Here is a 57,671-nt window from a genome sequence, read left to right on the forward strand (position 1 = left end):
TCATGCTGGAAGAGTTCAGAAAAATTAATCCGAAGATTGATTTTAAATTCATCGATCCGATCAAAACAAAAATGTCCCAGGATACCCTGATGGCTATGGGAATGCAGCCGTCTATCCTTCCCGATGTAAAGGATGGAAAGATCTCGCAGATCACGCTTTTCCCTTATGCTGTGATCAAATATGGGAATGATGGAGTTTCTATACCGTTGGTAGTACAGCAGGCAGGAATTGATGCTGATCAGCAGCTGACAAAATCTATTGAAGGATTGGAATATAATCTTGTGTCCAATATCAAAAATATCGCGGCCACGAAGAAAAAGAAAATCGGAATTTTGGTAAACCATGATGAATTGGATGCTGATGAATTTCAGGGGTTTGTACAGCTGGCAATGGAAAATTATGATGTAGGACCAATTATTCCTGAAAACCAGACTGAGCTTTCACTGGCAGATGTTCCGTTACTGAAGCAGATGAGTGCCCTGGTGATCGCAAAACCCAGAAAAGCTTTTACAGATAATGAAAAAGTAATTCTTGACCAGTACATTATGAACGGTGGAAAGACACTTTGGATGATTGATGCAGTAAATGCTGAAATGGATACCTTAACGAGATCCAAAAAAGTAATGCCTTTCCCGGTTGATATCAATATGACCGACTTTTTTTTTAACTACGGCGTAAGGATTAATCCTGCTTTGGTAAAGGATGTTAAAAAGTTTGCATTATTAAGACTGGTGACAGGGGAAGTGGGTGGAAATCCTCAGTACACAAGCTTACCATGGCCTTATTATCCACTTGGAATTGCGGAAAATAGTAATCCCATCACCAAAAATATCAACCCTGTGAAATTTGAATTTCCGACCTCCATCGATACATTGGGAGGAAGAAAGAATATCAAAACAAAAGTTCTTTTCGAATCCAGTGAAAGAACTCTGCTGAAGCAGGTCCCAAATTATGTGGATCTGAAAGAAATCGCCAGTGTAGACAGTCTTGGCCAAATGGAAAAGCCAAGTACTCCGAAGATCTTTGCCGTAGCTTTGGAAGGAAAATTCAATTCTGCGTATGCATCGAGAATTGAAAGAAAAGCTTATCCCGGATTTAAAACCACAAGTCCTGAAAATAAAATGATCGTTATTGCTGACGGAGATGTAGGAAGAAATAAAGTAATTAAAGGAAAACCGCTTCCATTAGGAGTAGATCTTTTGACGAATGAACAGTTTGGAAACGAACAGTTCCTCAGAAATGCTTTGGATTATCTATTGGATGACAGCAATCTGATGGAGCTTAGAAACAGGAATATTGAAGAAAGACTTCTTGACAGGCAAAGAATTACTGAAGAAAAATCCACCTGGCAGTGGCTGAATTTACTGCTTCCACTGGTGATTATCGGGCTTATCGGAGGATTGTTCTTCTGGTTAAGGAAAAAGAAATTTGGATAAAAAAAATAAAACTGCCGGAAAAATCTTCCGGCAGTTTTTTGTTAATATTAAACCTTTTCTTATCGGAATTAATTCAGCTTAATGCTCCTGATGAATAGCTTAATCACCAGAAGGAGGAAGTGGGTCGGCAGAAATTTTTTGTAATCACCTTCCTCTGATCTTACCTTATTTCCTTTATACGTAGTTTTTCCTATAAGTATTTCTTTTTGATCAGGCTGTACAAAATATGGGAAAACAGAATATGGCGTCCAATTACTTTTGCCTGATCAAAAAGTTGAGTTTACTTCGAGTAATAATTTTTTAAGGTAAGTATTTATAAAAGTAGAGGTTATTTCTGATAAGCTTGTTTTGGAAGTAATGTGGCGGTTTTATAATAGCTGATATCAGTGGATATACGTTCCTGAAGGTCCTGGAAAGTGTCATAGTCATATTGGGTCCAGTTTTCTTCATTTTCAGGATCAGAGGTTTTGTCTATAGCCAGTTCCAGTTTTCCGTCTTCCTGATAGCTGCATTCTATTGCTGCATATTTTTCACCATTTTCATCATGGGTATACCAGCATTTTATTGTTCTTTCAAGTTGGGGTTTGTGGGTTTCATTATCAATGACCTGGGAGCAAATGAAGTTTTCAGGGTCGTCCGTATGGAAAACGGTTTTGGAAATTAAGGGAAGGTCATCTACGGATAAGGAATACAGTTTATTGGTAGAAATAATAAAGCTGTCAGTGGTTTCTTTTTTTTCGATATCAAAAAAATCTGATTTTTCTTTAAGATAATCGACTACTTGTGTTTCGTCTTCATCTTCACTTAAAAAATAATTGATGTTGTAAACACTGTCTTCATTGATAAATTCAATTTCCTTTAAAAAATCAGAATCTTCCTCATAATAATACAGATGATATTCGTTCAGCTTCGCAGCATTACTTTTGGAAATGATCTCTCCAAAAATGTTTTTGTACACTTTTCTCATTTTTAATCATGTTAGTTTAGTTTCATCTATTAGTTAAGTGGTATTGCAAAGATAAGTTTTCTTTTTATCTTAATCCGAAACAAAAAGTAGTATTTATTTCGTAAGTATTTTATATATCCTTTATAAAATCCTCATATTCATAGTAAAACCTTTCAAAACCGTCCATTTTGTCCACAAAGAATTCAAAAATTTCCTGCCATGTATTTTTGTTAAAAATGGAAACTTGATGTTTTTCTACCCATATTCTGCTGATAATCTTGCCATTCTCAAGAGTGAAATATTCTTCTTTCTGAAAATCTCCAACGAAATCCCTTAAAATATCCTCCAGAGACCAGATCTTTTCATAGTACGCATTTCTGAAGATTTCATCTTTCATTTCGATATCCAGAGAAACTTCTGCCTTCTTATTATCGGCAGAGAATTTAAATGCCATATCTTTAATCTTAGTGTCATAAAGAATCCATTTTCTGGGAAATGATTTTCCGAAAGCTGTCCAAAATTCTTTTTTTAGTTGTTGTGCCTCTTGTTTACTGAACATATGGCAAACATAATGATTTAATGGGAGAAAGGCAAAAATGTGGTATTGAAAACCGTAAAATTACGGATATACAGAACAACCAAAATCGTATGAAAAAATCATGAAACCACAGTCTGTCTTTTCAGTGGCCTGTCTTTCTCCTTATTTACGATTTCTATTTTCTGTCTTTTTTCAAATGTTAAACAATTTTCTTATTTTTGCTGTAATGCTTTCAAAAAAATCTCAATATGCGTTTAAGGCGCTTTCATATCTTGTAGAAAAAAGAAATGAAGGCCCGATTCTTATTTCTGAAATAGCGGAACATAAAAAGATTCCTTTAAAGTTTTTGGAAAATATCCTTCTTGAGCTGAAAAAAGCGGAGATCCTTGACAGTAAAAAAGGAAAGGGTGGAGGATACTTTTTTAAAGAAAATCCTGAAAATGTGAAACTGGCAAAAATTATTCGTCTGGTAAACGGACCTATTGCCATGCTTCCCTGTGTAAGTCTGAATTTCTATGAAAAATGTGAAGACTGTAATGAAGATCACTGCGGACTTCATGATGTGCTGATAGAGGTTCGGGATGCTTCACTGAATATTCTGGAAAGTAAAACTTTAATGGATCTGGTCGACTGATCGGGTCCTTTTTTTTGAATTAATAGTCTACTTATTTTGTAGAATAAATATTTTTATCAGATATTTGCACTACTTCAAATGAATAAATTATGATTTCAAAAGAAGAGAAAGACCAGTCACAAAATCTTAACTCACCTCTTGCAACAGTACAACCTGTATATATACACGGGAAAAAAATTATGCATCTAAGGACAGAAAGCAGGCAATGGCTAAATGTTCTTTTTGTCACTCATACTGATAGTGAAAGACTATGGACTAAAACTGTTTTGTGATATGGTGATTTCAAGAAAAATTCAGGTAAGACTTAATGTCCTTGTTGTAACGGCTGCAATTATATCCGTTGCTGTTTTTTCAATGTATGAACTGGGGTATCTGGAAGAGCTGCAGAACATTCTGGCAAAAGACAATTATATTTTTTACTGGATGCTTCTGGTAGGAGTTTTTGCTGAAATTGTTGCCGGATCTATGGGAATGGGTTATGGGGTGATCTGTACTACGACATTGATGTTACTGAATATTCCGCCGCATATTGTCAGTGCAAGTATTCACTCAGCAGAAAGTTTTACCACAGCAGCAGGAAGCCTCAGTCATATTAAACTGAAAAATGTAAGTAAAAGTCTGGTCAAAAAACTGGCAATTCCAGCTGTTATCGGAGCTATCATCGGAGCAGTATGCCTCACTTATCTTGGTGAATACTATGCGAAGATTACCAAAACATTGATTGCTTTTTATACATTATATCTCGGATACCAGATTCTTTCTAATGCATTTAAAGAAAAACAGAGTAAAGCTTTAAAAAGAAAAACCAATCTGATCAGACTGGGGGTGATTGGTGGCTTTATAGATTCTTTTGCAGGAGGAGGCTGGGGACCTTTGGTGACCGGAACACTGATTAAAAATGCATTTACTCCAAGATTTGCGGTAGGCAGCTCTACCGTAGCCAAATTTATCCTTACCATTACTGCTGCCGTTACTTTCTTTTTTACTCTGGGAATTCAGCACTGGAATATTATTCTCGGGCTTTTGATCGGGGGGATTGTTACCGCTCCTTTCTCTGCAATGCTTACCGCTAAGCTTCCCGTGAAGAAAATGTTTGTGATTATCGGGACTTTGGTGATTGTAATGAGTTCTATAACTATTTATAAATCAGTTTTTAATTAAAAATTATGTTTGGTGTGGAAAAATAAAGGGTTTAAAAAGATATTTGATTTTGAAAATATTTTACTTTTACATCACTAAATATTAGAACATGAATTTACATATCATCGCACTTTTTAAGTTTAATGAAAATTATCTGATGGATGCTGTAGAGCTTTTTCAGAAGCTTGTGAAAGAAACAAGAAAAGAAGAAGGCTGCCTGCAGTATGATCTTATTGAAGATAAAGATAATAAAGGAACTTTTTTCCTGATCGAGCTTTGGGAAAGCGTTGATCACCACAACAGGCATAACGGCCAGGATCACCTGTTAGATTTCCGTCAAGATGCTTCCAAAATCATGGAAAGCTCAGCACAGGTTTATAAAGGATTTAAAATATATTAATACTGAAGATTTAGAGATTTAAGAATCTAAAAATTTAAAGATTTTCTCAATTTCAATAAAAAGTAAAAGGCGGTTTCAACAATCTGAAACCGCCTTTTTATTAGAAAAAATAGAAAGTATTAAAATAAATATTTATTGTATGATAAGCTTTTTCGTCTCCGAATAGCCACTATAAGTAATTTTGACAAGATAATTTCCTGAAGGAAGTGTTGAAAGGTTCAGTTCCTGCTTATAGAATCCTGCCTGATTGGTAAGTTCTGCAGAATATACTTTTTTTCCGGTAAGATCATAAACTTCTGCATTTCCTTTGTTACCTGTCTTTTCTTTAACATCAAAAAGAACCGTCACTTTTTTATCGGCTGCTGCCGGATTAGGATATATACCGAAAGAAGCCTTTTTTCCGATTTCAGTAATGCCCAATGTCTCAGTAATCTTTTTGTATTTGAAATACATATTTCCCGTTGTAGCCCCACCGTTTGCAGTGAAGTACATTCTGTAGTAGTCGTTTCCTTTTTTGACATAGTACACCACATCATTTTTTACGGTTCCGATCCCTTTCCATGAATGTCCCACAGTCGTAATCGCTGATGAGAAACTTGCATTGGCGGGAACTGTATAAGCCACTGTTTCCTGTGTTTCAGGCTGTACCATTGCTACTTTAACGTTCGGATTCTGAATGGCACCGGAAAGTGGATACATCTGTACCCCCATATAGAAGGTATAATATTTGGTAAATACGAAGTCCCAGGCAGATCTGGAAGGTTCCATATCAGGAACTTTAGCCCCGGTATCAAAAGAAAAATAATTGAAATAAGTATCATCTGTTCCGTTGGCGATGGTTCTTGTTTCTGTAGGTCCCCATGATGTGCCGTTCCATTTTGAATATCTGAAAGTATATCCTGCAAATGCATCTTCAATAGCAAATTTAACATAGGCTCCGGAAGCATACTTTAAAACAAAAATAGCTTTGCCCTGAATGTGATGGTTCACGGGGTTGTAAACTCCCCATCCAGTCGAAGGAATATTAGGGTTGGAGGATATCACAGGACCCTGTTCGAAGGCACCCTGGCTCCAGTCAGTCGTCTGATCAGGATTGTAAAGTGGAGCTCCCCATGAAGATTCGTTGCTGATGCTGATATTATCCCAATCTGCTAAATTGGTTGAAGCTGCGAATACTTCAATATCTTTTGCATCATTGATCCTGGATCCGAATGCATAGTTTGAATTTCTATAAAAAGCAATATCCCACGTATTGGCTGGCTGAGAAACCATATTACCATCTGCAAGGTTCACAAATACGCGGTTCTGATACCCACTTCCCATTGTCATATTTACCTGCGTGTATCCCAATGCATCAGTCTGTGCCAAAACAGTCTGCTGAACAGACATTGCCAGTACTGAAGCCAATAATAGTTTTGTTTTCATAATTTATTTTTTAAATTCCTTATTTAGAATGATTCCACAAAAATATATATTTATTTTTAATAAGTCTAAATAAAAACATGATTTTTGTCGTGTTTCAATATTTGTTATGATGATGAACAGGAAAAACCGCTATAAAAAAGCCGGCAGGAATAACCCTGCCGGCTTTAAAAAGATAGAATAGTCTGATTAACCTTATCTCTTGATGAATTTTGTCTGAATTGTTTTTCCCTCAGAGGTTTCAATGTTCATATAATATACTCCGGTTTTAAGAGTGCTGATCCCAAATCGGTGTCCGTCTGGTCTTCCTTCTGCAATTTTTTGGCCTGAAGAAGAATAAATACGGATATTTTTAAGATCTTTTTTTGAAATGAATTCCAATGTGGTCTGATCAGAGTTTAATGCAAATCTTAAGTTTTCTGTCGCTTTATTGTTGTCATGTACTCCTAAAGAAGCGGTGGTGTTATATACGACGTTGTCAATTTGTAAAGCAGTGTGAGCTATTGTCGGAGTGAATTTGAAAACAATGTAAGTGGCAGCAGATGCCGGCACAGGAATGGAATAAGTTTGTACCGTTTCACTGGTCAGAGAAATAGGATTGCTTATAGATACGAAAGTCGTCATATCTGCAGGGTTTGATGCAAGCCCCACTTCCAGGGTTCCGTTACCGTTGGTCCCTGTGCTTTTTGCAGCGGTAAAAGATAAGGTCTTGTTACCTGTAGGGGCCACAATTTGTGGAGTGATAAGATACGATGGAGCAGTTGAATTATTTCCGGAATAGGCCTGTACCACTTTATTCGCTGTACTGGTGACGATCATCAATGGAGCAGGTGGAAAAGGCATTGGATTGGGAGCTAAGACTGCTGACCATCCGCTTTGGGGAAAGGTGTTATTTCCTGCGGTAAAGTTGTCAAAGTTTTCATCAATAGTATTCAGCTGTGCATTCATACCGATTGCTGTGAACATTAAACCTCCAATAAGTAATCTTAATTTCATAATTTTTATTTTTATTTAGAATTATTCCACAAAAATATATATTTATTTTTAATGAGTCTAAATAAAGCTTTATATTTGCTGAAAATTTTTCTTAATAGTTATGAAGAAGAAAGTGATTACCGTTTTGTCACTGTCCATTACTTTTTGGATGAATGCACAACAAAAAGATTCTTTGAATAAAAATAATATTGACGAAGTTGTCATAACAGGTCAGTATATGCAGCAGTCTATCAATAAATCAATATACAAAGTAGAAGTAATTGATGCGCAGCAAATCAAAAATATGGCGGTAACCAATGTTGCTGAGGTTTTAAATCAAAATCTGAATATTTTAATAGAGCCCAATAGAGGTTCCGGGAATTCCAATGCCAATATTATGGGATTGAGCGGAGCTTATACTAAAATTCTGATTGATAATATTCCTGTTGTAAGTGATGAAGGGATGGGTAATCTGGTGGATCTTACTAAGATTAACGTTAATAATATTGAACGTATTGAAGTGGTAAAAGGATCCATGGGAGTTGAATATGGTAATAATGCTGTAGCAGGTGTCATTAATATCATCACAAAGAAAAGCTATGGTAAAAAAGTTTCGATTCTGGCTTCTTTACAGGAAGAAACTGTGAATAAAGATTATGACTGGTTTAAAAAAGGAAACGGCCGTCATATACAGTCATTGAATATAGGATATAAAATCAATGATAAATGGTCTGTCTCTGCAGATATTAACCATAATGATTTTCAGGGATATAAAGGAGATCTTCAGGGGTATAAATACTTTAATGAAAGCAATGACGGTTTACGCGGGTATGACTGGCAACCCAAAGATCAGATTACAACCAACGGAGTAATACGCTACAATAAAAACAATACAAGTTTTTACTATAAAATGAATTTTCTGTCTGAGAAAATCAATTACTACAATCCATTGGTAAATGAACTTTATCTGGGAGGAGGCAACAGAACTTATACGGTACAAGATATCGACTATAATACAAAAAGATGGATTCATCAATTCAATATCCAGACTAAAATAGGAAGAATCAATTATAATGGGGATTTCTCTTATCAGACTCAGGAAAGGAAGTCACAACATTATATGTACGATGTACCGGGCAGGAAGGAATTGTCAAGAGATGAAAACCTGACTTTCTATCAATCAGATGTACTTTATTCCAGAGGAATGTTCAGTAATTTTTTGAACAGTGAAAAAATCAATTTTCAGTTAGGATATGAGTTGGACAGGACAAAAGGTTTTGCCAGTGCCAGTACATTTGAGAGTAATAATAACGGAAAGGATATCGAACGCACAATATTCAATTATGCCAATTTCTTATCTGCCGAATGGAATATTAACAATTGGTTTTCCCTGCGTCCGGGTATAAGACTGGCTTTAAGTGATAAATTTGACTCTCAGTATAATTATTCAACGACTTTGAGGTTTAAAACTACCGAAAAATCTGATATCCGTTTGGTATTTGGTTCTGCAAACAGATTCCCTACTTATGATGAATTATACACCTTTGTGGTAGATAATAACCACGATATCAGAGGAAATGAAAACCTGAAGCCTGAGACAGGATATTCCGCCTCTTTATTCTGGGATTATGCCATGACCAATTCAAATGACTGGAAGTTTAATTTCAGTGCTTCCGGGATGTTTTTAGATGTAAAAAACAGAATTGAAAGTGTCATTGTCAATAACAGTCCTTTACAAATCACGTATTTAAATGTTGATAATTATAAATCTGTATTGTTTGGAGGGGGAATCAATGTAAGAAAAGGTGATCTTTCTTTAAATGCAGGCGTTTCAGTGTTAGGTATTTCTCAGGTTCTTAATACCGGAAATATTGTTTCTCCGGATGATTATAATTTTTATGCTGAAGCTAATCTGGCAGCTAATTATACGCTGCCTTATACGAAAACGTTATTTGCTCTTTATTACAAATATACAGGGTCACAGAAACGCTATACACATCAGACAAACCTGCAGGACCCGAAAGATCCGGGACAATATGTGCTTGGAGAAATTGGGGATTATCATATGATGAACTTCACCGTAAGCCAGCCTTTCTTTAAAAATCATTTTGAAATCAGCGCAGGGATAAAAAATATTTTTGACGTAACCTCAGTCAGAAATACAATACAGGCGGGCAACAGCCATAATGCTGCTGCGAACCAACAGAATCTGTTCTATGGCAGAAGCTATTTTGCCAGATTAAATTATAATTTTTAAAGGATTAGAAATGAAAAAAATAGTATTCATTCTTTTAATAGGAAGCTCTTTTATATCTCAGTCATGCATTAATGATAATGATGATGCCATTATGGTAGCCCCGTCTGATGGAGCTGTTGTTAATCCAAATGTGGGAGGTGCAACTCAGCCCAATCAGGTTTGGATCGATTTAGGGACCAATACGGAAGCCGTCACTACAAGAACAGATTGGGATTTTGCATTTTATACAGGAAATTCTTTTAAAGTAGTTTTGAATTCTTCTATTATGATGGCTGCAGGCAAAATACCTAATGCAACCCATATAGACCTGGTAACAGATGCAAGCGTTGCAGCATTGAAAGATGAAATTCAGGTTGCAAACTTCAATCCTGCCAACGAGACTTATATCGATGATGTAAAAGGTAACTTTCCTTCAGGGTATACAGCTATCGACGAAATTAAGGCTAATGATTCCGAAAATGCAGTTTACCTGGTGAATATGGGAAAAAAGATCTTTACAGGGAACGTTCCTTCAGGATCTGTTACTACAGGAGGGGACAGCAGAGGATGGATGAAAGTACAGGTGGTGAGAGCCGGAGCCAGCTATAAAATAAAATATGCTGAGCTTAATGCAACAGACCATAAAGAATTAATCATAACCAAAAACACTTCCTATAACTATAATTTTGTCAGTCTGGGCAAAAATAGTGAAGTAACGATACAGCCGGAAAAGAAGAAATGGGACCTGTGTTTCACTGTATTTACCAATTTGATTACAGGTGCTGGAAGTTATATCTATGCTGATTTCGTTCTTACGAATAACGTCGGCGGAGTAGGCGCTTATGAAGTGAAAGTAACTTCAGGATCAGGTGTGGAAGCTTATAATAACTTTAAAGCTTCAGATGTCGATCCTTCAAAGTTTGTCTATAATGATCAGAGAGCAATTGGAGGAAACTGGAGAAATCCGGTGGGTACCAATGGGCTTGAAGTATATGGCGACCGATTCTATATTATCAAAGATGCTGAAGGATATTACTTTAAATTGAGATTTACAAGATTAACCAGCACATCAGGAGAGCGCGGAAGACCTCAATTTGAATACAAACCTCTATAAATAAAATAATCAAATAATAGTATATCATGAAAAAATTCATTCTTGCAGCTTCTGTTCTTGTCGCAGTGTATTCTTGCAAAAAAACAGAAGGAGCCACAAAAGAAAATACAACAGAAGTTGCCTCTGAAACACCAAAAACAAACAATAAAATAGTAACATTAAGCGGAGGAATCACAGAAATCGTATCTGCTTTAGGCCATGAAAAAGAAATCGTAGGAACGGATGTTACCAGTACATATCCGGCAAGCTTGAAAGCAACGGCCAAAGATCTTGGACATGTAAGATCAATGACCATTGAGCCGATCATGGCTGTCAATCCTACTTTGATTCTTGCATCTGATAAAGATATCAATCCTGAATTATTAGGGAAAATCAAATCTTCAGGAATTAAAACTGAAATTTTCAAGCAGGAGTACACCGTTGAAGGAACTAAAAAACTGATTGAGGCCGTAGCAAAAGCTGTCGGGAATACAGATTACCAGAAATTAACCGATAAGATTGATACGGATTTGAAACAGGTGCAGCCTATTGCTAAAAAGCCAAAAGTATTGTTCATCTATGCCAGAGGAAATATACTGATGGTTAGCGGTAAAAATACGCCAATGGCCTCATTGATCACCCTTGCAGGCGGAGAAAATGCCGTAACCGATTTTGAAGATTTTAAACCATTGACGCCGGAAGCCGTTGTAAAAGCTAATCCTGATGTATTGTTCTTCTTTGAAACTGGCCTTCAGGGAGCAGGAGGAAATGAAGGTGCCCTTAAAATGCCGGGAGTATCACAAACCAATGCCGGTAAAAATAAGAAGATCATCGCAATGGACGGAGGTTTAGTATCAGGTTTCGGACCGAGACTGGGAGAAGCAGCAGTAGCATTAAACAAACTTTTAATTGAAAACACAAAGTAAACTATACTTTTATCTTATTATAAGTGCAGTACTGCTTGCCATTATAGCAGTGCTGTCACTTAACACCGGAGTATATGATTTCGGAGGGAGTTCTGCGTTCACAATACTGTGGAAATATATAAAAGGAGACCCGGGCCTGTCTTTAAGTGATCAATATGTGATCTGGGATGTAAGGGCTGCCAGGATCGTTATGGCCATTTTAATAGGAGGTATGCTTTCTGTTTCGGGAACCAGCCTTCAGGGACTTTTTAAGAATCCGCTGGCGACAGGGGATTTAATAGGACTTACATCAGGAGCGACTCTGCTGGCGGCCATTGCAATTGTTTTGGGAGGACATTTTAAAGAATATCTCCCTGAAGCCGTACAGTTCTCGCTGGTAGGAATCTCGGCGTTTGTAGGATCTTTTTTATCCATGATGCTGGTCTATAAAATTTCGACAAGCGGAGGAAAGACCAATGTAGTCATGATGCTGCTTACCGGGGTGGCAATAACAGCAATCGGTTTCTCTATTACAGGATTTCTGATTTATATCTCAAAAGATGAGCAGCTTAGAGATTTAACCTTTTGGAATCTGGGAAGCCTGGCTGCCGCCACATGGACGAAGAATATTATCCTGGCCGTTGTAATGACCGTAGCTTACATCATTTTATTACCCAAAGGAAAGGCTCTGAATGCTATGATGCTGGGTGAAAAAGATGCACAGCATCTGGGAATCAATGTGGAAAAACTGAAAAAGCAGATCATTATTACCGTTGCTTTAATGGTGGGAACCTGTGTCGCATTCTCAGGAACAATTGGTTTTGTGGGGCTTATTGTACCTTATATTTTAAGACTTTTATTCAAATCCAATAATACTTTTATCCTGCCTTTATCAGCAATGTGTGGAAGTATTCTGCTGCTTACAGCAGACACTTTCAGCAGAAGTATTGTAGCTCCGTCTGAACTTCCGATCGGGATTCTGACAGCGCTGATGGGAGGTCCTATTTTTATTGCTATTTTGGTTAAATTTAAAAAATCACTGTAATGATCAAGGCACACCAGATTAATTATAAACATAAAGAATTCCGTATTCTGGATGGGATAGATGTCTCCCTGGAATATGGCGAATTTTTAGCCATTGTAGGTCCTAACGGAGCAGGAAAGTCAAGTCTTTTGAGTGTTTTGGCAGATGAAGTGAAATCCGGGAAGCAGAAAGTATTATTTAAGAATAAACCTATTCAGGAATGGAAGGTGAAAGAGCTTTCAAAACATAAAGCAAAATTTTCACAACATAACAGCAATGATATTCCGCTTGAAGTAAAGGATGTGGTGGTGATGGGAAGGTATCCTTATTTTGATGCCCAGCCCGGAAGAGAAGACCTTGAAGCTATGAACAGTATGCTTTATGAAACCGATATTTTTCATCTGAAAGACAGGGATTATAATTCTTTATCCGGAGGAGAGAAACAACGGGTACACCTGTCAAGAGTAATGGCCCAGTTACAGAATGAAATTGCCCATAAACTGATTTTTCTGGATGAACCGCTGAATAATTTAGACATCAGACATCAGTATAAAGCATTGGAAATCATTAAAAATTTTACAAAAAAAGCCAACAGTGCCATTGTTGTTTTGCATGATCTGAATCTCGCGGCCCAGTTTGCAGATAAGATTTTATTGATGAAATCAGGAAGAGTTTCCGCATATGGAACCCCACGGGAAGTTTTTACAGCTGAAAATATCAGTAAAGCCTACAACTTTCCGTGTACCATCTGCGGACACCCTATTACCAATAACCCAATGATCATTTTTGGATAACCATGGAAAAAGAAGAACTCAAAATCCTGGCGCAGAATCTTGCCAATCCGCAGGGAGAAAAAGGAATCGAGATTGGCGAAATGATGAATGCCACTAACATCAGCATGACGTTAGAAAGTATTAAAAAACTAGTGATAGAAGATGACCAGCATATCCTTGAAATAGGACACGGAAATGCCGGACATCTGAAAAGCATAATGAATCTTGCCCAAAACCTCAGGTATACAGGGATTGATATTTCTGAGACCATGCATCATGAAGCCCAAAAACTCAATAAAGAATTTGAAAGTCAGGCAGATTTTGTATGGTATGAAGGAAAAAAACTTCCTTTTCAGGACAGAACTTTCGATAAAATATTTACAGTCAATACCGTGTATTTCTGGGAAAATCCGGAAGCATTTTTAAATGAGATTTACAGGGTTTTAAAAGATGAAGGAACGTTTGTTCTTACGTTCGGACAAAGAGAGTTCATGGAAAAACTGCCATTCACAGAATACGATTTCACTCTGTACAGCAACGGTGAAATGGAAGAACTGATCTCTAAAAGCCATTTTAAAAGAATGAAAATTTCTGAAAAAGAAGAAGAAATAAAAAGTAAAACAGGAAACGAAACCATACGAAGAATGTATACAATTTTAACCATAAAAAAATAAAATAATGAGCACATTAGTTAATGATTTAAAGGAAAAATGGGAAGCTCTGAAGGTGGAAAATCCACATATCAGAATAAGAAATGCAGCTGCACAGTTAGACGTAAGTGAAGCGGAATTATTAGTGACCGGCATAGGTGAAGGTGTAACAGTGCTGAACCCTGATTTCCAGGGAATCCTTACGGAAGCCGGGCAGCTTGGAAAAGTCATGGCGCTTACCCGTAACGATGAGTGTGTTCATGAAAGAAAAGGAACCTATCTGAATGGTGATTTCAGCAGCCCGCATGCACAGCTTTTTGTGGGGGAAGATATCGATCTAAGAATCTTCCTTAACCATTGGAAATTTGCTTTTGCAGTAGTGGAAGGAGATAAGAAAAGCCTTCAGTTTTTCGGAAAAGATGGATTAGCACTTCATAAGATTTATCTGACTAAAGACAGTAATGAAAATGCTTTTGATGCTATCGTTGAAAAATACAAGTCAGAAGATCAGAACCAGCCATTCGTTTTTGAAGCAGTAGCGCCTAAGCAGGCAGAAAAAGCAGATTCAGAAATTGATGTGGAAGGTTTCAAAAAGGCATGGACAGAACTGAAAGATACCCATGATTTCTTCATGATGACCAGAAAATATGGAGTAAGCAGAACTCAGGCATTAAGATTGGCTCCGGAAGGATTTGCCAGAAAAATTGATAATGCTAAAGTGGTCAACGTCCTTGAAGACGCTTCCGAAACCAACACTCCAATCATGATTTTTGTTGGAAACAGAGGAATTATTCAGATCCACACAGGAAATGTAAAGAAAACACTTTGGCATCAGCAATGGTTCAATGTAATGGATCCTGATTTTAACCTGCACCTTGATGTAACGAAGATCGCAGAAGCCTGGATTGTTAAAAAACCAACTGAAGATGGGGAAGTGACGGCTATTGAGGTATTCAACAGTGAAGGAGACTTTATCGTTCAGTTCTTTGGAAAAAGAAAACCGGGAATCCCAGAGCTGCAGGAATGGAAAGACCTTGTAGCAGCATTAGAGAAATAATAATTAGATGATTTGAATGAGACCGTTTTGTTTGTAAGATTCAAAGCGGTCTTTTTTATGGCAAATGATCTGCAAGTGCCGGAATATTTGTGTAATTTGTGATTAAAATATTAAAAAATAAAATGAAAAATATTTTCATAGCAATATTGATGGCCGGTTTCTGTTCATTGAAGGCACAGGACTTTAAGGCATATCAGTTTTATGATAAAAAAGGGAAGGAGATCAAGACAGATAAACTGGTGAGAGAACTGGCAGGCTATGACATCGTCTTTTTTGGTGAAAATCATAACAGCTCCATCAACCACTGGCTTCAGCTTAAAATTACAGAAGCTCTGTTTGCAAAAAAGAACGGTCAGCTTATATTAGGGGCTGAGATGTTTGAAAGAGACAATCAGTCTCAGCTGGATCAGTATCTAAGTGGAAAATTTGATGCCAGAACATTTAAAGATTCTGCCCGTTTATGGAATAACTATGCGACAGATTACAAACCTTTGGTGGATTTTGCAAAAAATAAAAAGCTGAAGTTTATCGCAACGAATATTCCAAGAAGATATGCTTCCCAGACTGCCAAAGAAGGGCTTGAATCCCTTAATAAATTAAGCGAAAAAGAGAAAACCTATATTGCGCAGCTGCCCATCAATGTTACATTGGATACTCCTGGATATCCTGAAATGAAAAAAATGATGGGTGATCATGCGGAAGGTACAAAAGTGATGAATTTTATCTCAGCTCAGGCTACAAAAGACGCCACAATGGCGGAATCTATCCTGAAGAATTTTCATTCAGGAAAAACATTTATCCATTATAACGGAAACTATCACAGCAAAGAATTCGGAGGAATCTATTGGTATATCAAACAGAAAAACCCTGATCTGAAAATGGCGGTCATCTCTGTTTTTGAATCTGATGATCCGGAACTGAAAGTGCCTTCCAAAGAGTATATCCCGACAGACTTCAATCTGATAATCCCGGGAGATATGACAAAGACTTTTTAAACTTTCAACAGTTAGACTGAAAAATATTCAATAGGAACGGGCTTTAGCCCGTTTATTTTTTACACCAGATTCCATTGGCTTTAGCCTAAATCATAATTATTGAATACTGTTTCATCATTTTTATTCTACAATTTTTACCTTTGTTATACATTTAAAAAAACATGAAGAAACTTTCCGTACTGCTGATCTTTTTTATTGGATTTTTCAACGCCCAGAAACTTACTTCCCATGAGCTTTCTATCATTAATCAGGGAGATGTGAATGCCGCTTTACCAATCTATCAGACTACTGATTCCAATCAGCATAAAACATTGCTGAGCATTTCTTCAGAAGCAGATCCTCTTGATCCGAATACGGCTGTTCTGGTAAAAAGAATGAAAGAATCTCTGCTGTCCACAGATGGCGGAGTAGGAATTGCTGCTCCTCAGGTGGGAATCAACAGAAAGATTATTTGGGTACAGCGTTTTGATAAAGAAGGAACCCCGTTGGAATACTTTATCAACCCGGTGATTGTTTGGCGTTCCGATCTGCAGAATCTTGGCCCTGAAGGTGATCTTTCCATTCCTGATTTCAGAGATCAGTTCTACAGAAGCAAAGTCATCCAACTGGAATATGTGGATCTGAAAGGACAGAAATATTCGGAAATTGTAGAGGGTTTCACTGCAGTTATTTTTCAGCATGAAATTGACCACCTTTTCGGAATTCTGATCTCTGACAAAAAAGAAAAAGAGAAAAATGATTCTTATAAAAAGGTAGATGCCTATCAGAAAAGTGACGTAAATAAAGACAGGAGGTAATGATGAATGATGAATTATAAGTGATGAGTTATGAATGCTGAATGATGAGAAAATTGTTGTAAGGTTAAGTATATTTCTGTTTTCTATCCATATTTTATAATAAAATCTTCTCCATCTTCATAACCTGCGGGATACACATAGGTAATTACCCCGATATCTGATTGTAAAACTTCTTTTAGCTTATTGAAGTACATATCTCTTTTCTCTTCCGTAGTGTCCATTGTTAGGCTCATAATAAGCCTGTCATCATCTGTAATATTGGCGCCCACCATTATTTTGTCTGGATTATCATGGTATTTATTCCAGTAAAAAGTTTGGTCAATGGCCGGGTTTTCGATGAAATAACCAATCATTTCGTCCTCTGTTTTAAAAATATAATCTTTGTCGTGCCTTGGGAAAGTATAATTGAGATTTAATTTTTCATATCCGGGAAGGAATGTATTCAATACCAAATCGATAGTCTTTCTTGATTTTCGCCCTGCATACACCTGGCAAACAATATCTATAATGATTTCCATTACGTAAAAATATTCAATAATGATGAATTATAAATGATATTCTTAAGCATTATATAGTATACATAAAATTATCCTCAATCATCTGCGTCATCAGCGTACTCTGTGGGAAAATATAAAAATAAAAAGGAGCTGTTTCCATGGAAACAGCTCCTTTCGTTATAACTATGCTTAAAAAAATTGGGTCAATTGTTGTTGGTCACAGAAAGCTTCACTTCCATATTGTTTCTTGTCGCATTGGAATATGGACAGATCTGGTGTGCTTTTTCTGTCAGAGCCTGTGCTTCTTCAATAGAAACACCAGGAATATTGACATTCAGTTCTGCTGCCAGTCCGAAACCGCCATTCTCAAGCTGTCCTATGCTTACCTGAGCTGTTACTGTTGTTTCTCCTGTTTTCACTTTAGAAAGACTGATCACTCTGTTCAGAGCACTGTCGAAACATGCAGAATATCCGGCTGCAAAAAGCATTTCAGGATTGGCAAAATCATCATTGGCACCTCCTAAAGCTTTCGGCATTCTTACATCAAGATCCAATACTCCGTTTTCACTCTTTACATGTCCGTTTCTTCCTCCTTTGGCAGTTACCTGGGTTGTATATAACGTTTTCATTTATTTTTCTATTTTGTTTAATATTTTAAGTACCACATCTTTAAGATGCAGCAGCTCTTCCGGCTGTATTCCCAGTTTTTTCTGAATTTTTCCCGGAATTTCACAAGCCTTCTGCTGAAGCTGTTTCCCGGCTTCGTCTAAAAATACTTCGACCACTCTTTCGTCCTCTTTTTTTCTTTTTCGGATAATAAACCCTTTAGACTCCAGTCTTTTAAGGAGGGGGGTTAAAGTACCGCTGTCCAGAAAAAGCTTTTCACCGATATGGCTTACGGTAAGCCCGTCTCCATCCCATAAGATCATCATCACAAGATACTGTGGGTAGGTAATGTCCAATTCATCAAGAAAAGGACGATAAAGCCCGGTAATCTCTTTGGCAATGACATACAGCGGAAAGCAGATCTGGTTTTCTAATTTGGGTGTTTTTGGATTTTCCATAATTTTGAGTACGAAAGATTTGATGAACTATTATTTTTTTATGATAAATTCATCCATTGGAATTCTGACTTTTTTCATGGTAGAAAGCCAGTCATTAGCTTCATCACGGTATCCGAGATATAAAAGACTTACGCTTTTTAATCCCAGTTCTCTCAATCCCAGTACTTCATCTACAATCTCATTGCTGAAGCCTTCTGCCGGTGTACTGTCGATTTTAAGTTCTGCAGCCTGGGCAAGAGCAATTCCTAATGCAATATAAGTCTGGCGTGCAGTGTGTGCAAAGTGCTCTTCGGGAGTCTGTGCACCGTATATTTCTTTGATTTTATCAGTATAGCTTCCGAAACGTCCTCTTGGAAGATCTCTTACGTCAGTATGATAATCGTAAACTTTGTCAATTTTTTCATTAGAATAACTGTCCCATGCAGCAAAAACCAAAACGTGAGAAGAATCTCTCATCACTTCAGGGTTTAAAGCTCCGGCTACCATTTTTTCTTTGAGCTCCTGGCTTTCCACTACAATAACCCGGAAAGGTTGTAATCCTGATGAAGTAGGAGCCAGTCTTGCTGCTTCTAAAATAGTGTTAAGGTCTTCCTGTGAAACTTTTTTGGTTGGATCGTAAGCTTTTACAGCATGTCTCCAGTTTAGATTTTCTATTAATGACATTTTTCTTTTTGTTTTTAAATTAAACTGCTTTTTATTTATCAGTTCAGCTTTTACATTGAACTCAATTGACTGTACAAATATAAGGACAATTAAATTGTGCGCAATTTAATTTTGAAAGATTTTATTGATGGTAATTATTGATAAACTTTAAAATGGTAAAAGAGCGAAACGGTAAATTGCATTATTCACTTTCCAATCAATTCCACACGATTCGGATTTTATGAAACAATCACTATTCCAATCTTTGCCATAGAATTTTAAACTAAAAACAATGCAGAGATTTAAAAACAAAACTGCCTTAATTACAGGTGGAACGAATGGAATGGGGTTGGCTACAGCTCAGAAATTCACTGAGGAAGGAGGAACGGTTATTATTACAGGAAGGAGTGAAGAAACTGTCAATATTGCTTTGGAAAGCCTTGGAAAAAATGCTTCCGGAATCGTTTCCAATGCTGGAAATGTAAAAGATCTGATGGGCCTTCAGCAGGAAGTCAGAAAATATACAGAACATATTGATCTGGTTTTTGCCAATGCAGGCTACGGAAAGTTTGCTCCTGTAGACTATGTGGATGAAAATCAGTTTGATGAACTCTTCAATGTGCTGGTAAAAGGTCCGTTTTTTACAGTACAGCAAATGTTGCCATTAATGAAAAATGGAAGTTCCGTTATTTTCAATACTTCAGTAGCCACCGATATTGCTATGCCTAATTTTTCGGTGTATTCTGCTGCCAAGTCTGCAGTACAGTCATTCATCAAAACTTTTGCAGTAGAGCTTACAGAGCGCGGCATCCGTGTCAATGGAGTAAGTCCCGGACATATTAAAACCAATATTTTTAATAATACAGGTCTGAGTGGAGAACAGATTGAGAATGCAATCGATGATATTATTCCTACCATCCCGTTTAAAAGGCAGGGGGAACCCTCAGAAATAGCCAATGTAGTGCTGTTTCTGGCTTCGGAGGAAGCTTCATACATTCACGGTGCTGAAATAAAAGTAGATGCCGGTATTTCCGTAATCAGATGATCCTGGTTATTTGATCTCATTAATTTCTTTGATGATATTGGTTTTATTTTCAATACCTATATCATAAGCCTTACTTTTTTTCAAGCTTTGGGTTGCCTTTTCCATAAGAGTTTTATAATCCGGTGATTTTTTTGAAAGATAAAATACCTGAGCACTGATTCCGATGGCAACGCGTACGACTTCATTAGGTTTGTCCGGATCTTCGGTGATATCTGAAATAGTGGCATTATGATACCATGTTAAGTTTTGCGAACCGGAATTACCCGAACAGGATATAATCATAATAAAAAGTAATAATAGTTGTGACCAGGCTTTCATAATGAAAAGTATTAAGTAAAAATGCTCCTGCAATGTACCAAAATAATTGCAGGAGCTTTATATAAGTCAGTTAAAATCCACAGCTTGCTACACTAGGTGCAGGGGAAGGGGAACACCCTGAAAGGGATGAGAATATATTCAATACACAATTGGTATTGACATAGTTGTTATCATACAGTAATGAACCTGACGGGCTTCTGTAGTAGACATTTCCTGCTGTATTGGCATAAGAAGATACAGACGCAGATCCACAGCTGGTGTTGGTACATGCAGCTCTCCATGCAGAATCAGTTACAGGACCGCTGGAGAATAATGATGGATCTATAATTCTCTTTTCAACGACTCCTGAAGCATTTTTGAAACTTACCAGAATCGCTACATGGTATACCCATGATACGCAGCATGTTCCAGTAGATGCCCTCAGATTACCATACACGAACTGCTTTTCACAGTCGTAGCCCGCATTCAACAGTATCTGTCTCATTTTATGAGCTCTTGCATAGCATCCGTCAACAGGATATCTGAACGTGATGCATGGAGAAGATGCCGTAGAAGTCCCGCAAGCCTGATTCTTAATCTGGGCAAACAGACTGTTCAGTGTCGCCAGATTAGGAATAACACTGACTGCTTTGTTGCTTTCGCCCCTTTCTTCTTTGTTGAATACAGATTTGAAATATCGGATATCTTCATCAGTCGCTCTGTCCACCTTTGCAATTTCATTGGTGTTGGCTTTCAGGAAAATATGAACAGGAGTTTCGCTCTCAACCGCCTGTCTGATCATTGAAATATAGGCTGCATTTTCTTTACTGTCTTTGATTTGGTATGGCTGGGCAGTAACCATAAAAGAGATTTTAAATTTTCCATCTTCTTTTTCAATCCCTACCGGGACAGTTTTGCCGAAATCTTTCATAGCGATCTCATTAGATTCCTTGGCGACAAGATTCGGATCCTGGTTGGCATTTGAATCCGAACAGGCATTGAATGACAGGATAGTCACGAATGCCATCATGGATAACAGAAATTTTTTCATAGTTTTTATATTTTGGTGTTTAGTTTTAGCGAACTTTCAAATTAAAATAGTTCACTTATTTGTGATATTAAAATTAATAAAATTTAAAACATATGCAAGATTTTTTTCAAAAAATATTATTCTGCTGTATTTTGATTGTATAATATTGAAAACAATTAAAAAACTAATGATTTTGATAGGAGATTCAGAGAAAGTAAGAATTTTTAAATTGTGAAATTTGTTATTTAACGGTCCGGATTTCTAGGGAACGGACAAAGCGAGTAAAGATATATACTAAAAACACCCTTATTTTAGGGATCAATTATCCATTCATTTTGTCCATTCCGCAGGAATCTAAGCTATGTAATATGGATTAAACTAGAAAACCAGTTTCAATTATTGAAACTGGTCTTCTTATATCTTAATAAAATGTTCTGATTATTTATAAATCAATTCTGCCTGGAAAACATCTGCGAAATGTTTCCTGATCTTTGCTTTCAGTTCTTCCATTTCTTCGGGTGTGAGTTCTCTTTCAAGCTCTCTTTTTAAGGAAGTAACCTGTTTATCTTTGATTCCGCATGGAATAATATATTCAAAATAACGCATGTCCGTATTCACATTCAATGCAAAACCGTGAAGGGTTACCCATCGGGATGCTTTCACTCCCATCGCACACATTTTTCTCGCATAAGGTTTTCCCACATCCAGCCAGACACCCGTTTCTCCCGGCGAGCGTTCACCTTTAATACCATATTCGGCAATGGTTCTGATGATCACTTCTTCCAGATTCCTCATATATAAATGAATATCTGTGAAAAAGTTTTCCAGATCAAGAATAGGGTAGCCCACAACCTGTCCGTAGCCGTGATACGTAATATCTCCACCACGGTTTACCTTTACAAAAGTGGCATCTATTTCTTTCAGTTTGTCAATGCCGGCAAGCATATTTTCTTCGTGCCCGCTCTTTCCCAACGTATAAACGTGTGGATGCTCTACAAAAAGAAGGTGGTTGGGAGTAATACTATGCTTTTCTGCAGGAAGATCCCTGTTTTTGATTTTGGTATCAATGATGTTTTTCATCAGTTGCTCCTGGTAATCCCAGGCCGGCTGATATTCTCTGATGCCTAAATCTTCAAATTCTACTGCTTTATTCTGATTTGTATTCATTTCAATTTTTGATATACAAATTTAGTGAATTTTACCCTTTTATGGAATGGATAAAATCTATGGCACTCTTCTTCCAGTCTTTATTCTGAAGCAGGATATTGACAAAGGCTGTCCCGATAATCCCGCCATCTGCTTTTTCTGTTACATTTTCAAAATCTTTTTTTGACTTAATCCCAAATCCGATCATTACAGGGTTTTTAAGCGGAAGAGATGCTATTCTGGAAAGGTAAGATTCATTTTTTACAACGGCATTCTCTTTTCCGGTGGTAGAAGAAGAGCTTACTGCATAAAGGAAACCTGAACTTAAAGAATCCAGATAGATCATCCTTTCATCAGAAGTCTCCGGAGTTACCAGAAAGGTGAAATTAAGATGATACTGTTTTAAAATATGCTGGTAATTTTTCTCAAACTCAATAGGAGGAAGATCCGGAAGAATCAACCCTGAAACACCGCTTTCTGCACATGCAGCACAGAACTTTTCAAATCCGAAACTCAATACCGGATTAATGTAGCCCATCAGGATAACCGGAATTCTGATTTCATTTTTGATGGCTTTCAATTGTGACAATAGTTTTTCAATGGTCATTCCGTTTTGTAAAGCCAGTTCGTGGGCTTTCTGAATCACAGGTCCGTCAGCTACAGGATCAGAATAAGGCATTCCGATCTCGATCATATCTGCTCCGGAATCCTGAATCAGTTTTATGATATCAGCGGTATCTTCCAGTTGTGGAATTCCTGCTGTGAAGTATATATTTAGTTTTTTCATTTTTTATTGTATTAAAGTATAATGTACAAAGTATAATGTACAAAGTATAATGTATAATGTATAATGTATAATGTATAATGTATAATGTATAATGTACAAAGTATAAAGTACAATGTATAAAGTATAGTGTACCAGATACAATGTATAAAGTAGGCATTAAAGTCAGCGGAGAAAATACATTGTACATTTTACATCCGACATTTTACAGATTCTTAAGATACGTCTCCATATCCTTATCTCCACGGCCGCTCAGACAAATAACAACAATATCATTTTCATTAAATTTCTTCTTGTCTAAAACTGCCAAAGCGTGAGAACTTTCCAGTGCCGGAATAATTCCTTCCAGCCTGGTCAGTTCAAAAGCACATTTTAAGGCTTCGTTATCATTAATGCTAAAGAATTCAGCTCTTTTTTCTTTGAATAAATGCGCATGGAAAGGTCCTATTCCAGGATAATCCAGTCCTGCGGAAATTGAATGCGGTTCAATAACCTGTCCGTCTTCCGTCTGCATCACAAGGCTTTTGCTTCCGTGAAGCACACCAAGCGTTCCTAAAAAAGTAGTGGCAGCAGATTTTCCGGAATCTACTCCCAGTCCTCCTGCTTCCGCAGCAATAATTTTTACTTCCTTTTCTTCTACAAAATGATAGAAAGTCCCGGCAGCATTACTCCCTCCACCTACACAGGCAATCACATAATCAGGATTTTCTCTTCCGATCTTTTCCTTAAGCTGTTCTCTGATTTCTTTTGAAATGATACTCTGGAATCGTGCCACAAGATCCGGGAACGGGTGGGGGCCAACCACACTTCCAATCACATAATGAGTGGTTACAGGATTGTTGATCCAGTCTCTCAGGGCTTCGTTCACTGCATCTTTCAGGGTTTTTGAACCTGAAGTGACAGCGACAACTTCGGCTCCCAGCATTTTCATTCTTGCGACATTCGGGGCCTGTCTCTGGATGTCAATTTCTCCCATATAAACGATGCATTCCAAACCTAATAAAGCACATGCGGTAGCAGTGGCAACACCATGCTGTCCGGCTCCGGTTTCAGCAATAATTCTTGTTTTTCCGAGACGTTTTGCCAGAAGTACCTGTCCCAGAGCGTTATTGATTTTATGAGCTCCGGTATGGTTGAGGTCTTCACGCTTCAGATAGATCTGAGTATTGTATTTTTGGCTCAGGTTTTTAGCAAAATATAGTGGTGTAGCGCGGCCTACATAATTTGTAAGCAAATCCTGATATTCGGCCTGAAAATCTTCGGATTCTATAATCTGAAGGTAATTCTTTTGTAATTCTTCTATATTCGGATAGAGCATTTCGGGGATAAAAGCTCCTCCAAATTCTCCATAATATCCGTGCTCATCGGGGTTTTTATAATTCATTTTTTATTCTTTAGTTATTAAGTAAGCATTGTTTTGAGAACTAAGCTGGTTGAGCAGTTCTTTTCTTTCCTGTGTTGTATGAAAAATCAGGATATCATCATCTTCAGAATTCACCCATTCCGAGCCGATACTTTCTTTGATCATCTTGGCTTTGTCATGGAGAATTTCTATATCACATTTTTCATAAAAAGGACGCAGATCTGAATGACAGAAACCTATTGCCTCCAGATTTCTTTGTACAGCATTTTCTTTGAAATGACGAACCAACGCTGCTCCATATCCTTTCTTTTTATGAGCGGAAACAAGTCCTACTACCTCCGCAAAGGAATATTCATTATCTGCTATTTTTAAGGTAAAATCAAAATTCACCCGCATAACCGCCAGTACATTTTCATCCGCATCCAGCAGGAAATGAAATTCCGAATCTTTGAAAAAAGTAATAAAATAGGCAGATTTCATGGCGTTCCATGCAGAAATATCCCATAGCTGCAAAATATGTTCTATTTCTTTTTCCTTTAAATCTCTGGTTTCTTTGATCTGATATTTCATGGATTTAAACTATTAATAAATGTAAGATGGTAATCATATTGTTGTTTGGTGATCAGTTTTTTATAATATAACAACTCAATTTTGTGCAGTAAATCTATTAAGGTTGCTTTATCTATTTTTGACTGATACATTGTGATGGCAATTTCGAGATTATCAATCAGATAGTAAGAATCAGAATCGTCGTAAAGTAAAAATATTTTAGCATAAATTAATCCTAAATCATACTTTATCACTGATCTGACATGGTTTTCTAAAAACTTATCCGAAATAATAACCAGATAATAGCTGTTCCACAGGCTGATTCTTTCAAAAAAATACTGGATATCATTTTCTTCAAAATCTTTAATAATACTTATAAATTCGGACAATAATCCACCAACTTCCCAGTGTTCGATATTGCTGTCGTTCTCCGCAACAAAATGGTACAGGGTCTGAATTTTTTCATTTCCGAATTTAGGCGGAAACAGTGTTTTGTAAAATGTCTTTTTTAGCAAATGTATATTCATCATTGTGTGTTTTTAAGTTATTTATTGTGTTGACAGAGGCTTTTAAATTCTCTTATCCTGTCAATGTTTTTATGGCCGGGCTCTGTTTCAAATTTTGAATTGATATCCAATGCAAAAGGCTGTTGCTTCAGCATTTCAATATTTTCAATGTTGTCTTCTGAAATGCCACCGCTTAAAAAGTAGGGCAGGGGAATCTCAAGTTCATTCAGGATATTCCAGTCAAATTGTTTTCCTGTTCCACCAAAGGCTTTGCTGTCAGTATCAAAAAGAAAATAGGTGATAGATTGCAGGTTACGGATTGTCCGTTGCAAGTTAAAAATCTGCGTTATATTCATCTTATTTTCATCTGCATTGTTTCCTATTCTGATGACTTTAATAATACCTACTTCTGGGTTCAGCTTTTGTCTTAGTTTAACAATGAAATCATCACTTTCATAGCCATGAAGCTGAACAAAATTTAATCCGGCTTTTTGCACCATCTGTAGAATGATATCCAATTCTTCATTAACGAAAACACCTGTTTTTCCATGATGATCAATAGCTGAGATCTCTTCCGCACTCAAATGATTCAAAACATATCTGGGTGATTTTTCATAGAAGATAAAACCGAGGAAATCTACATTCATAGAAATCAATTCCTGAATCTGGTCCGGTTTTGTGAGTCCACAGACTTTGAGCAAAGGTTGCAGGTTTAAGGTCGGAGTTGGCAGGTTCATTATTAATCTATTTTAAATTTGAGAAGCAAATTCTTCAAACGCTTTGGCCGGATTTGTATTTTTCATAAAATATTCACCCATCAGGAAGCTGTCAAATCCTTTTTCTTTTAAAAATTGAAAATCTTCCAGACTGTAAATGCCGCTTTCTGCAACCGACAAAACGCCTTTTGGAAGCTGGTTTTTCAGCTGAACAGAATGCTGCAGATCTACTTTAAAATCTTTAAGATTCCTGTTATTGATCCCAACTAAGTCGATTTTTGAATTGAAGTGTTTCAGTTCATCGTCGGTATGAATTTCCAGCAAAACCTCCATTTTCAGTTCGTGGGCTAAGTCTGTAAATTCCTGAATCTGAGCTGGTGAAAGGCAAGATGCGATCAGTAGTACAACATCAGCACCAATACTTTTAGCTTCATAAAACTGGTACTCATCAATCATGAAATCTTTACGCAGAATCGGTATGTTGATGTCATTTCTTACACTGAGAACATCATTTAAATTTCCTCCGAAAAAATCATGATCAGTGAGGATAGAAATTCCACTGGCTCCAAATTTTTCATAAGCAGAAACAACTTCTAAAGGCTCAACATTATTGTTGATAATTCCTTTTGATGGCGACTGTCTCTTAAACTCAGCGATAATTCCACTTTTATTTTTGATGGATTCTTTCAGTGAATATGTTGGCCTTCCAAAAAAAGCTGCGTCTTTTAATCGGTCAAGGGAAATGCGTAATTTTGCTGCAGCAACTTCCTCTTTTTTTCGTTCAATAATTTTATCCAGTATAGTCATTTTGTGTGTCTGTAATGTGGTCAATAGTGAATTTTGCTTTGCAAGTGAATGGTGAATCTTAATGGATCAGAAGATTAAAACTATTCAATGCTTTTCCGCTCAGCAGGCTTTCCTGGGCTAACAGCAGGCAGTCATCATACGTCCCGAATTTGTCGGTATGGTAAAGTGCAACTGAGGCATTGGCAAGGATCACAGAGTTCTGTTGTTCTGTTCCTTTTCCTTCCAGGATATTCATGAATATTTTTGCTGTTTCCTGAATAGTGCTTCCGGCTTTAATATCTTCCAGTGTTACCGGATTGAAGCCTAAGTCTTCTGCAGAATAGATTTCCTCACCGTTTTTGGTAATGATCTTGCTGTCGCCGGTAAGGCTTATCTCATCATACCCATCCAGTCCATGCACCAGAACAAAGTCACGTTCCTCTTTTTGCAGAAGATACTGGTAAATTCTGGCAATTTCAAGATTATATACTCCGATCATTGAATATTTAGGTTTTGCAGGATTCACTAACGGACCCAGCAGATTAAAAAATGTTCTTAATCCCAGAGATTTTCTCAACAACCCCACGGACTGCAGCGCAGGATGGAAGTATGGAGCATGCAAAAAGCAGATGTTGGCTCTTTCAAGATCCTCATTCAATTGTTCCGAGCTGTTTTTAAACTGATATCCCAGTTCCTCCAGAACATTAGATGAACCTGTAGTGGTGGACGCACCGTAGTTCCCGTGTTTCGTTACCTTTTGCCCGGTTCCGGCCACCACAAAGCTGGCCAGTGTGGAGATATTAATAGTGTCTTTTCCATCACCCCCGGTTCCTACAATATCAATGGCGTCATCAGCATTGATATGTACAGGCACAGCCATTTGTAATAGAGCTTCTCTGAAACCTTCCAGTTCTTTCAGGGTAATATTTCTCATCAGGAAAACACTGATGAATGCTGTTACCTCTGCGGCATTGAATTTATTCTGTGCAATCTCGATCATGGTAGCTTTAGCTTCTGATTTTGACAGCGTATTATGGTTAAACAGGTATTGCAGGATTTCTTTCATTTGAGGGGTTTTTATTGTTGTTGAGGGAATTTCCAAGGTTTTCATGACAGCAGGAAGTTTTTAATAATGACTTCTCCTTCCGGCGTTAAAATACTTTCAGGGTGAAACTGTACTCCATGTACATCATAGGTTTTGTGCTGCAAAGCCATGATCATTCCGTCCTTATCTACAGCTGTTATTTCCAGTTCTTCCGGGAAACCTTCCGGATTGACTGCCCAGCTGTGATATCTTCCTACTTCCAGCCCTGACTGCAAATCTTTGAAAAGTTTGGTATCTTCTTTTACCAGTTCAGTGGTTGTAGCCACTCCATGAAAGATTTCAGACAGGTTGATCAGGCTTCCTCCGAATGCTTCAGCGATGGCCTGCTGCCCGAGGCATACCCCAAAGATGCTTTTTGTAGGTGCATATTCTTTAATAAGGTCTAACAAAATACCTGCTTCTTCAGGAATTCCGGGGCCGGGAGAAAGAATGATTTTGTCATATTTTCCAATCTCTTCCAGAGTAATTTCATCATTTCTTACCACGTCCACTCTCTGATCCAGAATTCTTTCAATAATCTGGACAAGGTTATAGGTAAAACTGTCATAGTTATCGAAAACGAGAACTTTAAACGGTGGCTGTTGGGTGTTGATATTGTTGTTCATTGCTTTTTTCTTGTTGGTTTGTTGTGGGTTGCTGGGATTGGAACTTACTTTTCAACTATTTTTTCTGCTTTTTCTACTGCTTTTTTGAGTGCATTCAGTTTGTTGTTAACCTCCTGCAGTTCATTTTCCGGGACCGACTTTGCCACAAGCCCGGCACCAGCCTGATAAAAAAGTGTATTGTTTTTGCTTAAGAAAGTTCTGATCATGATAGCCTGGTTGCAGGTTCCGTTCAATCCTATAATTCCGATGCAGCCACCGTAATACCCACGGGAATCTTTCTCATATTGGTTGATCAGCTGAAGCGCTTTATGCTTCGGTGCGCCACTTAACGTTCCCTGAGGGAAGGTGGCAGATACCATTTCAAGAGGATTAATGTCTTCAGACACATCTGCAGTCACTTCACTCACCATGTGAATTACATGAGAGAACAGCTGGATTTCTTTAAGTTTGGTCACCGTTACATTTTTCCCAAGCTTTCCAAGATCATTTCTTGCAAGATCTACCAGCATGGTATGTTCTGCATTTTCTTTGGGATCTGCCTTTAAAACTTCAATCGCTTGAAGGTCAGCTTCAAAATTCCCTGTTCTTTTTGATGTTCCGGCAATCGGATGGATGATGGCTTTATTGTTTTTAATGATTAACTGACTTTCAGGGCTGGAACCGAATAATTTATAATTTCCGTAATCAAAATAGAAGAGGTAAGGGGAAGGGTTAATATTTCTCAAAGCACGGTAAACATTGAATTCATCTCCTTTGAATTTCTGTTCAAATCGTCTGCTTAGAACCAATTGAAAAACATCTCCGCGCATACAATGTTTCTGGGCTGTTTTTACCAGTTCAATATATTCTTCATCTGTAATATTGGAGGTTTCCTCACTTGTTTTCTCGAAAGGATAAACAGGAGTATTCTGATTTTTAATAAGGTTTTCCAAAAGGTGAAGCTCAGATTTTACACCATCAATAAAATTCTCGATAAGATACATCTCATCATTGAAATGATTGATAGCAATCACATATTGGTATAATCTGTATCTCAGAACAGGAATTTCAACTTCTTTGCTTTGTGCTTTAAGGCTTATGTTTTCAAAAAACTGTACGGCTTCAAAGCTTGTATACCCAAAAAGGCTCTGAGCGGTCTGCTCTATTGTGTCATGGGTAGGTTCACATTTGAAAATATTGCGGAAATCTTCAAAAATATCTGTGATATTTCGTTCCATAATAAACTGCTTTACAGGAGCAGATGCAGGAAGTTTAATTTCGTATTCGCTGAGGTTTTTTACTTCAATTCCGGCAATAGCATTCACTGCAATAAAGGAAAAGTTATTATCAATACTTTTTGAATCTGAACTTTCCAGAAGAATCGTATCACGGAATTTATCCCTGATCTTGAGGTAAATATTCATGGGAGTATGAAGGTCTCCCAGTGTTTTTTTCGAAACAGTTTTTATTGTAATTGTGTCTGTAAACATCTTTTTGTTTTTATTGGTAAGATTTATGAATAAAAAAAGGCTTCAACGGTATCCGTCAAAGCCTATATATTGTTTTTTGATTATTTCTGCTGTAATTAACAACATGACAATACCTTCAGACCCGACGAAGAGTTTGAAAGCCACCACCAATTATTGTTGTTCATATTTAACATGGGACAAATGTAGAAATTTTTTTGATACCAAGACGAAAAAAAGTCAGAAAATAAATAAACTTAATATAGAAATCCTTTATTTAAGCTGCTTGAGCTCTTGTTTCAATTCCTTTATTTTTTCTTTGTAAGTTTCGTTATCATCATATTCTACATAACTTTCCAGGGCAGAAATATATTCTTCAATGAAATCCTTATTTGTTTTATCTGCTTCATATTTGATTCTGGCGGAGTTGACAGGAGCCATTTTTGAATACTTAAGTTGGGCTTGTCCCTCATCAGACTGATAATAAAGGATGACCATATTTTTTTCATATCCCGGAATATATTTTACAGGAAATGAAACTTCTTTTTGCGGAATGCGGATTGCATTTTCAATCGGATAGATGGCTGCAGAAGTAGTGGAGAAAAACGTTGAAACATATTTTCCGTCCTGTTTCTTCACAATGGCTTCGTAATCATGAATGTACATGTCATTCAGAGTAGAATTTGTTTCTACATCAGAAGTGATAATAGCTGTGCTTTCAACACCATATTTGTTTAAAAACCATGCATTCAGGAATTGTCCTCCGAATCCGTTCAATATTGCCAGAGGAATGATAGGAATTAAAAGCCAGGCTTTTTTGGTCAGGTATGAAAGCCCTCCAAAGAATACCAGCAGCAGGATCACAGTATAAAAACCATGATGACTGATGAAAAACAGAATTTTTGAAATTAAAACCATGGATTAAAGATAACTATAATAATCTTTTATTTAAACGCTGAGATCACAAAGATGTTATTAAATAACTGTTAAAACGATTGCAAGGGCGTTTCACTCAGCAAAAGACGTTGTCATTAGCTAAACGAAGTGCCCTTGCGAACCAAAAATAGAGTTTTATGATAATTACTTTGTGAACATAGCGTTTGAACTATTTATTGTACCGGTTCGGACAAAGGAATGTCAGGCGTTCCACTGTAGAAAACAATCAGGGTTGCTCCCTGGTCGCCGGTTTTGCCTCTGTGGCCGGTATTGACCATTTCAGGAAGTACCTGGCCTTTTCTTACCCATTGTGTTTTACCGTCTTCTTTTCTCTCAATCTGGATTTCGCCTTTTTCCACATATGCTGCATTAATGACCGGATGTTTATGCCAGTTCAGAGCAGAATTGGGAGGTACGGCAATTTTAAGAACCGAGATTTCCGGCTGTGACGATGGATAGGCAGGATACGTCGTTCCGTCCCAGGATTTTGTTGTTTTTAAAAGTGTTACCGATTCAATTTTATCGGAATACTCTGATTGCGGTTCATTTGAAGAGTTATCACATGAAATGAAGAGGGAAGAAAGTACAGTAAAGAAAACTGTACCCAATACATTTTTTTTAATCATACTTTTTAAATTAATAGATTGGTGTTTGGTTCGGATGATCCGATATACAAAATTAAGAACCCTGTTTAAATATCTCTTATGTTTGAATTATTTTTTTCACTCTGATCTTAAAAAATATTCCTTAAAGAAAACATTTGTCATAAGTTTAAAAGTTTATTTTTTATATTTTTGCTTCCAAATTAGAAAAAAATGAAAAAAGTATTAGCAATCGCATTTATCGGAGGTTTATTATTAGCAAGCTGCTCAAAAAAGGTAGATCACTCTTTACAGGATAGCAACACAATGCTTGAAGAGCCGGAAGCAACTACTGTTGTTGATTCAACTGCTAAAACTGCTGCTCCAGCTGCTGCAACTCCGGCTGCACCTGCACCTGAAGCTGCTAAAACAGATTCTACAGCGAAGAAATAATGAAAAAAATACTTTTGGCAGGAATGTTAGGTCTAATGATCGTTTCCTGTTCTAAAAAAGAAAATACAGCAGAAGTGGCAGCTTCTTCTGAAACGTCTACTGTTTCAGAACCGGCAAAATCTAATCTTTCCGGTGATCAGATCATCGAAACATTGGACTGCTCAGGATGCCACTCTGTTCATGAGAGAATGATAGGACCTTCTTATCAGGAAATTGCAGGTAAATACTCAGAAAAGGATACTGAACTGCTTGCTTCCAAAATTATAGAAGGCGGAAGTGGAGTATGGGGAAGCGTGCCTATGGCTGCCCATCCACAGGTATCTAAAGAAGATGCAAAAAAAATGGTGGAATATATTTTGAGTCAGAAGAAATAAAATATGTCCGCTGAAAAATCCAGTCTGCACACAAGAAACCTGCATCGTAATCCCTATGATTTTGATCAGCTTATTTCTTGTGTGCCGGAACTGAAACACTATGTTTTCGTTAATGTTTATCAGACGGTAACCATTAATTTCAGCATTCCAAAAGCAGTCAAACTGCTCAATAAAGCTTTACTCTTACATTTTTATCATATTAAAGGCTGGGATATTCCAGACACCAATCTTTGTCCACCCATTCCGGGAAGGGCAGATTATATACATTATATTGCTGATCTTTTAGCTGAACAGCATAATAGAATTCCCACAGGCAATTCTGTAAAAGGATTAGACATAGGAACGGGCGCAAATCTCGTGTATCCTTTAATCAGCCACAGATCTTATGGATGGACGATGTTGGGATCAGATATCAATCAGGATTCTTTAAAAAATGCTCAGCATATCTTAGATCAGAACTCCGATCTGGCTTCCGTTATTCAATTGAAAAGTCAGCCTGATGCAGACCATATCTTTGTCAATATTATAAAGTCTGAGGACAGATTAACTTTTACCATGTGCAATCCTCCTTTTCATGATTCTGAGGAGTCTGCCATGAAAGGAAATATCAGAAAAACGAAAAATCTTCATCAATCAAAGAAAGTCAAACCCCTTCTTAACTTTAGCGGTCAGCAGTCTGAACTGTGGTGTGAAGGTGGTGAATTGGCATTTATTAAAAAAATGATTCACGAAAGTGCATTATTTTCAACACAGGTGCTTTGGTTTACATGCCTGGTTTCTAAAAAAGACAATCTCAATAAACTGACTGGCTTATTAAAGAAGGTAAAAGCTGTAGAAGTGAAAACTATTGATATGGCCCAGGGACAAAAGATAAGCAGAATACTTGCCTGGACATTTATTCCTCAAAAAGACAGAAAAAGCTGGTTTATTTAAAATTCAAGGTTCAAAGTTCAAGGTTTAAGGTGATAGCACAATCATTCAAATCTTGAATCTCTAAACACGTATCCCAAACCCCAATACCCCGCATCTTTACCACTTTTTAAAATTTCTTAAAAAAGCCATTGACGGTCAGGTCAAAAATGCCTAAATTTGTACGCTTTTAGAAAAATAAGAAATGCAATTATCAGAACAAGAAATCATTAGAAGAGAAAAGCTGAATAAGCTTACTGAAATGGGGATTAATGCGTTCCCTGCGGATGAGTATACAATTACAGATACTACAGAATCTATAAAACAGGACTTTTCTGAAAGTAAACAGGTAAAGATCGCTGGTAGATTGATGTCCCGCAGAATTCAAGGAAAAGCTTCTTTTGCAGAATTGCAGGATTCTAAAGGAAAAATCCAGGTTTATTTCAACAGAGATGAGATCTGTCCGGGTGAAGATAAAGAACTATATAACGAAGTATACAAACACCTTTTAGATATCGGTGATATTATCGGTATCGAAGGAGAATTGTTTACAACCCAGGTAGGGGAGAAGACGGTTTTAGTGAAAAATTTTACCCTTCTTACCAAAGCTTTACGTCCGCTTCCTCAGGCAAAAACAGATGAAAACGGGGTTGTACACGATGGCTTTACAGATCCTGAATTAAGATACAGACAGCGTTACGTAGATTTAACGGTAAATCCACAGGTGAAAGAAATTTTCGTGAAGAGAACCAAACTTTTCAACGCGATGAGAACATTCTTCAACGATGCGGGTTATTTTGAAGTGGAAACTCCAATCTTACAGTCTATCCCTGGTGGTGCAGCAGCAAAACCCTTTATCACGCATCACAATGCATTGGATATTCCATTATATTTAAGAATTGCCAACGAATTATATCTGAAAAGACTGATCGTAGGTGGTTTTGACGGGGTATATGAGTTCTCTAAAAACTTCAGAAACGAAGGAATGGACAGAACCCACAACCCGGAATTTACCGCTATGGAAATCTATGTGGCTTACAAAGATTACAACTGGATGATGGATTTCACTGAGAAATTATTGGAATTCTGCGCAATCCAGGTAAATGGTACTACAAAAGCTACCTTTGGGGAACATGAAGTTGATTTCAAAGCGCCTTACCCAAGAGTTTCCATGACAGAAGCGATCCTGAAATTTACAGGTTTTGATATCACAGGAAAAACTGAGCAGGAATTGTATGATTTTGCAAAGTCTATCGGTATTGAAGTGAATGAGACGATGGGTAAAGGAAAACTGATTGATGAGATCTTCGGTGAAAAATGTGAAGGAAACTTCATTCAGCCGACTTTCATTACAGATTATCCGATCGAAATGTCTCCACTGACAAAAAAGCACAGAAGCAAAGAAGGCTTAACAGAACGTTTTGAATTGATGGTGTGCGGTAAAGAAATTGCAAATGCATATTCCGAACTTAACGATCCTATCGATCAGAGAGAGCGTTTTGAAGCACAGATGGCTTTATCTGAAAGAGGAGATGATGAAGCAATGTTCATTGATCAGGACTTCCTGAGAGCATTGGAATATGGTATGCCACCAACTTCTGGATTAGGAATCGGAATGGACAGATTAATCATGTTCTTAACGAATAATGCCTCTATCCAGGAAGTATTATTCTTCCCTCAGATGAGACCGGAAAAAGCTGCTCCGCAGATTGAATTGGGAGAAGATGAAAAAGTAATTCTGGAAATCCTTAATTCTCAGGAAGAGCCTATGGCTTTGGCGCAAGTAAAAGAAAGAAGCCAGTTATCCGGTAAAAAATGGGACAAAGCTTCCAAAACTCTGACGAAGAACAATATTGTGAAAGTAGAGAAGATTGACGAAAATCTTTTGATGAAACTGGCTTAAGATTTCGCGGAAAATATAAAAAGAAAAGGTACAGCACTATGCTGTACCTTTTTCTTTTTTCCAGCGGTAATCCCTGAAAGTAATCCAATAATTGTCCAGTGTTAGACTTAATAAAAAAAATACTTTATTTTATTATTTAATATTTATGTTTTTGTTTAATTCTTAATATTATGTTTATTTATTTTTTTATTTTTTTAAAACAAAACTGCTCTTTTAGTGCTTTTTGATAAAATAAATGCAATTTAAATTCTTTAAGATTGTTCTTTTTATTACATTTGATATGAAAATGAACATGTAGATGAATACACATAAAAAAAATCCAGATAATTTTGCAAAACATCAGGGTCTTTATGAGCCTGAATTTGAATTTGATTCCTGCGGAGTTGGTTTTGTAGCGAATATTAAAGGAGTAAAAAGTTATAAGATTGTAAGTGATGCTATTACCATGCTGGAGAACATGGAGCATCGTGGTGCTACCGGATATGAAAGTAATACCGGGGATGGTGCAGGGATACAAATCCAGATCCCCCATGAGCTTTTATATGATGAGGCATTAAACGTCGGAATAGATTTACCGGAATCTGGATATTACGGTGTTGGAATGTTATTTTTTTCTCAGAATAATTTTATTCGGGAAGAATGTAAAGAGGTCATTGCACAGTCTGCAGAAAAGTTACATCTTAAAATATTAGGATATCGGCCTGTTCCGGTGAGTAATATTGATCTTGGAGATTTGGCAAAGAGTGTAGAACCAGTGATGGAGATGCTTTTTATTGAGCGTCCTTTTGATGTGGATACAGAAAAAGATTTTGAGAGAAAGCTGTTTATTTTTAAGAATTATATTTCTCATCAGATGACCAGTATTACAAATAATGATCCTATTGGGTTTTATGTAGCTTCTTTCTCCTGTAAAAAGCTTATTTATAAAGGTCAATTGAGAAGTATTCAGGTTCGGAATTATTTTAAAGACCTTACCAATCCTAAAATTCGTTCTGCATTTGGAATGGTACACTCCCGTTTTGCCACCAATACTTCACCTACATGGAGTCTGGCACAGCCATTCAGGTTTTTAGCGCATAATGGTGAAATCAATACTTTAGGGGGAAATCTTAATTGGTTGAGATCTTCTGAAAAAATGTTCCAAAGTCCATTTTTTACCCCTCATGAAATGGATATGCTTCTCCCTTTAACAAAACCTGGGCAATCAGATTCTTCATATCTCGATAATATGGTAGAGCTGCTGTACCATTCGGGACGGTCGCTTCCTCATACAATGATGATGCTGATACCTGAAGCATGGGATGGACATGAGCAGATGGAGCATTACAAAAAAGATTTCTATGAGTTTCATGCTTGCTTGATGGAGCCCTGGGACGGGCCAGCTTCCATTTCCTTTACAGATGGCGATATGATAGGAGCTACTCTGGATAGAAACGGGCTTCGTCCCTCACGATATTGTATTACATCGGATGATTTGGTCATTATGGCATCCGAATCAGGAGCATTATCTGTAGATCCCCAAAAAATAATTAGAAGGGGGCATCTTCAGCCGGGTAAAATGTTTCTTGTAGACATGAAAAAAGGAGCAATCATCAGTGACGATGAATTAAAAAAAGAAATATGTACCTCAAAACCCTACCGTGAATGGTTGGACAGTATGAGGATTAATATCACCGAATTACCCAACCCTAAAATCCGGTTCAATAAACTTCAGACAGAAGATATTTTTAAGTATCAGAAGGCATTCGGATATTCCAGAGAAGATCTGGATGGAGTGATTAAAGAAATGGCGTCTCATGGTAAAGAACCAATTGGGTCAATGGGGTTTGATGCTCCTTTAGCTGTATTGAGTGAGAAGCCACAGCACTTGAGCTCATATTTCAAACAGTTATTTGCCCAGGTAACCAATCCACCGATAGATCCTATAAGGGAAAAACTGGTCATGTCTTTGACTACGATTATAGGAGGAAATGGTAATCTTTTAGAAGAGGATAAAAACTTTGCACATTCTATCAAACTGGACAACCCTATTATTAATAATAATCAGCTTGAAAAATTAAGAAGTGTTGATACAGGTAGATTTCAAGCCAAAACGATTTATACTTATTTTAATGCAAGAGGAAAAGAAGGTGAACTAAAAAAAGCGATCGACAGGATTTGCAGGTATGCGGTAGATGCAGTAGATGATGGATTTGAAGTAATTATACTTTCGGATCGGTCACTGGATTCTCAGCATGCATCTATTCCTTCATTACTGGCATGTTCGGCAGTACACCATCATTTGATCAGGAAAGGTATCCGTAGAAAGATCGGTTTGGTAATGGAGGTTGGAGATGTTTGGGAGGTTCATCATTTTGCAACGTTGTTAGGATTTGGAGCAACGGCAATTAATCCTTATCTGGCATTGGCAAGTATCAGACAAATGTTTGATGATGGGGAATTTGAAGAAGAAGATTTACTAAGGCTAAAAGATAATTATAAAAAAGCAGTAGGAGATGGGCTTTTAAAGATATTTTCTAAAATGGGAGTTTCCACTTTGCAATCTTATCATGGAGCACAAATTTTTGAAATTATAGGGTTGAATAAACTTGTGGTCAATACATGCTTTACAGGAGCTGTTTCCAGAATTGAAGGTATTGGATTTGATGAAATTGCGAAGGAAGCTTTGATAAAACATCAGGATGCATTCAGGGAAGATATGGAAAACTCATTACTGGATACAGGAGGTATTTACCGGTGGAGAAGTAATAATGAATATCATCAGTTTAATCCACAGTCCATTCACTTACTTCAGCAGTCTGCCTGGAACAATGACTATGGCATTTTTAAAAAATATTCAAGACTTGTCAATCAGCAAATGGGTAAAGCCTCTCTATTGAGAGGATTACTGGAATTCAAAAATGACAGAGAGCCCATTTCATTTGAAGAAGTTGAGCCTATAGAAAACATAATGAAACGTTTCGCAACAGGAGCAATGTCTTTTGGGTCTATTTCGTGGGAGGCACATACCACATTGGCAATTGCAATGAATAGGATAGGGGCAAAAAGTAATACAGGAGAAGGAGGAGAGGATGAGGCCAGGTATATACCTGACAAGAATGGAGATAACCTGCGTTCTTCCATTAAACAGGTTGCTTCCGGAAGATTTGGGGTTACTGCCAGATACCTTGCAGAAGCAGATGAAATCCAAATAAAGATGGCTCAGGGTGCTAAGCCAGGAGAAGGGGGGCAATTATCGGGGGATAAGGTGGATTCGTGGATTGGTAAAACGAGACACTCGACACCTGGTGTTGGACTGATTTCTCCACCGCCACATCATGATATTTATTCTATTGAAGATTTAGCTCAGCTTATCTTTGATTTAAAAAATGCTAATCGCCATGCCCGGTTATCGGTGAAGTTAGTTTCAAAAGCAGGAGTAGGAACTATAGCTTCTGGGGTTGCAAAGGCAAAAGCAGATCATATTCTGATTTCGGGATATGATGGAGGTACGGGCGCATCACCTTTAGGCTCAATCCGTCATACCGGATTGCCTTGGGAGCTTGGATTGGCTGAAACTCATCAGACTCTGATTAAAAATAAACTGAGACAAAGAGTTACTCTGCAGGTTGATGGGCAGATGAAAACAGGACGCGATTTGGCTATAGCTACTTTGTTAGGGGCAGAAGAGTGGGGAATTGCTACTTCTGCGCTCATTGTTGAAGGCTGTATACTGATGAGGAAATGTCATTTGAATACTTGTCCTGTAGGAATTGCCACTCAAAAGGAAGAATTAAGAAAAAAATTCAAGGGAAAAGCTGAGTACCTGGTGAATTATTTTAAATTTCTTGCGATGGAAGTTCGTGAGATTATGGCTAATTTAGGTTTCAGAACCATTGATGAAATGGTAGGGCAGTCTCAATGTCTTGAAAGAAAAACAAATATTACCTTCTGGAAACATCAAAGGATAGACCTAAGCAGGATCCTTTATAAAATAGAAACTGATTTGCCGGTAATTAAATCTGAGGAACAGGATGCTGGGCTGGATCATTCTATTTCCTGGAAAATGGTTGAAGCGGCTCAATACGCCCTTCAAAATAATACATCCATGGAAGCAGAATTTGATATAAAAAATACGGATCGTACGGTTGGTACTATTCTTTCCCATGAATTAACCAAAATTTATAAGTCTGAGGGAATGAATGAACATTCATTACTGTTTAATTTTAAAGGAACCGCAGGGCAAAGCTTTGGAGCATTTTGTAATAAAGGGATGACTATGCGTCTGGAAGGAGATGCTAATGACTATTTAGGGAAAGGGCTTTCAGGTGCTCAGTTGATTATTTTTCCGCATAAAGAGGCTATTATCCGTGCCAGTGAAAATAGTATTGTTGGAAATGTTGCTTTATATGGAGCCACTTCTGGAAAGGTATTTATCAGTGGTATAGCAGGAGAGCGTTTTGCCGTTCGGAATTCCGGAGCTACTGCAGTTGTGGAAGGAATTGGTGATCATGGATGTGAATATATGACTGGAGGGAAAGTTATTGTCCTGGGAGGAGTCGGAAGAAATTTTGGCGCAGGAATGAGCGGAGGTATTGCTTATGTATGGGATGTAAATAAAACCTTAGAATATCATTTTAATCCTGATATGGCGGATCTGGAATCTATTACAGAGGATGATAAAGAATCGATCTTTAATCTGATCAGGGAACATTTTGAAAATACAGGAAGCACATTGGCAGAATATATAATAAGTGATTGGGATAACAGCTGTAAGCATTTTACGAAAGTGTATCCGAGAGAATATAAGAAAGTGATTGAAAACCAGATAAATGATATTACGTAATGGGGAAGATAGATGGATTTTTATTATATGAGAGGGAACTTCCTTCTAAACTGGATGTTGAAAAGAGACTTAAGGATTATAAAGAATTTATTCAGAAGCCTTCTGATCAGCAGTTGAATTGTCAATCGGCAAGATGTATGGACTGCGGAGTTCCTTTTTGCCAGAGTGGTTGCCCTTTGGGAAATCTCATTCCTGAGTTTAATGAAGCCGTATATAAAAAACAATGGCAAAAAGCCTATCAGATTTTAATATCTACCAATAATTTTCCTGAGTTTACCGGAAGAATTTGTCCTGCTCCCTGCGAAAGTGCATGTGTGTTGGGAATTAACGATAAGGCCGTTACCATTGAGGAAATAGAAAAGAATATTATAGAAATAGCTTTCGAGAAAGGCTTTGCCAAGCCAAGAATTCCCAAGCTGAAAACAGATAAAAAGGTTGCGGTAGTAGGTTCCGGACCTGCCGGATTGGCGGCAGCATATCAATTGAACCAGATGGGGTATAGTACTACAGTTTTTGAAAGAGATCCTGAAATAGGAGGATTATTAAGGTTTGGAATACCGGATTTTAAACTGGACAAAAATATTGTAGAACGCAGAGTTCAATGGATGAAAGAAGAAGGGGTTGAATTTTGTACTGGAATTAACGTTGGTGTCAATTATGCTGTAGAAGAATTGAACCGTAATTTTGATGCAATTGTATTGGCAACAGGAAGTACTGTTCCCAAAGATCTGATCATTCCCAACCGGGATGCAAAAGGTATTTATTTCGCTATGGATTTTCTTAAACAAAGTAATAAAAAAGTAAGTGGGATTTCTTTTGAAGAAGAAGAAATTAATACGAAAGGAAAAAAAGTAGTGGTCATAGGAGGTGGAGATACGGGGTCCGATTGTATAGGAACTTCTAACCGTCAGGGAGCAGAAGTTGTATATCAGATTTATTATAAACCTATGCAGCCAACAGAACGGGATGAAACGATGCCATGGCCCAGTTATCCTGCTCTACTGCAGATTACTTCCTCCCATGAGGAGGGGTGTGATCGTATGTGGTCTGTGAATTCAAAAGAATTTGTGAAAGATGAACATGGAAACCTAAAAGGAATTCGCCTGGTGGAAGCAGAATGGACTAAAGATTCTGATGAAGGAAAATGGAACTTATATACTGAAAAACCAGCATCTGAATTTGTACTCGAATGCGATATTATTTTTATTGCCTTAGGATATACGCATGTTGAGCATAAAGGGCTGGTGGAAGCATTAGATATTCACCTGGATCCAAAAGGGAACTTAATCGGAAATAATAAAGAATATAAAACCAATCAGGATAAAATTTTCACCTGTGGTGATGCCCGGAAAGGACAAAGTCTTGTAGTATGGGCTATTGCGGAAGGCAGACAATGCGCAGAGAAAATTGATGAGTTTTTTAAAAATAAATCATGAAATAATCTGAATCCTGATTAGGTTATTTAAGAAAATTAGATGGGCAGCTGAAAGTAGGAAGTAGATAATTTTATATAGCTTCGAGCCTTTGATCCCGAATTTATTTTCTGTAATGGCCAAATGAGGCATCAGACAAAATTGATAAAGAATTAAAAATAGAAGGTACAGAGTTATTCTGTACCTTTTTCTTTTTTCGATTTCCGGAGCTGTATTCTAAAATTTTTAAAAGGAGCAACTGTGTTGATATGTATCCATTTCCATACAGGCCATTTAGCGGGCGTTGTTGCCCATTTCCTTTGCTCAGGTTCAAACAGGATTTTATCATCAAGGTCTTCAATCCATTTTATAATTTCATCGACTTGCTTTTGTAAGAGATCTCTTTGTTCTGCCAGACTATAGGAGCTATATTGCTCATAGAAAGACTGATATAATCCTTTTAAATTATTCCATTTATATTCAGGGGTAGGTGTTTTCACTTCCTTTCCTTTCTTTTCATCAGCTTCCCACTGTAGGAGCAGTTGGGTCCAGCCAATCTGATAGGCTATATTCTGGGCTGGTGTTTTATCAACCCCTACTTTTAGCCAATCTTTTTCCTTTTCTTTAATATCATCGAATTCCTTGTTGTAGAGAAGGAACCTTTTTTTTATTTCTTCAATAAGTTCAGTTTTGTCTTTATAACCTTTCATAGTATTATTTTCTAAGCTTACTGAAAGAAGCCATCAAATAAAATAAAAACGGCAGAATAAATAATGATCCCAGCATCAATGCCCAGCCTAATGCAGCAATAGTTTTAGGCGGTGCCATATGCTGTAACAATGAAAGATGCTGTCCGTTACCTAACAGTATAATATCCGGATTATGCTGATAGGTAGCGGCCACAAGAATCATCACCATCTGAAAGCCTGCAAGAGCTCTTACCGGAAGTAATTTTTGGGTATTCAGTGCTCTTAAAATAAGCAGTAAAGCAACAGTAGCAAAAGCAATAGCCATAATTCCCAAAGGCTTTGAAAATATCCACATCAAAAGAGGAATATCTGAAAGGTAAGCAGTAGCAAATACCAGAATTCCTGTAATCACAACAAATATCATCGTCTGTTTTGATTTTCTTATCATTAATAGCAATTCTTCTTTCCCACGGGTTTCTCTTAATGAAAAAATAGATGCAAGATAAGCACACAACGCTACAGTAAAAAGTCCTACAGACACTCCAAACCAGTTAAGCCAGCTGTAAACATACAAATCAAGAAAACCTGTCGCATCAGGATTAATAGAGTGGGAAACTGTTGCAGCTGCAATTAACCCCAAAAAGAAGGGAGTTAAAAGGCTCGCATAATAAAATATCTGCGTATATAAAACCTGCCAGTTGTCCTTTACTGCGTCATAATGCCTGAACGTAAAAGCTGTTCCTCTTGCAATAATTCCTAAAAGCATTAAGACTAAAGGAATGTGAAGATAAGTAGACATAGTGGTATAAATCTCCGGAAAGCCAACAAAAAGGATAACGATGGCAATAATCAGCCACATGTGATTGGCTTCCCAAACAGGAGCAATAGATTCATACATAATCTCATGGGTTTTATGGCGGGCTTTTTTATTGGTGAACATTTCTACAATACCTGCTCCAAAGTCAGCTCCTCCCAGAATAATATAAAGACAGATGGATAGCCAGAGAAAGCCTATTACAATGTAAATCATGATTTTTTGTTTTTATCGTTAAACTGAGAATCGGTAGGGTCATAAAGTTTTGGTACCATCTGAATCTGCCTTTTTAAAAGGAAAATCAGAATCAGTGATAAGGATACAAAAATTGCGGTGAAGAAATAGAATGAATATTGTATTCCCGGCATCGGGGTTACAGCATCTACAGTTCTCATAATGCCATAAATAATCCATGGCTGTCTTCCGACTTCAGTTACGGTCCATCCCGCCTCCAGCGCAATGTAACCAAAAGGCGTTGCGATGAGGAAGGTTTTTAACAGCCAGTTTTTACTCAGCCATTCTTTTCTGAAGAAGAAGGCATACAAATAAACAGCTCCGATAACAATCATAACCACACCAAAGAAGATCATAATCTGAAAAGCATAATGAACAACTGCAATCGGAGGCCACTCATCTTTCGGGAAATCCTTAAGACCTTTTACTTCGGCATTGAAATCATTGCTTACCAGAAAGCTTAAAACTTTTGGGATTTTCACTGCATATTTCACTTCTTCATTTTTCTCGTCAGGAATTCCTCCAATCACGAATGAAGCTCCTTTTTCAGTTTCAAAATGCGCCTCCATAGCCGCAAGCTTGATCGGTTGTCTTTCTGCAACGGATTTGGCTGCAACATCACCACTCAAAGGCGCACCAAACGCCCCAATCAGGGCAAAACCCACCGCAATTCTAAACGCTTTGGTGTGAAACTCAATATTCCTTTTCCGCATGATCATAAAAGCATGAACTCCGGCTACGGCAAAACCTGTTGCACAAAATGCAGCAACCGTCATGTGAAGCGCCTGAGGAAACCAGGCATCATTGAACATTGCTTTGATCGGATCAATATTTAAGTATTGTCCGTTGATATAATCAAAACCTGTCGGGGAATTCATCCATGAGTTGGCTGCCACCACCAGAATTCCGGAAGCAAGCCCGCTTAGCCCCACAAGAAATCCGCAGAACCAGTGGAACCATTTATTGAACCTTTCCCATCCATATAAAAAGAACCCGATTGCAATGGCTTCAATAAAGAAGGCTGTCCCTTCCAAAGAAAAAGGCATTCCGAAAATAGGACCGGCATGTTTCATAAAACCAGGCCATAAAAGTCCAAGCTCAAAAGAAAGCATTGTTCCGGAAACGGCACCTGTAGCAAAAAGAATAGCTACTCCTTTGCTCCATGCTTTTGTGAGTCCTTTATATACTTCATTATTGGTCTTTAGATATTTCCAATGGGCAAAAGCCATCAGGAAAGGCATCACCATACCCACACAGGAGAATATGATATGAAAGCCCAGTGAAAGTGCCATCTGAGCACGCGCTGCTATAAAATCATCCATAATATCAACTTTTCAGTAAATAAATTTACGCATAAATTATTGATGTTGAATATGATTTACAACAGTTGATATTTCACCAATACACTTTAATTTTGATTCTTTTATTGACTTGTTTTCCTTTATGTTTTTACTAAGAATACTCTCCATTTTTTTGACACTTTTTAACTTTCATACCTCGAAAAAAATCACGATATTTGTAAGTCTTTGCACTGAGCAGGATTTTTAATATTTTATATGAGTCAAAAACAATATACAGCTAGTAGTATTCAGGCATTGGAAGGAATGGAGCACGTTCGTATGCGTCCTTCAATGTACATTGGTGATGTAGGAGTCCGCGGACTTCACCATTTGGTTTATGAAGTAGTAGATAACTCTATTGACGAAGCTTTGGCAGGGTACTGCGATACGATCTTCGTTAGCATCAAGGAAGGGAACGGAATTGAAGTAAGTGATAACGGTAGAGGTATCCCGGTTGATTTTCACGAAAAAGAACAGAAATCAGCCCTTGAGGTTGTAATGACTAAAATCGGGGCCGGAGGTAAGTTCGATAAAGATTCTTATAAGGTTTCGGGTGGTCTTCACGGGGTTGGAGTTTCGTGTGTGAATGCACTTTCCAATGAGATGATCACTACAGTTTACAGAGATGGAAACGTTTACCAGCAGATTTATTCCAGAGGAAAAGCACAGACAGGTGTTGAAGAGATCGGTCACAGTGAAAAAAGGGGGACCAAGCAGTTTTTCCAGCCGGATGATACTATATTTACAGAATTAGTTTACAACTACGATACATTAGCAAGCCGTTTAAGAGAGCTTTCTTACCTAAATAAAGGAATTACCATCACCCTTACCGATGAAAGAGAAAAATTGGAAGACGGATCTTTCCGTTCAGAAGTTTTTCACTCTGAAGGTGGGTTGAAAGAATTTGTTGCCTATATTGATGGTAACCGTGAATCTATTATGGAGCACGTGATCTTTATGGAAGGAGAAAGAGATGATATCCCTGTAGAAGTAGCAATGCGTTACAATACTTCTTTCAACGAAAATCTTCACTCTTATGTAAACAATATCAACACTCATGAGGGAGGAACTCACTTAGCAGGTTTCAGACGTGCTTTGACGAGAACTCTTAAGAAGTATGCTGATGATTTAGGGATTCCACAGAAAGAAAAAGTAGAGGTTACAGGAGATGACTTCCGTGAGGGATTAACAGCTGTAGTTTCTGTAAAGGTAATGGAACCGCAGTTTGAAGGACAGACGAAAACAAAATTAGGAAACTCTGAGGTTTCGGGAGCTGTAGATAAAATTGTAGGGGAAATGCTTACCAATTTCCTTGAAGAAAACCCTACTGAAGCAAAGCAGATCGTGCAGAAGGTTGTGTTGGCTGCAAAAGCAAGACAGGCTGCTAAGAAAGCCCGTGAAATGGTTCAGAGAAAATCTCCGATGGGAGGTTCCGGTCTTCCGGGAAAACTTTCTGACTGTTCTTCAAAAGATCCGGCAGAATCTGAGATCTTCCTTGTAGAGGGAGATTCCGCGGGGGGTACTGCCAAGCAGGGAAGAGACAGACACTTCCAGGCAATTCTTCCATTGAGAGGTAAAATCCTGAACGTAGAGAAATCTATGCTTCACAAAGTATATGATAACGAAGAAATCAGAAATATCTATACAGCTCTTGGAGTTTCCGTAGGAACTGAGGAAGACAGCAAAGCATTGAACTTATCAAAATTGAGATACCATAAAATCGTTATCATGACCGATGCTGATATCGACGGATCTCACATTTCTACACTGATTCTTACTTTCTTCTTCAGATATATGAAAGAACTTATTGAGAACGGATATATCTATATTGCTCAACCACCTTTATATTTATTAAAGAAAGGAAACAAAAAAGTATATGCCTATAACGAAAAAGAACGTGAAGAGTTTACTTTAGACATGGCTCCGGACGGTAAAGGTGTAGAGGTACAGCGTTACAAAGGTCTTGGAGAAATGAACCCTGAGCAGCTTTGGGAAACCACTCTTAATCCGGAACACAGAATTCTGAAGCAGGTGACCATTGATAATGCAGTGGAAGCAGACAGTATTTTCTCAATGCTGATGGGAGATGAGGTTCCGCCAAGAAGAGAGTTTATCGAGAAAAATGCAAAATATGCAAAAATTGATGCATAAACATTTTTAAAATATATAAAAAAAGCTTCTAATTATTTAGAAGCTTTTTTTATATTTGGACAAACCAAAAAAACAAATAATATGCTAACTCTTTTACAAACAGATCCTTATAATGGAACAGATGCAGTGTCTGGTGCAGCCGCTGCAGGTTTAGGGATCGGAACGTTATTCTTCGGATTACTTTGCTATATATTCTATGGATATTGCATGTACAGGATTTTCCAGAAGGCAGGAAGACAAGATGCCTGGGCTGCTTTTGTACCTATTTATAATACAATCGTATTACTGGAAATCGTGAAAAAACCAATTTGGTGGATCATTCTTTTCTTTATTCCTTTGGTGAATATCTATGCATGTTGGGTTGTTTATGACAGGCTTGCCAAGGGCTTTGCCAAAGAAACTCCTCTTTATACGATTCTGATTCTTATTTTCGGATTTATTTTCATTCCTGTATTAGGTCTTGGAAGTGATCAATACGATAGTAAACGTATTCCAAATGATCAATAAAATAATAAATAAAAAATTAACAGGCCTCAGCAATGAGGTCTTTTTTTATGGATAATGCATTGTACATGATCTGTAGAATTAATTGTACTCCTGTTTCATATTAATTCTACATGTTTTGAATTATAGGAATCGTAAATTATTCTAAATTTGAAAAGCAGACAATATGAAGTTTATCCCTTCATGCTGCAGAATATATATTCTTCTCCCAATATAGAATGAGTATAAATATTCTGCTTTAACTTTTCAGAAATTACTCATGAAAAGTTGATAATGTGTTCATAGCCTTATAGGTACATTTAAACAGTACTTTTTAAGTATTAGGTTAAGGGCTTCACCTGGTTGAAGCCTTTTATATTTTTTTTAACAGTTATTAAGATTTTCTTATTTTTGCATCATCTTAATAACTATGATGAAAATATTAGTCCTTGGGGCTTTATCTACCGCCTCATTATATTTTGCACAGAGCTATCCTGCTTCTGCAATTCCGGAGAATTTAAAGAAAAACGCTGATGTCGTTATACGAAAGGATTTTACAACCGTTAAGATCAATAAAATTGATGAAATAAGATACCAGTATAATACAGTAACCACGGTTCTGAATAAAGACGGAAACGAACAGGCCGCTGCTTATATTCCTTATGATAAATCAAAAAGTATTTCCAATATAAAGGTTACGATTTACGATGAAGCAGGTAAAAAAATAAAGAGCTTCTCAAAATCGGATTTTAAAGATTTTGCCAATAACCCTCAGGGAGTTTTTTATTCAGATAACAGGATTCTGGTATTTTCCTATACACCGGTTCAGTATCCTTATACTGTTGATTTTTCTTATGAAAGTGAAGATAAGAATACAATCTTCATCCAGGATTTTGTCCCTTTCCATTCTATTAAAATGTCTTTGGAAGAGGCGCAATTTAAAATTATCAACACATCAGGAATTGAGCTGCGTACCAAGATATACCCTTCAAAATATAATTATGCCTCTGTTGTTGAAAGCGGAAGTGGAAACGACAAAACATATTCATACAAAAATGTACCTGCAATAGAGGATGCTTTTATGATTCCACAGCCTGTTAAAATATTACCTTCGGTAAACTTTGCCCTTACAAAATTTAATCTGGCAGGAAAACAGGGCACTTTAAATAACTGGACGGATTTCGGAACCTGGTATTATAAAGATCTTGTAGAGCCGGTTTCAGCATCTACTCCTGCTATTAAAGCTGAAGTTGCATCTTTACAATTACAGGGATCTGTAGAAGAGAAAGTAAAGAAAATTTATCAGTATATGCAGAATAAAACGAGATATATTGCTGTTGGTCTGGGAATCGGGGGCTGGCTTCCCATGCAGCCTGATGAAGTTCATAAAAAAGGATATGGAGACTGTAAAGCCCTGACAAATTATATGAAAATCCTGCTGAATGAAGCCGGAATCCCATCGAAGTATTGTGTGATCAACTCCAGTTCTTCACAGGTTTCATTTGATCCTGAGTTTCCATCCATGGGTGGAAATCACGCTATTCTGATGGTTCCTACTGAAAATGGAAATATCTGGCTTGAAAATACTTCCCAACAAATCGCATTTAATCATTTAAGTTACAGTACGACTGATAGAAATGCACTTGCAGTAACTTCGAAAGGGATAGAGCTCATTAATACACCGGTGTATAAAGCTGAACAGAACAAAGAAAAACAGATATTGAGAGTTAACCTTAATGAGGATAACAGTATGATGGGGACCGGTAATTTTTCCTACACGGGAAATCAGTATGATTACAATTTGAGGTTGGCCAATCTTGATCCTAAAGAAAAGAATGATGCCATAAAAGAAAGATTTGGTGTTTTAAACTTTGAAAAAGTTGAAATGAAGAACTTTAATAATGACAGAGATCATGCTGTTATTACCTATGACCTTGATTTTAAGACTAATAATTTTTCAAAAAAAGCAGGAAACAGTCTTTTGTTCAGGTCTGTTCCTATTTTTTCAGATGTAGTTTATAAAACAGATGAAAACCGTGAACTTCCTTTTGAAGTGAATATGTCTTTTGAAGATGAATATGAAATTGCTTTTGTTCTTCCTTTGGGATATAAAGTTGATGAAACTCCCGATAACTCAGCCATCACTTCTGAATTCGGATCTTATAAGCTGAGCTTTGTCAAAAGTGACGGTCAGGTAAAAGTGATCAGAAAAATGCAGATTAATAAAGGATTATATCCAAAAGAAAAGTACAACGATTACATCAGTTTCAGAAAGAAGATTCTGAATATGGACAATTCGAAAATTTTAATAACAAAAATATAACCATGAAAAAAATAATAGTATTGCTTCTTTGCTCTGCCAATACAATACTGCTCAATGCTCAGAAGAAATATGAATTTCTGAATCCGCCTAAATTTAATGAGGCCGATCTGTCTAAAGCAAAGTCTTCATTAGATGAAAATGCTCCTGCTGAAATTTTGTACAAATCTGCTTATTTTATGGTAGATGCCACTACAGGAAATATGCATAAAAAATACTTTTACAGAGTTAAAATTTATGATAAAGATAAATCTGAGGATTGGCTAAATCTGGAAATTCCTATTTATAATATCGGTGCGAATAGAGAATCCTTAAATAAATTCAAAGCTTTCACTTACAATCTCGAAAATGGAAATGTAGTTCCTTTAAAAGTAGAAAAAAGTTCTCAATATAGAAGTAAAGAAGATAAATATGTTACTTTGACAAAATTTGCCTTTCCCGGTGTAAAAAACGGATCTGTATTAGAATATCAGTATGAAATAATCTCACCCTTTCTGTTTATTGTCCCAGAAGTATTGATAGAATCAGATACCCCCTCTCTGAACACTGAGTATGTTTTTGATGCACCAATCAATATGTCTTATAATGTAAACTATACTGGAGAAATTAGCCCTAAATACAGAGAAATGGATGAGCGAAACATCTATGGTTCTCAATATAAAACCTTTAGGTTTGCTTATGAAAATATAAAAGGCTTTAAAACTGAAAAATTTGTGAGAAATGACAGAAATTTCAGGACCAAAATAAGTGCAGAGTTGCACTCTACTCATTTTGGTCAGTTAAAACTGTATTCATCATCCTGGGATCAGATCGCTAAAAGACTTTATGAAAATGAAGATTTTGGTGAACAGCTTAAAAAAACAAAATTGGCTAAAGAAAATTTACCTGCTGGAGTTTTGGGAATGAAAACAGATATTGAAAAAGCCAACGCTATTTTTTCTTATGTCCAGAAAACATTTACATGGAATAAAGATAAAGGAATTTATACGCAAGACGGGATTAAGAAGCTTTTAGAAACTAAAACCGGAAATGCCGCAGAAATTAATCTTTTTTTAGTTATGATGCTTCGTGAAGTTGGTCTTAAAGCGGATCCATTGGTTATTTCCACAGTAGAAAACGGACTCATTAATCTGGTGTCACCTAATATATCCAATATGAATTTTGTGTTGGCTGCTATCAATTTGAATAATCAGTTGCATATCTATGACGCCACTTCAAGACAGTCTTCATTGGATGAAATTCCTCTTAAAAACTGGAATCAATATGGACTTCTGGTAACTAAAGAAAAAGCACTGCAGATTCAGATGACCAATATAAAATCAAGCAACACCTACCTTACTGCAAATGCAAAAATCAATGATGACGGAAGTATTTCCGGAACCTATTCAGACAAAGATACCGGTGCTTATGCTATGTATGCTAAAGACAGCTATGATGATAATGCAGAGAAATATAAAAAACAGTATAAAGAAAACTTCTCAATGGATTTCACCGATATCAACTCAAAAGTATTGGAAACTGGTGAATTTGAAAGCAGTATGAAGTTTTCTTCAACAAATCTTATTGATAGGGTAGGAAAAAAAATGATTATCAATCCGATGTTGTTTCTAAGTAAAAATTCCAATGAATTTGATCAGACTGAAGTCAGAAAATATCCTATCGATTTTGGATCGCCTATCACCAAAGTGAAAAAAGTAACTCTTGAAATCCCTGAAGGATATGTTGTTGAGGAAATGCCTAAAGCTAAAAAGATTACCACAGACGATAAAGAAATAGAATATAGTTACTATGTAGAGCAAAAAGGAAATAAGCTGGAAGTTACTACTACAATTAAAGTTAACAGTTCAGATTATCCGAAAGAATATTATCCTGCATTTAAACAGATTTGGGGAGTAGCTTCAAAATGTGAAAACCAGGTAATCAGCCTTGTTAAGAAGTAATTTTTTAACATGATTTAAATAAAAAATAAAAAAAATCAAAAACCATTCATCTTTTGAATGGTTTTTGTATTTATTATCAAAAAATGTAATTATGAAAAATACGATTGCTGTTATAGCATTATCTTCTTTCCTTGCAGTTACTGCCTGTAAGAAAAATGAAACGGCAGCACAAGAAGAAAAAACAGAAAGCAAAGCTTCAGAAGAATTTGTGGTAGACTCTGTAAAGGTCAATGATTCTACAAAAATTACAGACTCTTTAAAGGTAAGCTACACATCAAAGCTGTTGGTTTTTCCTACCTTAAAAGATAAAAAACTGCTGGACAGCATCTATTTCCAGAATGAAAAAATTAAAGATTTTTCCAAAGCCGGACTTCAGGCTTATCTTGATAAAGAAAAGAATGATTACTTCAATTCGATAAAAAAAGATAATAACGACTGGCTTTCAGATGTGACCTATGCGCAGAACTGGTATTCAAGCTCACATATGAATCTGATTTCTAATAAAAATGGTTATATGCATATCCAATATGTAGGAAGCGGATATGAAGGAGGAGCCCATGACAACTACGGATTTTCAGAAAGAGTTTTTGATCTTAAAAACAACCGAAAATTAGAGTTGAAAGATATTACCTCAATGCCTAAAAATAAGATTGAAGCTATTCTGATGAAAAATATTGATAAAATGAATAGTGGCACAATGGATGGTGACGGAGAAGTTAAGAATTCGGAAATGCTTTTAGTAGATAAAATCCCGGCTTCCGATAATTTCTATTTTGACGATAAAAATCTTTATTTTCATTACAGTCCATATGAAATTGCCGCTTTTGCTGCGGGAGATATTACAGTTCCGGTTTCATGGGAAGATCTTAAGGGGACTTTAAATGCAGAATTTAAAGATAGAATGAAAATTAAATAAATTAATGCTTCCAGTTCTGGAAGCATTTTTTAATTTTGTGGTAATGGAAAAAGTCGCTTTTATTATCAATCCTTTTTCGGCTAAAAAAAACTATCAGCCGTTTTTGAACGAACTTAAAACAAAGGTTAATAACCCATTGTATTATGTGTCAGAATCTATTCCCGGAACAGATGAATTCATTCAGACTTATTTCAAAGAAGTGGATATCTTTGTGGCAATAGGAGGGGACGGAACGATTTCCACAGTAGCCAAAAACTTAATCAATACAGAAAAAATTCTGGCTATTTTTCCAGCTGGATCAGGGAACGGCTTTTCCAATGAAACACAATTCAGTAAAAATCTGGATGAACTTTTAGGAAAAATAGAAGCAAAAAAATCCAGAAAGATTGATACATTTACGGTCAATGACAGGCTTTCTATCAACGTCTCAGGAACAGGATTTGATGGGAAAGTAGTCAAGGAATTTGAGAAAACAAGCCGTGGATTTAAAAATTATATTAAAGTTTCCCTGAAGACCTTCTTCAATTACAAACCCATCAAAGTGAAATTTTTTGATGAGGAGTATCAAAAGTATAATGGCAGATATCTGATGATGAATATCGCCAATACCCGTCAGTTTGGCAATAATGCTTATATTGCACCAAAGGCCAGTAAAAGTGACGGATTGGTTGATATGGTACTGGTTAAGAAATTTCCATTGACCTACTCAGCACTTTTTGCTTTCAGAATGTTTACCAAAAGGCTGAAAGATGATGAGTATGTCACGTATCTTCCGGTCTCTGAAATATCTTTTAAAGTCAATACCAAAAACTGGCATCTGGACGGTGAATTCAATAAAATCAAATCACCAGTTCACGTTAAAGTACAGCCTTCAAGTTTGAATATTCTGGTTTAAAGTTATAGGTTGCTGATGTAGCTGTTCTGGAAAACTTAATATTGCACTGTAAAAATTCAGGAACAAGAATCAGATTTTCAGGTTAAAAGTAGAGATTAAAAATCTGAATAGTTGTTTCAATGCGAAACAGTTATCTTTAATCCATAATCCCTGCAACCTAAAATCTGTCACCTGCGATCTGTTTATACTTCAAGCTTTTTCTCAACTTCATGAGGATGATCCAGGCAATAATGAAACTGATCCTTGTCAAGTTGCTTTTCCCAATTGGCTACCACTATTGTTGCCACAGAATTTCCAATAACGTTTGTTAAGGCTCTGCATTCACTCATAAATTTATCAATTCCAAGAATTAAGGTCATTCCGGCAATCGGAATTTCTGGAACTACCGCCAGTGTTGCAGCAAGAGTAACAAATCCTGCGCCTGTAACACCTGCTGCTCCTTTTGAGCTCAACATTGCTACCAAAAGCAGCATCAGTTGCTTTTCAATAGGAAGATGAATATTTAATGCCTGTGCAATGAATAAAGAGGCTAAGGTCATATAAATATTGGTCCCATCAAGATTAAAAGAGTATCCGGTAGGAACAACCAGACCTACAATAGCTTTTGAACAGCCTGCTTTTTCTAGTTTTTCCATGATTCCCGGAAGGGCAGATTCAGACGAGCTGGTTCCAAGAACAAGGAGAAGCTCTTCTTTAAGGTAGAAAAGAAGCTTGAAAATATTAAACCCATTATACCACGCTACTGCTCCCAATACCAGAATTACAAAAAGGATGGATGTAATATAAAATGTACCGACAAGAAATATAAGATTCAATACAGAATGCAGTCCATATTTACCAATTGTAAAAGCCATCGCTCCAAAAGCTCCTATCGGGGCAAGTTTCATGAGCATATGTACAATCTTAAATATTGGTGTAGATAAGTCCTGCAGAAAATCTGTTACTTTCTGACTCTTTTCCTTGGTAAGTACCAGAGCAACGCCCATTAAAATGGCGACGAGAAGTACCTGAAGAATGTTATCACCCACCAAAGGACTGAATAATGTCTCGGGAATAATATTCATGATAAAACCCGTAAGTGTTGATTCATGGGCTTTCGCCTGATATTGCGAAACATCACCTGAAAGAGTGGCTGGATCAATATTCAAACCATGGCCAGGCTGTAAAATATTTCCGACAAATAAACCGATAATAAGCGCAAGAGTAGAGAATGTGAAAAAATAAAGCATTGCCTTTATTGCAATTCTTCCTACCTTTTTTAAGTCGGTCATATGGGCGATTCCTAAAGTAAGGGTAATAAAGATAACCGGGGCGATAATCATTTTTACCAGTTTGATGAATCCATCTCCCAGCGGTTTCATCTTTTCTCCTAATTCAGGATAGAATTTTCCAAGAAGAATACCTGCAATAATGGCGATAATCACTTGAAAATAAATCTGATTGTATATTTTTTTTGCTTTCAAAGAACAGTCGTTTTGTTTTTTTAAGGGCGAAAATTAAGAAATTTATCTGAAAACATGACAAAAGTCATTGAAAAGAATCTTTACTGCCACTTTTACAGGAAATATAAAAACTTCGGCTTCATTCTGCAGATTTTACTCTGCCAGGAATGAAGCCGAAGCGTAATGTAATAATATCTTAAGGTCAGTTATTCTATGGCAACAGAATCATCTCCACGGCCGTCTGCTACTGCATGAATATTTCCGTTTTCATCAAGAACGATCATTTCTGTCTTTCCGATATATTTTGTTTTTTCTATGATATAATTTTTACTTTTCAATTCAGAAATTGTGCTTTCAGGGAAGTTGTTTTCTACAGTTATGGTTTCCGGAAGCCACTGATGGTGAAACTTCGGTGCATTTACTGATATATTGGCATTCAGTTTAAAATCTACAACATTCACAATTGACTGGTATACCGACGTAGGAATTGTTGTTCCTCCGGGGGTTCCCACAACCATATAGGGCTTTCCGTTCTTAAGAATAATGGTTGGAGTCATGGAAGAAAGCATTCTTTTATTAGGCTGTATGGAATTGGCTTCTCCGCCCACTGCTCCAAACATATTAGGGACTCCTGGTTTAATAGAGAAATCATCCATTTCATTATTTAAAAAGAATCCGGCTCCGGAAACTAAAACTTTACTTCCGTAGTATCCGTTAAGAGTTGTAGTTACTGAAGCAGCATTTCCATCCTTATCCAATACAGAGATATGAGTGGTCTGCATTGATTCTTTAGGCTGTTCTATGATCTTGCCAACTTCTGCGCTTGGAGTTGCTTTATCAAAACTAAAACTTTTCCATCTGCCTTTCAGGTATTCATCAGAGATCAGATAAGAGGTTTTGTCCTGAATAAAATCAGGGTCTCCCATATATTCAGCTCGGTCCGCATAGGCTCTTCTTTCCGCTTCTGCCATGATCTGAACAGCCTTTGTCGAGTTCTGCTGATACTTTTCAAGGTTTTCAAAACTTGCCATTCTAAGCATCTGGGCAAGAAGAACTCCGCCGCTTGATGGTAAGGGCATGGTGACAACATCATTTCCTTTATAGTCAAATTCAAGAGCTTTTCTTTCTGCAACTTTGTAGTTTTTAAGATCTTCCAGGGTGATAATTCCGTTGCCTCTTTTCATTTCAGCCACCAGAAGCTCAGCTGTTTTCCCTTCATAAAAACCTTTTGCGCCTAATTTTTGGATTCGTTTTAAAGTCTCGGCCAGGTCTTTTTGGATTAAAAGATCTCCGGCTTTCCATGGAGTATCTTTTACAAAAATGATGGAAGATTTATTGTGCTTCTGAAATTTTTCTCTTTGGTTATTCAGCATTTCTGCTTCTTTGTCCGTGATGGCAAAACCTTTTTCTGCAAGATCAATGGCGGGCTGGATAATCTTTTCCATAGGCAGCTTACAATACTTCAGCGTGGCAAAAAATCCTGCCACACTTCCCGGAATTCCTACTGCCAGCCTTCCGTTTTGAGAAAGGTCAGTATCTGCTTTTCCTTTTTTATCGATATACATATCCCTGGAGGCTTTTTTCGGAGCTGTTTCTCTGTAATCCAGCGTGAATTTTTCACCATTACTCTTTACTCCTACTAAAAATCCGCCACCACCAATATTGCCGGCCTGTGGATAGACAACGGCAAGGGCATACTGTGTTGCCGTAACAGCGTCATAGGCATTTCCACCCATCTTTAAGATTTTGGCTCCCGCTTCACTGGCCAGTGGATGTGCAGAGACGACGACTCCTTTATTTTTTACCTGTACTTCTTTGATAATATTAATATCTGTGAATTGAGCCAAGCTGAGCTGAGCTGCCAACAGCATCGAAGCAATTAAAATCTTCTTCATATGATTGTTTTTTCTTGAAACAAAATTATTGAATTTTCAGTGAATCACAGCCTGATGATCATTGCATTTGGTTTTTTCTTTCATTGAGATTATCTGATTGAAGATGAAGATGGTTATCAGAGAAATGTTTTTAAATACACCTTTTTTATTATGGTTGACATGTTTTTTTTACTTTTGTACAATTCTAAAAAAAATCTGAAAATGGAATCCTATACGGAAAGAATACTGATTACAGGTGCCCTTGGACAAATTGGTACCGAACTAACAAACAGACTTGTTGAAATCCACGGAGCAGAAAACGTTGTTGCTTCAGGACTGGACAGATGGCAGGAAGGGATTACTTCTGCCGGACATTATGAAAGAATGGATGTCACCAATACACAATTGGTAAGACAGGTGATCAAAGATTATGATATCACCACAGTGTATCACCTTGCTTCGCTTTTATCCGGAACTTCGGAAAAGCAGCCTATTTTTGCCTGGAAACTTAATCTTGAGCCACTCCTTCATTTTTGTGAAATGGCGAAAGAAGGACTCCTTAAAAAGATCTTCTGGCCA

General features: G+C 37.1%; 54 protein-coding genes (2 of these 54 cut by a window edge). 27 read left to right on the forward strand and 27 right to left on the reverse strand.

The window, feature by feature from the left end; all coding sequences use genetic code 11:
• Positions 1-1,436 carry the 3' portion of a gliding motility-associated ABC transporter substrate-binding protein GldG gene (gene gldG, locus CRS_RS19240; RefSeq protein WP_142725580.1) on the forward strand. The gene continues 235 nt to the left of window position 1, outside the view, so only the last 1,436 of its 1,671 coding nucleotides appear in the window; its start codon lies beyond the left edge, outside the window; the stop codon is at positions 1,434-1,436.
• Between the two features lie 328 nt (positions 1,437-1,764).
• On the opposite strand, the gene CRS_RS19245 is transcribed toward gldG, so the two are convergent.
• Both CRS_RS19245 and CRS_RS19250 read right to left on the reverse strand, forming a co-directional pair.
• A complete protein-coding gene (locus CRS_RS19245) occupies positions 1,765-2,403 on the reverse strand; it encodes a hypothetical protein (RefSeq protein ID WP_142725581.1) in 639 nt (212 codons plus the stop codon).
• A gap of 109 nt (positions 2,404-2,512) precedes the next feature.
• Complete coding sequence (locus tag CRS_RS19250) at positions 2,513-2,941, reverse strand: DUF4268 domain-containing protein (RefSeq protein ID WP_142725582.1); 429 nt, start codon at positions 2,939-2,941, stop codon at positions 2,513-2,515.
• Positions 2,942-3,146: 205 nt separating this feature from the next.
• Here CRS_RS19250 and CRS_RS19255 point away from each other — a divergent pair, with 205 nt between their 5' ends.
• The 3 genes from CRS_RS19255 (at position 3,147) to CRS_RS19265 (ending at position 5,094) form a co-directional block, all read left to right on the forward strand.
• Complete coding sequence (locus CRS_RS19255; RefSeq protein WP_142725583.1) at positions 3,147-3,554, forward strand: Rrf2 family transcriptional regulator; 408 nt, start codon at positions 3,147-3,149, stop codon at positions 3,552-3,554.
• Between the two features lie 222 nt (positions 3,555-3,776).
• Positions 3,777-4,715: a sulfite exporter TauE/SafE family protein gene (locus CRS_RS19260; protein ID WP_228451301.1), complete on the forward strand. Its 939-nt coding sequence runs from the start codon at positions 3,777-3,779 to the stop codon at positions 4,713-4,715.
• A gap of 88 nt (positions 4,716-4,803) precedes the next feature.
• Positions 4,804-5,094 carry a putative quinol monooxygenase gene (locus CRS_RS19265; protein WP_142725584.1) on the forward strand — a complete coding sequence of 97 codons (291 nt, stop codon included), beginning with the start codon at positions 4,804-4,806 and terminating at the stop codon, positions 5,092-5,094.
• A 132-nt stretch (positions 5,095-5,226) separates the two neighbouring features.
• Here CRS_RS19265 and CRS_RS19270 read toward each other — a convergent pair whose 3' ends face one another.
• Together CRS_RS19270 and CRS_RS19275 are read right to left on the reverse strand one after the other, a co-directional pair.
• Positions 5,227-6,519 carry a T9SS type A sorting domain-containing protein gene (locus CRS_RS19270; protein WP_142725585.1) on the reverse strand — a complete coding sequence of 431 codons (1,293 nt, stop codon included), beginning with the start codon at positions 6,517-6,519 and terminating at the stop codon, positions 5,227-5,229.
• A gap of 192 nt (positions 6,520-6,711) precedes the next feature.
• A complete protein-coding gene (locus tag CRS_RS19275; protein ID WP_142725586.1) occupies positions 6,712-7,512 on the reverse strand; it encodes a T9SS-dependent choice-of-anchor J family protein in 801 nt (266 codons plus the stop codon).
• A gap of 100 nt (positions 7,513-7,612) precedes the next feature.
• Here CRS_RS19275 and CRS_RS19280 point away from each other — a divergent pair, with 100 nt between their 5' ends.
• The 9 genes from CRS_RS19280 (at position 7,613) to CRS_RS19320 (ending at position 17,021) form a co-directional block, all read left to right on the forward strand.
• Entirely contained in the window at positions 7,613-9,748 is a 2,136-nt protein-coding gene (locus tag CRS_RS19280; RefSeq protein ID WP_142725587.1) for a TonB-dependent siderophore receptor, read from the forward strand.
• A 10-nt stretch (positions 9,749-9,758) separates the two neighbouring features.
• Complete coding sequence (locus CRS_RS19285) at positions 9,759-10,841, forward strand: HmuY family protein (protein WP_142725588.1); 1,083 nt, start codon at positions 9,759-9,761, stop codon at positions 10,839-10,841.
• A 26-nt stretch (positions 10,842-10,867) separates the two neighbouring features.
• Positions 10,868-11,746: a hemin ABC transporter substrate-binding protein gene (locus CRS_RS19290; protein WP_142725589.1), complete on the forward strand. Its 879-nt coding sequence runs from the start codon at positions 10,868-10,870 to the stop codon at positions 11,744-11,746.
• Positions 11,730-12,770 (forward strand): iron ABC transporter permease, encoded by a 1,041-nt coding sequence (locus CRS_RS19295; RefSeq protein WP_142725590.1) that lies wholly within the window; start codon positions 11,730-11,732, stop codon positions 12,768-12,770. Before CRS_RS19290 ends, CRS_RS19295 begins: the two co-directional genes overlap by 17 nt.
• Positions 12,770-13,543: a heme ABC transporter ATP-binding protein gene (locus CRS_RS19300; protein ID WP_142725591.1), complete on the forward strand. Its 774-nt coding sequence runs from the start codon at positions 12,770-12,772 to the stop codon at positions 13,541-13,543. Before CRS_RS19295 ends, CRS_RS19300 begins: the two co-directional genes overlap by 1 nt.
• A 2-nt stretch (positions 13,544-13,545) precedes the next feature.
• On the forward strand, positions 13,546-14,196 hold the full coding sequence (locus CRS_RS19305; RefSeq protein WP_142725592.1) for a class I SAM-dependent methyltransferase: 651 nt from the start codon (positions 13,546-13,548) through the stop codon (positions 14,194-14,196).
• Between the two features lie 4 nt (positions 14,197-14,200).
• Entirely contained in the window at positions 14,201-15,229 is a 1,029-nt protein-coding gene (locus tag CRS_RS19310) for a hemin-degrading factor (protein WP_142725593.1), read from the forward strand.
• 122 nt (positions 15,230-15,351) lie between these two features.
• Entirely contained in the window at positions 15,352-16,224 is an 873-nt protein-coding gene (locus CRS_RS19315; RefSeq protein WP_142725594.1) for a ChaN family lipoprotein, read from the forward strand.
• Positions 16,225-16,385: 161 nt separating this feature from the next.
• Positions 16,386-17,021, forward strand: coding sequence for a peptide deformylase (locus CRS_RS19320; RefSeq protein WP_142725595.1), 636 nt, complete (start codon positions 16,386-16,388; stop codon positions 17,019-17,021).
• An 83-nt stretch (positions 17,022-17,104) separates the two neighbouring features.
• Here the strand turns inward: CRS_RS19320 and CRS_RS19325 are convergent, their stop codons facing one another.
• The 4 genes from CRS_RS19325 to CRS_RS19340 form a co-directional block, all read right to left on the reverse strand.
• The gene (locus CRS_RS19325) at positions 17,105-17,539 is read right to left on the reverse strand and encodes a hypothetical protein (protein ID WP_142725596.1); all 435 of its coding nucleotides are present in this window, start codon (positions 17,537-17,539) and stop codon (positions 17,105-17,107) included.
• A 182-nt stretch (positions 17,540-17,721) separates the two neighbouring features.
• Entirely contained in the window at positions 17,722-18,147 is a 426-nt protein-coding gene (locus tag CRS_RS19330) for an organic hydroperoxide resistance protein (RefSeq protein WP_142725597.1), read from the reverse strand.
• Complete coding sequence (locus CRS_RS19335) at positions 18,148-18,582, reverse strand: MarR family winged helix-turn-helix transcriptional regulator (protein WP_142725598.1); 435 nt, start codon at positions 18,580-18,582, stop codon at positions 18,148-18,150.
• Between the two features lie 30 nt (positions 18,583-18,612).
• Positions 18,613-19,245: an NAD(P)H-dependent oxidoreductase gene (locus CRS_RS19340; RefSeq protein ID WP_142725599.1), complete on the reverse strand. Its 633-nt coding sequence runs from the start codon at positions 19,243-19,245 to the stop codon at positions 18,613-18,615.
• Between the two features lie 271 nt (positions 19,246-19,516).
• Between CRS_RS19340 and CRS_RS19345 the strand changes: the two genes are divergently transcribed.
• The gene (locus tag CRS_RS19345) at positions 19,517-20,269 is read left to right on the forward strand and encodes an SDR family oxidoreductase (RefSeq protein WP_142725600.1); all 753 of its coding nucleotides are present in this window, start codon (positions 19,517-19,519) and stop codon (positions 20,267-20,269) included.
• Positions 20,270-20,275: 6 nt separating this feature from the next.
• Here CRS_RS19345 and CRS_RS19350 read toward each other — a convergent pair whose 3' ends face one another.
• The 14 genes from CRS_RS19350 to CRS_RS19415 form a co-directional block, all read right to left on the reverse strand.
• Entirely contained in the window at positions 20,276-20,587 is a 312-nt protein-coding gene (locus tag CRS_RS19350; protein ID WP_142725601.1) for a hypothetical protein, read from the reverse strand.
• Between the two features lie 70 nt (positions 20,588-20,657).
• Positions 20,658-21,617 (reverse strand): protein-glutamine glutaminase, encoded by a 960-nt coding sequence (locus CRS_RS19355; protein WP_142725602.1) that lies wholly within the window; start codon positions 21,615-21,617, stop codon positions 20,658-20,660.
• Positions 21,618-22,034: 417 nt separating this feature from the next.
• On the reverse strand, positions 22,035-22,763 hold the full coding sequence (lipB, locus tag CRS_RS19360) for a lipoyl(octanoyl) transferase LipB (RefSeq protein ID WP_142725603.1): 729 nt from the start codon (positions 22,761-22,763) through the stop codon (positions 22,035-22,037).
• Between the two features lie 31 nt (positions 22,764-22,794).
• Entirely contained in the window at positions 22,795-23,529 is a 735-nt protein-coding gene (gene trpA / locus CRS_RS19365) for a tryptophan synthase subunit alpha (protein ID WP_142725604.1), read from the reverse strand.
• Between the two features lie 202 nt (positions 23,530-23,731).
• Complete coding sequence (gene trpB, locus CRS_RS19370; protein WP_142725605.1) at positions 23,732-24,910, reverse strand: tryptophan synthase subunit beta; 1,179 nt, start codon at positions 24,908-24,910, stop codon at positions 23,732-23,734.
• Between the two features lie 3 nt (positions 24,911-24,913).
• Positions 24,914-25,459: a GNAT family N-acetyltransferase gene (locus tag CRS_RS19375; RefSeq protein WP_142725606.1), complete on the reverse strand. Its 546-nt coding sequence runs from the start codon at positions 25,457-25,459 to the stop codon at positions 24,914-24,916.
• The gene (locus CRS_RS19380) at positions 25,456-25,968 is read right to left on the reverse strand and encodes a hypothetical protein (protein WP_142725607.1); all 513 of its coding nucleotides are present in this window, start codon (positions 25,966-25,968) and stop codon (positions 25,456-25,458) included. The genes CRS_RS19375 and CRS_RS19380 overlap by 4 nt, the downstream gene beginning before the upstream one ends.
• Positions 25,969-25,982: 14 nt before the next feature.
• Positions 25,983-26,681, reverse strand: coding sequence for a phosphoribosylanthranilate isomerase (locus CRS_RS19385; RefSeq protein ID WP_142725608.1), 699 nt, complete (start codon positions 26,679-26,681; stop codon positions 25,983-25,985).
• A 12-nt stretch (positions 26,682-26,693) separates the two neighbouring features.
• Positions 26,694-27,467: an indole-3-glycerol phosphate synthase TrpC gene (gene trpC, locus CRS_RS19390; RefSeq protein WP_142725609.1), complete on the reverse strand. Its 774-nt coding sequence runs from the start codon at positions 27,465-27,467 to the stop codon at positions 26,694-26,696.
• 58 nt (positions 27,468-27,525) lie between these two features.
• On the reverse strand, positions 27,526-28,512 hold the full coding sequence (gene trpD, locus CRS_RS19395) for an anthranilate phosphoribosyltransferase (protein ID WP_142725687.1): 987 nt from the start codon (positions 28,510-28,512) through the stop codon (positions 27,526-27,528).
• Between the two features lie 41 nt (positions 28,513-28,553).
• On the reverse strand, positions 28,554-29,156 hold the full coding sequence (locus CRS_RS19400) for an aminodeoxychorismate/anthranilate synthase component II (RefSeq protein ID WP_142725610.1): 603 nt from the start codon (positions 29,154-29,156) through the stop codon (positions 28,554-28,556).
• A gap of 44 nt (positions 29,157-29,200) precedes the next feature.
• Entirely contained in the window at positions 29,201-30,625 is a 1,425-nt protein-coding gene (locus CRS_RS19405; protein ID WP_142725611.1) for an anthranilate synthase component I family protein, read from the reverse strand.
• 249 nt (positions 30,626-30,874) lie between these two features.
• Positions 30,875-31,519, reverse strand: a complete 645-nt coding sequence (locus CRS_RS19410) for a hypothetical protein (protein WP_142725612.1) — start codon at positions 31,517-31,519, stop codon at positions 30,875-30,877.
• Positions 31,520-31,710: 191 nt separating this feature from the next.
• On the reverse strand, positions 31,711-32,163 hold the full coding sequence (locus tag CRS_RS19415; protein WP_142725613.1) for a cupin domain-containing protein: 453 nt from the start codon (positions 32,161-32,163) through the stop codon (positions 31,711-31,713).
• Between the two features lie 189 nt (positions 32,164-32,352).
• Here CRS_RS19415 and CRS_RS19420 point away from each other — a divergent pair, with 189 nt between their 5' ends.
• From CRS_RS19420 to CRS_RS19445, 6 genes are all read left to right on the forward strand, one after another.
• On the forward strand, positions 32,353-32,571 hold the full coding sequence (locus tag CRS_RS19420; RefSeq protein ID WP_076354041.1) for a hypothetical protein: 219 nt from the start codon (positions 32,353-32,355) through the stop codon (positions 32,569-32,571).
• Entirely contained in the window at positions 32,571-32,945 is a 375-nt protein-coding gene (locus tag CRS_RS19425) for a c-type cytochrome (protein WP_142725614.1), read from the forward strand. The genes CRS_RS19420 and CRS_RS19425 overlap by 1 nt, the downstream gene beginning before the upstream one ends.
• 3 nt (positions 32,946-32,948) lie before the next feature.
• Positions 32,949-33,878 carry a 23S rRNA (adenine(1618)-N(6))-methyltransferase RlmF gene (rlmF, locus tag CRS_RS19430; protein WP_142725615.1) on the forward strand — a complete coding sequence of 310 codons (930 nt, stop codon included), beginning with the start codon at positions 32,949-32,951 and terminating at the stop codon, positions 33,876-33,878.
• Between the two features lie 181 nt (positions 33,879-34,059).
• Positions 34,060-35,757 (forward strand): lysine--tRNA ligase, encoded by a 1,698-nt coding sequence (gene lysS, locus CRS_RS19435; RefSeq protein ID WP_142725616.1) that lies wholly within the window; start codon positions 34,060-34,062, stop codon positions 35,755-35,757.
• Between the two features lie 298 nt (positions 35,758-36,055).
• Positions 36,056-40,582, forward strand: coding sequence for a glutamate synthase large subunit (gene gltB, locus CRS_RS19440; RefSeq protein WP_142725617.1), 4,527 nt, complete (start codon positions 36,056-36,058; stop codon positions 40,580-40,582).
• The gene (locus tag CRS_RS19445; protein ID WP_142725618.1) at positions 40,582-42,018 is read left to right on the forward strand and encodes a glutamate synthase subunit beta; all 1,437 of its coding nucleotides are present in this window, start codon (positions 40,582-40,584) and stop codon (positions 42,016-42,018) included. Before gltB ends, CRS_RS19445 begins: the two co-directional genes overlap by 1 nt.
• A gap of 170 nt (positions 42,019-42,188) precedes the next feature.
• Here CRS_RS19445 and CRS_RS19450 read toward each other — a convergent pair whose 3' ends face one another.
• Genes CRS_RS19450 through CRS_RS19460 form a run of 3 tightly spaced genes read right to left on the reverse strand, consistent with a single transcriptional unit; the run spans position 42,189 to position 45,053 of the window.
• The gene (locus CRS_RS19450; RefSeq protein ID WP_142725619.1) at positions 42,189-42,704 is read right to left on the reverse strand and encodes a ClbS/DfsB family four-helix bundle protein; all 516 of its coding nucleotides are present in this window, start codon (positions 42,702-42,704) and stop codon (positions 42,189-42,191) included.
• 4 nt (positions 42,705-42,708) lie between these two features.
• Positions 42,709-43,713, reverse strand: a complete 1,005-nt coding sequence (locus CRS_RS19455; protein WP_142725620.1) for a cytochrome d ubiquinol oxidase subunit II — start codon at positions 43,711-43,713, stop codon at positions 42,709-42,711.
• On the reverse strand, positions 43,710-45,053 hold the full coding sequence (locus CRS_RS19460; protein WP_142725621.1) for a cytochrome ubiquinol oxidase subunit I: 1,344 nt from the start codon (positions 45,051-45,053) through the stop codon (positions 43,710-43,712). The genes CRS_RS19455 and CRS_RS19460 overlap by 4 nt, the downstream gene beginning before the upstream one ends.
• A 234-nt stretch (positions 45,054-45,287) precedes the next feature.
• Here CRS_RS19460 and gyrB point away from each other — a divergent pair, with 234 nt between their 5' ends.
• From gyrB to CRS_RS19490, 6 genes are all read left to right on the forward strand, one after another.
• The gene (gene gyrB, locus CRS_RS19465) at positions 45,288-47,222 is read left to right on the forward strand and encodes a DNA topoisomerase (ATP-hydrolyzing) subunit B (protein WP_142725622.1); all 1,935 of its coding nucleotides are present in this window, start codon (positions 45,288-45,290) and stop codon (positions 47,220-47,222) included.
• 81 nt (positions 47,223-47,303) lie between these two features.
• Positions 47,304-47,729: a DUF5684 domain-containing protein gene (locus CRS_RS19470; protein WP_142725623.1), complete on the forward strand. Its 426-nt coding sequence runs from the start codon at positions 47,304-47,306 to the stop codon at positions 47,727-47,729.
• A 406-nt stretch (positions 47,730-48,135) separates the two neighbouring features.
• A complete protein-coding gene (locus CRS_RS19475) occupies positions 48,136-50,028 on the forward strand; it encodes a DUF3857 domain-containing protein (protein WP_142725624.1) in 1,893 nt (630 codons plus the stop codon).
• Positions 50,029-50,030: 2 nt separating this feature from the next.
• Positions 50,031-51,965, forward strand: a complete 1,935-nt coding sequence (locus CRS_RS19480) for a DUF3857 domain-containing protein (protein ID WP_142725625.1) — start codon at positions 50,031-50,033, stop codon at positions 51,963-51,965.
• A gap of 91 nt (positions 51,966-52,056) precedes the next feature.
• On the forward strand, positions 52,057-52,881 hold the full coding sequence (locus CRS_RS19485; protein WP_142725626.1) for an RsiV family protein: 825 nt from the start codon (positions 52,057-52,059) through the stop codon (positions 52,879-52,881).
• Between the two features lie 4 nt (positions 52,882-52,885).
• Positions 52,886-53,776 carry a diacylglycerol kinase family protein gene (locus tag CRS_RS19490; protein WP_373995769.1) on the forward strand — a complete coding sequence of 297 codons (891 nt, stop codon included), beginning with the start codon at positions 52,886-52,888 and terminating at the stop codon, positions 53,774-53,776.
• 182 nt (positions 53,777-53,958) lie between these two features.
• Here the strand turns inward: CRS_RS19490 and CRS_RS19495 are convergent, their stop codons facing one another.
• Both CRS_RS19495 and ggt read right to left on the reverse strand, forming a co-directional pair.
• Positions 53,959-55,239 carry a dicarboxylate/amino acid:cation symporter gene (locus CRS_RS19495; RefSeq protein WP_142725627.1) on the reverse strand — a complete coding sequence of 427 codons (1,281 nt, stop codon included), beginning with the start codon at positions 55,237-55,239 and terminating at the stop codon, positions 53,959-53,961.
• Positions 55,240-55,424: 185 nt separating this feature from the next.
• Positions 55,425-57,113 (reverse strand): gamma-glutamyltransferase, encoded by a 1,689-nt coding sequence (ggt, locus tag CRS_RS19500; protein WP_142725628.1) that lies wholly within the window; start codon positions 57,111-57,113, stop codon positions 55,425-55,427.
• A 201-nt stretch (positions 57,114-57,314) separates the two neighbouring features.
• Between ggt and CRS_RS19505 the strand changes: the two genes are divergently transcribed.
• Positions 57,315-57,671, forward strand: the beginning of a protein-coding gene (locus CRS_RS19505) for an NAD-dependent epimerase/dehydratase family protein (RefSeq protein ID WP_142725629.1). Its footprint extends 609 nt past the window's final position; the window shows 357 of its 966 coding nt (coding positions 1-357); it begins with the start codon at positions 57,315-57,317; its stop codon lies off the right edge, out of view.

It is taken from the genome of Chryseobacterium sp. ON_d1 (genome assembly GCF_006829085.1).
Classification (GTDB): domain Bacteria; phylum Bacteroidota; class Bacteroidia; order Flavobacteriales; family Weeksellaceae; genus Chryseobacterium.

Coding starts and splice junctions, on each gene's coding strand:
- CRS_RS19300 (WP_142725591.1), top strand. CDS start 12,770: ATGATCAAGGCACACCAGATTAATTATAAACATAAAGAATTCCGTATT.
- CRS_RS19445 (WP_142725618.1), top strand. CDS start 40,582: ATGGGGAAGATAGATGGATTTTTATTATATGAGAGGGAACTTCCTTCT.
- CRS_RS19405 (WP_142725611.1), bottom strand. CDS start 30,625: ATGTTTACAGACACAATTACAATAAAAACTGTTTCGAAAAAAACACTG.
- CRS_RS19255 (WP_142725583.1), top strand. CDS start 3,147: ATGCTTTCAAAAAAATCTCAATATGCGTTTAAGGCGCTTTCATATCTT.
- CRS_RS19400 (WP_142725610.1), bottom strand. CDS start 29,156: ATGAACAACAATATCAACACCCAACAGCCACCGTTTAAAGTTCTCGTT.
- CRS_RS19470 (WP_142725623.1), top strand. CDS start 47,304: ATGCTAACTCTTTTACAAACAGATCCTTATAATGGAACAGATGCAGTG.
- CRS_RS19485 (WP_142725626.1), top strand. CDS start 52,057: ATGAAAAATACGATTGCTGTTATAGCATTATCTTCTTTCCTTGCAGTT.
- CRS_RS19415 (WP_142725613.1), bottom strand. CDS start 32,163: ATGATTAAAAAAAATGTATTGGGTACAGTTTTCTTTACTGTACTTTCT.
- CRS_RS19305 (WP_142725592.1), top strand. CDS start 13,546: ATGGAAAAAGAAGAACTCAAAATCCTGGCGCAGAATCTTGCCAATCCG.
- CRS_RS19480 (WP_142725625.1), top strand. CDS start 50,031: ATGAAAAAAATAATAGTATTGCTTCTTTGCTCTGCCAATACAATACTG.
- gltB (WP_142725617.1), top strand. CDS start 36,056: ATGAATACACATAAAAAAAATCCAGATAATTTTGCAAAACATCAGGGT.
- CRS_RS19385 (WP_142725608.1), bottom strand. CDS start 26,681: ATGAACCTGCCAACTCCGACCTTAAACCTGCAACCTTTGCTCAAAGTC.
- CRS_RS19460 (WP_142725621.1), bottom strand. CDS start 45,053: ATGGATGATTTTATAGCAGCGCGTGCTCAGATGGCACTTTCACTGGGC.
- CRS_RS19265 (WP_142725584.1), top strand. CDS start 4,804: ATGAATTTACATATCATCGCACTTTTTAAGTTTAATGAAAATTATCTG.
- CRS_RS19380 (WP_142725607.1), bottom strand. CDS start 25,968: ATGATGAATATACATTTGCTAAAAAAGACATTTTACAAAACACTGTTT.
- CRS_RS19290 (WP_142725589.1), top strand. CDS start 10,868: ATGAAAAAATTCATTCTTGCAGCTTCTGTTCTTGTCGCAGTGTATTCT.
- CRS_RS19275 (WP_142725586.1), bottom strand. CDS start 7,512: ATGAAATTAAGATTACTTATTGGAGGTTTAATGTTCACAGCAATCGGT.
- trpC (WP_142725609.1), bottom strand. CDS start 27,467: ATGACTATACTGGATAAAATTATTGAACGAAAAAAAGAGGAAGTTGCT.
- rlmF (WP_142725615.1), top strand. CDS start 32,949: ATGTCCGCTGAAAAATCCAGTCTGCACACAAGAAACCTGCATCGTAAT.
- trpD (WP_142725687.1), bottom strand. CDS start 28,512: ATGAAAGAAATCCTGCAATACCTGTTTAACCATAATACGCTGTCAAAA.
- CRS_RS19310 (WP_142725593.1), top strand. CDS start 14,201: ATGAGCACATTAGTTAATGATTTAAAGGAAAAATGGGAAGCTCTGAAG.
- trpB (WP_142725605.1), bottom strand. CDS start 24,910: ATGAATTATAAAAACCCCGATGAGCACGGATATTATGGAGAATTTGGA.
- CRS_RS19450 (WP_142725619.1), bottom strand. CDS start 42,704: ATGAAAGGTTATAAAGACAAAACTGAACTTATTGAAGAAATAAAAAAA.
- CRS_RS19345 (WP_142725600.1), top strand. CDS start 19,517: ATGCAGAGATTTAAAAACAAAACTGCCTTAATTACAGGTGGAACGAAT.
- CRS_RS19330 (WP_142725597.1), bottom strand. CDS start 18,147: ATGAAAACGTTATATACAACCCAGGTAACTGCCAAAGGAGGAAGAAAC.
- CRS_RS19270 (WP_142725585.1), bottom strand. CDS start 6,519: ATGAAAACAAAACTATTATTGGCTTCAGTACTGGCAATGTCTGTTCAG.
- CRS_RS19320 (WP_142725595.1), top strand. CDS start 16,386: ATGAAGAAACTTTCCGTACTGCTGATCTTTTTTATTGGATTTTTCAAC.
- trpA (WP_142725604.1), bottom strand. CDS start 23,529: ATGAAAAAACTAAATATATACTTCACAGCAGGAATTCCACAACTGGAA.
- CRS_RS19350 (WP_142725601.1), bottom strand. CDS start 20,587: ATGAAAGCCTGGTCACAACTATTATTACTTTTTATTATGATTATATCC.
- CRS_RS19325 (WP_142725596.1), bottom strand. CDS start 17,539: ATGGAAATCATTATAGATATTGTTTGCCAGGTGTATGCAGGGCGAAAA.
- lipB (WP_142725603.1), bottom strand. CDS start 22,763: ATGAATACAAATCAGAATAAAGCAGTAGAATTTGAAGATTTAGGCATC.
- lysS (WP_142725616.1), top strand. CDS start 34,060: ATGCAATTATCAGAACAAGAAATCATTAGAAGAGAAAAGCTGAATAAG.
- CRS_RS19375 (WP_142725606.1), bottom strand. CDS start 25,459: ATGAAATATCAGATCAAAGAAACCAGAGATTTAAAGGAAAAAGAAATA.
- CRS_RS19315 (WP_142725594.1), top strand. CDS start 15,352: ATGAAAAATATTTTCATAGCAATATTGATGGCCGGTTTCTGTTCATTG.
- CRS_RS19475 (WP_142725624.1), top strand. CDS start 48,136: ATGATGAAAATATTAGTCCTTGGGGCTTTATCTACCGCCTCATTATAT.
- CRS_RS19335 (WP_142725598.1), bottom strand. CDS start 18,582: ATGGAAAATCCAAAAACACCCAAATTAGAAAACCAGATCTGCTTTCCG.
- CRS_RS19340 (WP_142725599.1), bottom strand. CDS start 19,245: ATGTCATTAATAGAAAATCTAAACTGGAGACATGCTGTAAAAGCTTAC.
- gyrB (WP_142725622.1), top strand. CDS start 45,288: ATGAGTCAAAAACAATATACAGCTAGTAGTATTCAGGCATTGGAAGGA.
- ggt (WP_142725628.1), bottom strand. CDS start 57,113: ATGAAGAAGATTTTAATTGCTTCGATGCTGTTGGCAGCTCAGCTCAGC.
- CRS_RS19355 (WP_142725602.1), bottom strand. CDS start 21,617: ATGAAAAAATTTCTGTTATCCATGATGGCATTCGTGACTATCCTGTCA.
- CRS_RS19250 (WP_142725582.1), bottom strand. CDS start 2,941: ATGTTCAGTAAACAAGAGGCACAACAACTAAAAAAAGAATTTTGGACA.
- CRS_RS19410 (WP_142725612.1), bottom strand. CDS start 31,519: ATGGTTTTAATTTCAAAAATTCTGTTTTTCATCAGTCATCATGGTTTT.
- CRS_RS19420 (WP_076354041.1), top strand. CDS start 32,353: ATGAAAAAAGTATTAGCAATCGCATTTATCGGAGGTTTATTATTAGCA.
- CRS_RS19455 (WP_142725620.1), bottom strand. CDS start 43,713: ATGATTTACATTGTAATAGGCTTTCTCTGGCTATCCATCTGTCTTTAT.
- CRS_RS19285 (WP_142725588.1), top strand. CDS start 9,759: ATGAAAAAAATAGTATTCATTCTTTTAATAGGAAGCTCTTTTATATCT.
- CRS_RS19280 (WP_142725587.1), top strand. CDS start 7,613: ATGAAGAAGAAAGTGATTACCGTTTTGTCACTGTCCATTACTTTTTGG.
- CRS_RS19425 (WP_142725614.1), top strand. CDS start 32,571: ATGAAAAAAATACTTTTGGCAGGAATGTTAGGTCTAATGATCGTTTCC.
- CRS_RS19490 (WP_373995769.1), top strand. CDS start 52,886: ATGCTTCCAGTTCTGGAAGCATTTTTTAATTTTGTGGTAATGGAAAAA.
- CRS_RS19245 (WP_142725581.1), bottom strand. CDS start 2,403: ATGAGAAAAGTGTACAAAAACATTTTTGGAGAGATCATTTCCAAAAGT.